At 58.9% G+C, this 57,671-nt stretch carries 49 protein-coding genes and 1 pseudogene (1 of these 50 running past the window's edge); 33 read left to right on the top strand and 17 right to left on the bottom strand.

The genetic code is table 11. The annotated features are described in order from the left end of the window. From RCJ00_RS07340 to RCJ00_RS07315, 6 genes are all read right to left on the bottom strand, one after another. Positions 1–2,208, bottom strand: the 5' portion of a protein-coding gene (locus RCJ00_RS07340) for an efflux RND transporter permease subunit (RefSeq protein WP_316221144.1). The gene continues 900 nt to the left of window position 1, outside the view; 2,208 of the gene's 3,108 nt are visible here — the first part of the coding sequence; it begins with the start codon at positions 2,206–2,208; its stop codon lies beyond the left edge, outside the window. A 4-nt stretch (positions 2,209–2,212) separates the two neighbouring features. Next, a complete protein-coding gene (locus RCJ00_RS07335) occupies positions 2,213–3,118 on the bottom strand; it encodes an efflux RND transporter periplasmic adaptor subunit (RefSeq protein ID WP_316221143.1) in 906 nt (301 codons plus the stop codon). After that, entirely contained in the window at positions 3,115–4,494 is a 1,380-nt protein-coding gene (locus RCJ00_RS07330; RefSeq protein WP_316221142.1) for a TolC family protein, read from the bottom strand. The genes RCJ00_RS07335 and RCJ00_RS07330 overlap by 4 nt, the downstream gene beginning before the upstream one ends. 80 nt (positions 4,495–4,574) lie before the next feature. Continuing rightward, positions 4,575–5,942 carry an ATP-binding protein gene (locus RCJ00_RS07325; protein ID WP_316221141.1) on the bottom strand — a complete coding sequence of 456 codons (1,368 nt, stop codon included), beginning with the start codon at positions 5,940–5,942 and terminating at the stop codon, positions 4,575–4,577. After that, complete coding sequence (locus RCJ00_RS07320) at positions 5,939–6,592, bottom strand: response regulator transcription factor (RefSeq protein ID WP_316221140.1); 654 nt, start codon at positions 6,590–6,592, stop codon at positions 5,939–5,941. The genes RCJ00_RS07325 and RCJ00_RS07320 overlap by 4 nt, the downstream gene beginning before the upstream one ends. Before the next feature lie 3 nt (positions 6,593–6,595). Then, positions 6,596–7,036, bottom strand: coding sequence for an EamA family transporter (locus tag RCJ00_RS07315; protein ID WP_411267527.1), 441 nt, complete (start codon positions 7,034–7,036; stop codon positions 6,596–6,598). A 193-nt stretch (positions 7,037–7,229) separates the two neighbouring features. Between RCJ00_RS07315 and RCJ00_RS07310 the strand changes: the two genes are divergently transcribed. Further along, positions 7,230–8,177 (top strand): purple acid phosphatase family protein, encoded by a 948-nt coding sequence (locus RCJ00_RS07310; protein WP_316221139.1) that lies wholly within the window; start codon positions 7,230–7,232, stop codon positions 8,175–8,177. 7 nt (positions 8,178–8,184) lie between these two features. Here RCJ00_RS07310 and RCJ00_RS07305 read toward each other — a convergent pair whose 3' ends face one another. From RCJ00_RS07305 to RCJ00_RS07280, 6 genes are all read right to left on the bottom strand, one after another. Next, positions 8,185–8,532 (bottom strand): RidA family protein, encoded by a 348-nt coding sequence (locus tag RCJ00_RS07305; protein WP_316221137.1) that lies wholly within the window; start codon positions 8,530–8,532, stop codon positions 8,185–8,187. A 23-nt stretch (positions 8,533–8,555) separates the two neighbouring features. Then, positions 8,556–9,809, bottom strand: a complete 1,254-nt coding sequence (locus RCJ00_RS07300) for a D-amino acid dehydrogenase (protein ID WP_316221136.1) — start codon at positions 9,807–9,809, stop codon at positions 8,556–8,558. Beyond that, complete coding sequence (alr, locus tag RCJ00_RS07295) at positions 9,806–10,930, bottom strand: alanine racemase (protein ID WP_316221135.1); 1,125 nt, start codon at positions 10,928–10,930, stop codon at positions 9,806–9,808. Before alr ends, RCJ00_RS07300 begins: the two co-directional genes overlap by 4 nt. 195 nt (positions 10,931–11,125) lie before the next feature. Continuing rightward, on the bottom strand, positions 11,126–11,968 hold the full coding sequence (locus RCJ00_RS07290) for a class I SAM-dependent methyltransferase (protein ID WP_316221134.1): 843 nt from the start codon (positions 11,966–11,968) through the stop codon (positions 11,126–11,128). A gap of 224 nt (positions 11,969–12,192) precedes the next feature. Beyond that, entirely contained in the window at positions 12,193–12,744 is a 552-nt protein-coding gene (pal, locus tag RCJ00_RS07285) for a peptidoglycan-associated lipoprotein Pal (RefSeq protein WP_316221133.1), read from the bottom strand. Positions 12,745–13,036: 292 nt separating this feature from the next. Further along, positions 13,037–13,924, bottom strand: coding sequence for a LysR substrate-binding domain-containing protein (locus RCJ00_RS07280; protein WP_316221132.1), 888 nt, complete (start codon positions 13,922–13,924; stop codon positions 13,037–13,039). A gap of 199 nt (positions 13,925–14,123) precedes the next feature. On the opposite strand from RCJ00_RS07280, the gene RCJ00_RS07275 reads away from it, so the two are divergent. Then, positions 14,124–16,220 carry a TonB-dependent receptor gene (locus tag RCJ00_RS07275; protein ID WP_316221131.1) on the top strand — a complete coding sequence of 699 codons (2,097 nt, stop codon included), beginning with the start codon at positions 14,124–14,126 and terminating at the stop codon, positions 16,218–16,220. 23 nt (positions 16,221–16,243) lie between these two features. Here RCJ00_RS07275 and RCJ00_RS07270 read toward each other — a convergent pair whose 3' ends face one another. Together RCJ00_RS07270 and RCJ00_RS07265 are read right to left on the bottom strand one after the other, a co-directional pair. Further along, the gene (locus RCJ00_RS07270) at positions 16,244–18,646 is read right to left on the bottom strand and encodes a TonB-dependent receptor plug domain-containing protein (RefSeq protein WP_316221130.1); all 2,403 of its coding nucleotides are present in this window, start codon (positions 18,644–18,646) and stop codon (positions 16,244–16,246) included. A 195-nt stretch (positions 18,647–18,841) separates the two neighbouring features. Further along, entirely contained in the window at positions 18,842–19,792 is a 951-nt protein-coding gene (locus RCJ00_RS07265; protein ID WP_316221129.1) for an alpha/beta hydrolase, read from the bottom strand. A 478-nt stretch (positions 19,793–20,270) separates the two neighbouring features. Here RCJ00_RS07265 and RCJ00_RS07260 point away from each other — a divergent pair, with 478 nt between their 5' ends. The 29 genes from RCJ00_RS07260 (at position 20,271) to hypE (ending at position 52,379) form a co-directional block, all read left to right on the top strand. After that, entirely contained in the window at positions 20,271–23,222 is a 2,952-nt protein-coding gene (locus tag RCJ00_RS07260) for a TonB-dependent receptor (protein WP_316221128.1), read from the top strand. Between the two features lie 277 nt (positions 23,223–23,499). Then, positions 23,500–24,498, top strand: coding sequence for a 3-oxoacyl-[acyl-carrier-protein] synthase III C-terminal domain-containing protein (locus RCJ00_RS07255; protein ID WP_316221127.1), 999 nt, complete (start codon positions 23,500–23,502; stop codon positions 24,496–24,498). Then, positions 24,495–25,463, top strand: a complete 969-nt coding sequence (locus RCJ00_RS07250; protein ID WP_316221126.1) for an NAD-dependent epimerase/dehydratase family protein — start codon at positions 24,495–24,497, stop codon at positions 25,461–25,463. Before RCJ00_RS07255 ends, RCJ00_RS07250 begins: the two co-directional genes overlap by 4 nt. Further along, the gene (locus tag RCJ00_RS07245) at positions 25,460–26,293 is read left to right on the top strand and encodes an MBL fold metallo-hydrolase (protein WP_316221125.1); all 834 of its coding nucleotides are present in this window, start codon (positions 25,460–25,462) and stop codon (positions 26,291–26,293) included. The genes RCJ00_RS07250 and RCJ00_RS07245 overlap by 4 nt, the downstream gene beginning before the upstream one ends. Positions 26,294–26,594: 301 nt before the next feature. Then, positions 26,595–27,446: a cell division protein FtsA gene (locus RCJ00_RS07240; RefSeq protein WP_316221124.1), complete on the top strand. Its 852-nt coding sequence runs from the start codon at positions 26,595–26,597 to the stop codon at positions 27,444–27,446. Next, entirely contained in the window at positions 27,443–28,513 is a 1,071-nt protein-coding gene (locus RCJ00_RS07235; RefSeq protein WP_316221123.1) for an ATP-grasp domain-containing protein, read from the top strand. The genes RCJ00_RS07240 and RCJ00_RS07235 overlap by 4 nt, the downstream gene beginning before the upstream one ends. Continuing rightward, positions 28,510–29,514, top strand: coding sequence for a GNAT family N-acetyltransferase (locus RCJ00_RS07230; protein ID WP_316221122.1), 1,005 nt, complete (start codon positions 28,510–28,512; stop codon positions 29,512–29,514). Before RCJ00_RS07235 ends, RCJ00_RS07230 begins: the two co-directional genes overlap by 4 nt. Beyond that, positions 29,511–30,503, top strand: a complete 993-nt coding sequence (locus RCJ00_RS07225) for a Rieske 2Fe-2S domain-containing protein (protein ID WP_316221121.1) — start codon at positions 29,511–29,513, stop codon at positions 30,501–30,503. The genes RCJ00_RS07230 and RCJ00_RS07225 overlap by 4 nt, the downstream gene beginning before the upstream one ends. A 167-nt stretch (positions 30,504–30,670) precedes the next feature. Next, entirely contained in the window at positions 30,671–32,566 is a 1,896-nt protein-coding gene (gene htpG / locus RCJ00_RS07220; protein ID WP_316221120.1) for a molecular chaperone HtpG, read from the top strand. 123 nt (positions 32,567–32,689) lie between these two features. After that, complete coding sequence (locus RCJ00_RS07215; protein WP_316221119.1) at positions 32,690–34,033, top strand: sensor histidine kinase; 1,344 nt, start codon at positions 32,690–32,692, stop codon at positions 34,031–34,033. After that, entirely contained in the window at positions 34,026–35,030 is a 1,005-nt protein-coding gene (locus tag RCJ00_RS07210) for an NADH-quinone oxidoreductase subunit B family protein (RefSeq protein WP_316221118.1), read from the top strand. Before RCJ00_RS07215 ends, RCJ00_RS07210 begins: the two co-directional genes overlap by 8 nt. After that, positions 35,027–36,475 carry a nickel-dependent hydrogenase large subunit gene (locus tag RCJ00_RS07205; RefSeq protein ID WP_316221117.1) on the top strand — a complete coding sequence of 483 codons (1,449 nt, stop codon included), beginning with the start codon at positions 35,027–35,029 and terminating at the stop codon, positions 36,473–36,475. Before RCJ00_RS07210 ends, RCJ00_RS07205 begins: the two co-directional genes overlap by 4 nt. Next, positions 36,475–38,757, top strand: a complete 2,283-nt coding sequence (hypF, locus tag RCJ00_RS07200) for a carbamoyltransferase HypF (RefSeq protein WP_316221116.1) — start codon at positions 36,475–36,477, stop codon at positions 38,755–38,757. Before RCJ00_RS07205 ends, hypF begins: the two co-directional genes overlap by 1 nt. Positions 38,758–38,939: 182 nt before the next feature. Next, positions 38,940–40,040 (top strand): hydrogenase small subunit, encoded by a 1,101-nt coding sequence (locus tag RCJ00_RS07195; protein WP_316221115.1) that lies wholly within the window; start codon positions 38,940–38,942, stop codon positions 40,038–40,040. Next, the gene (locus RCJ00_RS07190; protein WP_316221114.1) at positions 40,041–41,855 is read left to right on the top strand and encodes a nickel-dependent hydrogenase large subunit; all 1,815 of its coding nucleotides are present in this window, start codon (positions 40,041–40,043) and stop codon (positions 41,853–41,855) included. Between the two features lie 12 nt (positions 41,856–41,867). Next, entirely contained in the window at positions 41,868–42,446 is a 579-nt protein-coding gene (locus RCJ00_RS07185; protein ID WP_316221113.1) for a HupE/UreJ family protein, read from the top strand. A 12-nt stretch (positions 42,447–42,458) separates the two neighbouring features. Further along, on the top strand, positions 42,459–43,196 hold the full coding sequence (gene cybH / locus RCJ00_RS07180) for a Ni/Fe-hydrogenase, b-type cytochrome subunit (RefSeq protein ID WP_316221112.1): 738 nt from the start codon (positions 42,459–42,461) through the stop codon (positions 43,194–43,196). Beyond that, positions 43,193–43,819 (top strand): hydrogenase maturation protease, encoded by a 627-nt coding sequence (locus RCJ00_RS07175; protein ID WP_316221111.1) that lies wholly within the window; start codon positions 43,193–43,195, stop codon positions 43,817–43,819. The genes cybH and RCJ00_RS07175 overlap by 4 nt, the downstream gene beginning before the upstream one ends. Then, positions 43,819–44,142, top strand: coding sequence for a HypC/HybG/HupF family hydrogenase formation chaperone (locus RCJ00_RS07170; RefSeq protein ID WP_316221110.1), 324 nt, complete (start codon positions 43,819–43,821; stop codon positions 44,140–44,142). Before RCJ00_RS07175 ends, RCJ00_RS07170 begins: the two co-directional genes overlap by 1 nt. A 17-nt stretch (positions 44,143–44,159) precedes the next feature. Further along, positions 44,160–44,546 (top strand): thioredoxin domain-containing protein, encoded by a 387-nt coding sequence (locus RCJ00_RS07165; RefSeq protein ID WP_316221109.1) that lies wholly within the window; start codon positions 44,160–44,162, stop codon positions 44,544–44,546. Between the two features lie 7 nt (positions 44,547–44,553). Beyond that, positions 44,554–45,372 (top strand): hydrogenase expression/formation protein, encoded by an 819-nt coding sequence (locus tag RCJ00_RS07160; protein WP_316221108.1) that lies wholly within the window; start codon positions 44,554–44,556, stop codon positions 45,370–45,372. Beyond that, positions 45,369–46,319 (top strand): [NiFe]-hydrogenase assembly chaperone HybE, encoded by a 951-nt coding sequence (gene hybE, locus RCJ00_RS07155; protein WP_316221107.1) that lies wholly within the window; start codon positions 45,369–45,371, stop codon positions 46,317–46,319. Before RCJ00_RS07160 ends, hybE begins: the two co-directional genes overlap by 4 nt. A 4-nt stretch (positions 46,320–46,323) precedes the next feature. Then, positions 46,324–47,133, top strand: coding sequence for a hypothetical protein (locus RCJ00_RS07150; RefSeq protein WP_316221106.1), 810 nt, complete (start codon positions 46,324–46,326; stop codon positions 47,131–47,133). Position 47,134: 1 nt separating this feature from the next. Then, on the top strand, positions 47,135–47,467 hold the full coding sequence (gene hypA / locus RCJ00_RS07145; protein WP_316221105.1) for a hydrogenase maturation nickel metallochaperone HypA: 333 nt from the start codon (positions 47,135–47,137) through the stop codon (positions 47,465–47,467). Then, positions 47,467–48,387 carry a hydrogenase nickel incorporation protein HypB gene (hypB, locus tag RCJ00_RS07140; protein WP_316221104.1) on the top strand — a complete coding sequence of 307 codons (921 nt, stop codon included), beginning with the start codon at positions 47,467–47,469 and terminating at the stop codon, positions 48,385–48,387. Before hypA ends, hypB begins: the two co-directional genes overlap by 1 nt. An 11-nt stretch (positions 48,388–48,398) precedes the next feature. Continuing rightward, positions 48,399–49,910, top strand: a complete 1,512-nt coding sequence (locus RCJ00_RS07135; RefSeq protein WP_316221103.1) for a sigma-54-dependent transcriptional regulator — start codon at positions 48,399–48,401, stop codon at positions 49,908–49,910. A 2-nt stretch (positions 49,911–49,912) separates the two neighbouring features. Beyond that, positions 49,913–50,203 carry a HypC/HybG/HupF family hydrogenase formation chaperone gene (locus tag RCJ00_RS07130; RefSeq protein ID WP_316221102.1) on the top strand — a complete coding sequence of 97 codons (291 nt, stop codon included), beginning with the start codon at positions 49,913–49,915 and terminating at the stop codon, positions 50,201–50,203. Beyond that, positions 50,200–51,333, top strand: coding sequence for a hydrogenase formation protein HypD (gene hypD / locus RCJ00_RS07125; protein WP_316221101.1), 1,134 nt, complete (start codon positions 50,200–50,202; stop codon positions 51,331–51,333). Before RCJ00_RS07130 ends, hypD begins: the two co-directional genes overlap by 4 nt. Next, on the top strand, positions 51,330–52,379 hold the full coding sequence (gene hypE / locus RCJ00_RS07120; RefSeq protein ID WP_316221100.1) for a hydrogenase expression/formation protein HypE: 1,050 nt from the start codon (positions 51,330–51,332) through the stop codon (positions 52,377–52,379). The genes hypD and hypE overlap by 4 nt, the downstream gene beginning before the upstream one ends. A gap of 669 nt (positions 52,380–53,048) precedes the next feature. Here hypE and RCJ00_RS07115 read toward each other — a convergent pair. The 3 genes from RCJ00_RS07115 to RCJ00_RS07105 form a co-directional block, all read right to left on the bottom strand. Next, positions 53,049–53,243 (bottom strand): hypothetical protein, encoded by a 195-nt coding sequence (locus RCJ00_RS07115; RefSeq protein ID WP_316221099.1) that lies wholly within the window; start codon positions 53,241–53,243, stop codon positions 53,049–53,051. Positions 53,244–53,421: 178 nt separating this feature from the next. Then, entirely contained in the window at positions 53,422–53,778 is a 357-nt protein-coding gene (locus RCJ00_RS07110; protein ID WP_316221098.1) for a hypothetical protein, read from the bottom strand. Between the two features lie 90 nt (positions 53,779–53,868). After that, complete coding sequence (locus tag RCJ00_RS07105; protein WP_316221097.1) at positions 53,869–54,147, bottom strand: RHS repeat domain-containing protein; 279 nt, start codon at positions 54,145–54,147, stop codon at positions 53,869–53,871. Positions 54,148–54,690: 543 nt separating this feature from the next. Between RCJ00_RS07105 and RCJ00_RS07100 the strand changes: the two genes are divergently transcribed. Both RCJ00_RS07100 and RCJ00_RS07095 read left to right on the top strand, forming a co-directional pair. Next, complete coding sequence (locus tag RCJ00_RS07100) at positions 54,691–56,865, top strand: hypothetical protein (RefSeq protein WP_316221096.1); 2,175 nt, start codon at positions 54,691–54,693, stop codon at positions 56,863–56,865. Between the two features lie 14 nt (positions 56,866–56,879). Continuing rightward, a pseudogene (locus tag RCJ00_RS07095) lies at positions 56,880–57,671 on the top strand (RHS repeat domain-containing protein); the annotation flags it as partial.

Raw genomic sequence — 57,671 nt, 5'->3', positions numbered from 1 at the left:
ATCCACCGGAGTCAGACCGCGTTGCGCCGCCGCAGCGCGGTCGATATCGATATGCACGCTGGGTGTTGACGGCGGGGTCTGGACCTTGACGTCGCCGGCCGCCTTGATTTTGGACAATTCAGTGGATACATGCGCGGCCGTTGCCGCCAACGTGTCAGCATCGCCGCCGTACAGATTGACCGCCAGGGCTGCGGTTTCGCCCGTCAGGGATTCACCGATACGGTCGCCCAGAAAGGTGAGGACTTCGGTTTCCAGACCGGGATAGCCGTCAAGCACGGTGTGTATCCTGGCTTCGATCTCATCCTGCTTGCGGCCAGACAGACGCGGTTTCAATTCGACGTGAAACTCGCTCTTTTCCGGCCCCCAGGTGTCTTCGCCGCCTTCTGAACGGCCGATCTGCTGTTCCACCGATGCGATGCCGTCGATGGCCAAAAGATCCTGCGAAATGGATTCGCCGTAGCGCCGCATAACCGACAATGAGGTGCCGGGGTGAGCCGATACGCCCAGTACGAAATGGCCTTCCTTGAAGGACGGCAATAATTCGCCGGAAAAAAAGAAAAGGCCCGCGATCGCGGCGGCGCTGACCAGGCCAGCGGCCGCGAACAGGACGCGCGGTCGGTCACAAAGCCGATAAAGAACGCCGGCGTGCCAGGCCTTCAGCTGGACCAATGCGCGCGGCTCGTCCGGAAGCTTAGTCCTTTGCAGGAAAATCAGGCTGAGCGCGGGCGTCACGATAATGGCGACGGCCAGGGAAATCAGGGTCGACAGGATGAAGGCCAGGGCAAGCGGCGCGAAAAAGGCGCCTTGCAAACCGTGCATCATCAACACTGGTACCAGGATCAGGGCGACGACGAGGGTGGCGTATATGACCGGTGAGCGCACCTCCAGCGACGCGCGCAGGATTGTGTCCGTAACGCTGGCGTCTTCCGGTCGTTCCCGGAGACGATGGACAATGTTTTCGACGTCGATCACCGCGTCATCGACCACGACACCCAGCGCCACGGCTAACCCGCCCAGGGTCATGGTATTGATGCTGAGCCCCATGCGGTCCATCACCATCACGGTTGCCAGAAGCGATAGGGGGATGCTGATGAAGGAAATCAGGACGGTCTTCAGGTTACGCATGAAGACAAACAGGATGACAGCAATCAGCACCGCGCCAATCAGCAGGTCGTCCAGAATGCCGGACAGGGCCGTTTCGATGAAGTTGGCCGGGCGATGGAGATTGGCGGACATGGTGATGCCCTGCGATTTCAGGGCAGGCGTCATGTCCGCCAAGGCGGCCTCGACATCGCGGGTGACTTTAAGGGTGTTGGCGCCGTACTGGCTCGACAGGGAAATCAGCACGCCCGGTTGTCCCATGACGACAGCATCACCGAAGTCCGGGGCCGGCGCTTCGACGACCTCGGCCACGTCACCGATATGCACGATGGCGGCCGGACCGTTTGCGGCGGCCAAAGCGGGGGGCAGTGGCGTGGCAGCAATATCGGCGAGGGTGGCGGCCTGCGCCTTTGGCTCGACCAGGATGCGCTGCTCGGACGTGTCGATGAAACCGCCACCGCTCATCGCGGTTGATGTTTGCGTGGCCTTGAACACGTCGTCCAGGCTGAGGCCACGCGCAGACAGGGCTTCCGGATTGACGCGTACCTCAATGCGCCGCACGCTGCCACCATAGACGGTGGCGCGGGCCACCCCCGGCACGGCCATCAGGCGTGGCCGCAATTGCCATTGCACGAAATCGCGCAATGCCTGTGGGTCCAGTTTTTCACTGACGAATCCGACCTTGAGCAGGTCCATGGTAGACGAGGTCAGGGGCGCCACCTTCGGCGTCTTGGCCCCGGCGGGGAGGTTCGCGGCGGCTTCGTTCAACGCCTCGGCAACGATTTGGCGAGCGCGATACGGGTCTGCACCCGCCTTGAAGGTGACATTGACCAGACTTAGCCCCTGGATGGACTGCGACCGGACGCTCTGCACGCCTGCGGCGCCATTGATTGCCTGCTCGACCGGGCGGGTGACAAGTTGTTCGACCTGATCGGCAGCCAAGCCGGGCGCTTCGGTCTGCACCTCGGCCTGGGCGGGTACAAAGTCGGGGAAGACATCGTAATTGGCACGGGTGAGGGTAAAACCACCAGCCACAAGCAGCAAACAGGCGGCCAGGGCAACCAGGCGGGCATGGGCGAGGCTCAGCCGGACAAGCGAACTCAGCATGGGGCTACTCGTCTGCAGGGCGGGAGGTGGCAGCGGTGAGCAGGACGGAAGCGCCTTGCACGACCAGGGATTCGTTGGCGCTGAAGCCCGCGGTGACGATCAGGCCTTCGGGTGTGACGCGCGCCGGCGTGACGATACGCCGAACAAAGGTTTGCGGGCCAGTCTTGACATAGGCATAGACCTTGCCGCCGCTGCGCAACAGGGCCGTGTTCGGTATCAAAAGGCCAGTCGTGCCGCCGCCGCCGTATAATGACGCCTTCATGGTCAGGCCTTTGCCGAGATACGCGGCGTCTGCGCCGGTGACCAATGTCATCACGCCTGGCGACTGCAAGCGCGCGTCGGCGGTCCGGGCAATGCCGAGCACGCGGGCCTCTACCGACCCGATGGCGCCGAGATCAAGCATCGCCGACCGGGCCCCTTTCAATCCTTGTCCGGAAGGCGTGTCGATCCGCACCAACGCCGCCTTGCCGCTCGACAGGTCGCTGCCCAGTTGCCGCAGGGCCGTGTCCGACAGGCCCGCAAAATAGGCGCCCCATTCCAGTCCGACACGTTGTCTGAGCAAGGTCACCTTTGCCTGGTCGGCGCGCGCCTGGGCCTGGGCGGCTTCGGCCGCCTTCGCGGATACGCTGGCATCGCGGGCTAGGGTCTGACTGCGGGTCGCCTCCGCCTGCGACGCCGTATAGGCCGATTGCGCGGCTGCCAGATCACTCAGGAGGGTCAGAAGCGGGGTTGGATCGGCAACGGACGCGAAGGCGCTGGTCGCATCGGAACTATGGGCCGGCTGAATGGGCGCGACACGGATTTGCAGCCGCGTCTGGGTCTTGCCGTCCAATTGCAGGGGCGTGTCTTGCGCCTGGACGGCGCTTGCGGCGAGCATCAGGGTAAGGGCAGCGGTGGTCAGCAATTTCACTTGTGTACCTCGGTCGTCGCGGTCTCGGCCAGGACGTCGGCCAATATAAGGGTATCGGTGGCGTCTAGGGATTGATGCAGGGCGTCTTCGAGTGCCAGGCGATCCATGCGGGCGTTACGTTCGGCCTGCAAGGCGCTCAACGCCGCCTGCGTGGCATTGATTTGCGCCAGTTGCACCTCGGTCGTGTCGGATTCACCGGCGGTGCGCATCCGTTCGGTCCTCGCCGCCATGTCGCGCGCGGCGGGAAGGTCGCTGTCCGTGATCGTACGCGCCGTGGCAAGGCCCGCACCATAGGCCGTGGCGGCCTGACTTGCGGTTGATCGCGTGCTGCGGACGACGGCTTCCAACGTTTTTCCGGCCGCCAGCCGAGTCGACTGCGCGGCGTTTATGACTGCCCGATTTCCGTCAAGCGGTGGCAAGGTCAAGCTGAGAGACAGGGGCAATTTGACCTGTCCGCGTTCCCAGGTATATCCGGGTTGGATGTTGATGTCGGGGTATTGCGCGGCGATTGCCTGCCGCAGATCGTTTTCGGCGAGGTCGTAGTCGATGACGGCGGTCAGGACGTCGGCGCGGGCATATAAGGCGGCATCGATCCGCGTCGTCACTTCGGACGGGTCGACCTCAGCCAGCGGTGCCAACGCAATCGCTGGCAAGCTTTCGGCGGTTGCCGGATCCGTATCGAGAAGGTGTGCCAATGCGGCTATCGCCTGAGTCTTATTGGCCTGGGCCTGCGCCAAGGCCTGTCGCGCGCCCGAAACATCCAGTGCGGCCTGGGCGGCCAGACCGCGAGCGTCTTCGCCTGCATTGACGCGCGCCTGAAGCACAGCCAGATAGGCGGCACGCCGGTCGAGTAAAGATTGCGCAATGCCGACTTCACGGCCCGCCAGATCCGCATCGACGGCCGCCGTTTGGAACTGCTGCCGGACGCGCCACGCGGCTTCTGCAAGCGCATAGCGCGCCTTGACGGCCGCCAGGTCTGCGGCGGTTACGCGCGCCTGTCGACGGGCACCTAAGTCAAGCGGAATGCCGAGGGCCCCGCCGTAGAGCCAGGGCTTTTTCGGATCTGCATCCCTCGAATATTCCGCGGTGAGGGTAAGCGACAGGGAGGGCAGGTTGCGTGCCGATTTTTGAGCCTGTTCCGCCGCATGTAAAGCCGCGCGTGCGGCGGTGAGGGTCGGATCATGGCTTAAGGCAAAGCGCAAAAGAGTGGGGCGGTCGGCATCGAGGGGGAAATCGCTGAGGCCCGTGCGCGGTTGACCCAGCGTTGCCATGTTCAGCGGGGCCGGCTGATACGAAGCGCATCCCGTCAGGATCGAGCCTGAAATAGCCAGATAAAGACCCAGAGCAAGCGGCTGGAAACGAACAGTCGGGAACATGCAGGGGCCTTTCAAACGCCAAAAAGCTTTACCGGGCTAAGCTGAAGCGAAACTGAAATGCCTTCCGGGAGGTGAAACGGTCATATCGTAAACTCAAGCTTTACACTGAGTCCTACGCCATCGGCAGGCGTAAACAGGACTATGTTCGCCCCCAGCAAGTCACCCAGCGTCTTGACGATGGCGAGTCCCAGCCCACTGCCGCTTTCCGTGCGCCCCTTCAGCCGATAAAAGCGGGCGAAAACGCGTTCGCGTTCACCTTCGGGTATGCCCGGTCCGCGGTCGCGTACGACAAGCGATGCGCCGCCCGAGGTGACGGCTACGCTCAGTTCGACGCTGCTACCGTTGGGCGCGTACTTTATGGCATTGTCGACCAGATTGCCGATCATCAGGGCCAGTAGCGGCCGGTTCGATAGCAGGCTTGCCTCTTCGTCGCCGTTCAATGACAGTTCGATCGTTTTGGCCTTGGCTTTGGCGTAATGGTCCCGGATGACATCACTCGCGGCCTGATACAGATTGACGGGCACAGGCTGTATCGGTGTGTGCCGCACCCGGGCCAAAATCAACAGTTGATCAAGAAGGCGCGCTGCCCGGTTCACGCCCTGGCTCAGGTCGTCGAGCATCGGCTGCCGTTCGGCGTCGTTGGTGGCATTGCGCAGGACGTCCATCTGCACGACCAGGGCGGCCAGCGGTGTGCGCAATTCGTGCGCGGCGTTGTCAGTAAACAGGCGTTCCTGGGCCAAGGAGCGTTCCAGCTTGTCCAGCACTAGGTTGACCGACTCGGCGACGGGCGCGATTTCAGCCGGAAGCGTATCGTGGTCGACCCGCGATAAATCGTCTGGCGATCGGCGCCGCACATCGGCGGCGAAGCGTGTCAGGTCGTTAAGCCCGAATCGAATGCCCAGCCAGACCATCAGGAGAATGACCGGCAGGACAAGCAGCAACGGCAGACAAAGGCCCCACACGACCCGGACGCTGACTTCGCGTCGCGCCGCCAGGCTTTCTGTCACTACAACGGTGAGATCGTTTTCCGGCGCCCGTAATGTAAAGACGCGCCAGTCGCCGGTTGCGGTTTTCAACTGACTGAACCCTGTCGGCAGATGAGGCGTCAATCCCGAAGGACCGCCGTCCGATGCCAGCAACAACTGCCCTTTGCGCCAGACGCGGTAGGTGCGCCAGCGCGCATAATCGTCCAAAGCGGCCTGGTCGCCGGTCGCCAGATGGGGATCATTGCGCCCGACACGCATGTCGGCGGCGGAGCCGTCAGTTCGGGCAATGATCGCCAGTTGCTGGGCGGCGCTGATCAGTTGCGAGTCGTACACTTCCGAAATTTCATCCTGGGCGCTGAGATAGGCGATGAACCCAATCAGTCCGATGACAATCAGAAAGGGTGCGGCGATGCCGATCAGCAATTGGATAGTGAGGGAGGGGCGTCGCGTCTTCGGCATCATGGATTGACCACATAGCCAACGCCACGGATCGTGGTGATCAGGTCGCGTCCGATCTTCTTGCGCAAGGTGTAGATGGCGGCCTCTATGGTGTTGCTTTCGTAGTCGCCGTCCCAGCTATAAATTTGCGCCTCTATATCACTTTTACTGAGAATACGCCCTGTCCGCGTCGTCAACAGCTCGAGAATCTGGAATTCGCGCGCGGTCAGTTTCAACCACTCGCCATCCTTGCGGACCGTGCGCGCGCCGGTGTCTATTTCGATATTGCCCAGAACGATAACGGACTGGGATCGTCCCTGACTGCGCCGGTGTACCGCGCGCAGCCGCGCCAGCAGTTCGGACAGGGCGAAGGGCTTTACGATATAGTCGTCGGCGCCGAGGTCCAGGCCTTCGATGCGGGCGTCCAGCCCGTCGCGGGCGGTCATGATGATCACTGGCAGGTCGGAGGTCCGGCGCAACGCCTTGAGAAGCTCAAGCCCCGATATGCCCGGCAGGTTTATATCGAGGATGACCGCCGCGTAGCTATTGGCTTTGATCGCTTCGTCAGCACTTTCGCCGTCTGTGAGCCAGTCCGGCGTATAACCGGCCTGAACGAGGCCCGTAGACAGGGCCTTGCCCAGCATCGCATCATCTTCGACGAGCAGAACACGCATCTGTTAGGCCGTCCGCCACGCGACCATAATGGCGCCACCGGCGATCATGGCGACGCCCAGCCAGTTCGGCACACTGAGCTTTTCGCCAAGGAACAAGACGGCGAAGATGGCGACAAAGACGACGCTGAGCTTGTCGATCGGGGCAACGCGCGATGCATCTCCGAGCTTGAGCGCCCGAAAGTAGCAGAACCAAGATGCACCGGTTGCGAGCCCTGATAAGACAAGAAATAGCCAGCTGCGTCCGGATATCGCTGATGGCGCTTGCCAGCTGTTGGTGGCCAGGACGGCGATACCCGCCGCCACGACGATTATAGCTGTGCGAATAAAGGTCGCCAGGTTCGGATTGACCGCCTCCACGCCAATCTTGGCAAAGATGGCGGTCAGGGCAGCGAAAGCCGCTGACAGAAGCGCCCAGAAGGGCCAGGTCAGAATCAGATTTTTCATTCCAGACTCCGGTTAAATCCCGGCGCGACTCCCGCGACATCTTGGTAGAGTCATAGCGCATGGCGTTGAGTGGCGCATGCGCTTTCTCAGGTCCGCGTCTTGGGATAAGGGCGCGACCTGAAGGGAAACTGAAGCGCCCGATATTAAACCGTCATATTCCTCTGTCATGCCTTACCTATCAAGGAGCTTCCCGATGACAGAGATGAAAACCGACCGCCGCGATGTATTGGCTGGCTTGACCGCCGCCGCTGGCTTGACCCTGTCGGGTCGGGCTCTGGCAAAAAACAATGACCTGTCTTTCCTGGTCGTCGGTGACTGGGGACGTAACGGGACGGAACACCAAGCCGATGTTGCGCGTCAGATGGACGCCGCGGCAGGGGAAACAGGCAGCCGTTTCACAGTTTCCGTCGGAGACAATTTCTACGAAGACGGCGTGCAGTCGGTTGACGACCCGCTATGGAAGACCTCGTTCGAAGACATCTATACCGGCGCCAATTTGCAAACCCCCTGGTATGTTGCCCTTGGCAATCACGACTATCGCGGCGTGCCGCAGGCGCAACTGGATTATGCTCTTACCAGCCCGCGGTGGAAGATGCCGTCGCGTTATTACAAGGTGTCCGGCCAGGACCACGGTTTCGGCGCCGCCGATATCTTCTTGATCGATACGTCACCTTTGGTTCATGCCTACGCCAACAAGCCGGGCAAACTCGGGGAAAACGTCAATAGTCAGGACAGCGCCGCGCAACTGGCGTGGCTGGATCAAGAATTGGGAGCCTCCACCGCCCGATGGAAGATCGTCTTTGGCCATCACACCCTCTATTCCGGTGGCAGCGGACATGGTGACACGCCGGAAATGATCGAAAGGGTTTTGCCCATTTTGCAGGCCCACAAGGTGCCAGTGTACATCAATGGTCATGACCACGACCTGCAACACATCCGTCGCGCCGGCGTCGATATCATCTGTTCCGGAGCGGGTTCGGAAGTCCGTCCGGTCAAGGCCGTCGAAGGCACGAAATTCTGCGCGGCGCAATCGGGTTTCACCATGGTCACCGTGTCTGACGACGCCTTGACCTTTGCCTTCCGTAATTATCGCGGTGAAACCCTTTATCGCTCAAGCGTGTCCGCACCCGCGAAAGCGTAAAGAGCACTCAGGGCAGGGCGGCGACCACGATAACTTCGACCAGATAGTCGGGCGAGGCTAGCTTGACCTCGCCGGTGGCGCGGGCGGGTGGATTGGCCGGGTCGATCCAGGCCTCCCAGACACCGTTCATCGTGCCGAAATCGGCCATATCGGCCAGCCATATGGTGGCGCTCAATATCCGGCTTTTGTCTGTACCCGCCTGGGCAAGCAGGTCATCGACCTCTTTCAGGGCAAAGGCCGTTTGCTCCGCCACGGAGGTGCCGGGTTCTCCGACCTGACCGGCCAGATAGACGGTGCCGTTGTGGATGACGGCCTGGCTCATGCGGGCGCCGGGGTCGATGCGGGTAATGGTCATTTAGGTCTCCTGAAAGTTATAACTTATGCCGGGCTGTATCGGCTGATCGCTAGATCGTCCGTCGCTATCGCGGGACGAACGCCTGAAATCAGGTCTGAAAGTACTCGTGCCGAACCACAGGACATGGTCCAGCCCAGCGTTCCGTGGCCGGTATTGAGATAAAAGTTGCGATAGCGCGTCCGTCCGATCACTGGCGTGCCGTCGGGTGTCATGGGACGCAGGCCGCACCAGAATTGGGCTTGTGTTTGATCACCGGCCCCGCCGAACAGGTCTTCGACGGAGTGGGTCAAGGTGGCGCGACGGGCCGCGGGCAGGTCGAGGTTGAAACGGGCAATTTCCGCCATACCGCCGACGCGGATGCGGTCGCCTAGTCGGGTGGTCGCGACCTTATATGTTTCGTCCATTACAGTAGACACCGGCGCGCGCGCTTCATTGATGATAGGTAGGGTGATGGAATAGCCCTTGACCGGATAGACAGGCAGATCCAGGCCCAGTGGGCGAACCAGTTTCGGCGTATAGCTGCCGAGCGCGCCGACGAAGAGATCAGCCGTTATGTCGCCGGTTCCGGTTTCAACCGCCGCTATGCGCTCACCATCATGGCGCAAGGAACGGATGTCGACATTGTACAGAAACTTGACGCCCAGAGCTTCGGCACGGCGGGCCAGTTCCGTCGTGAATTTGTGGCAGTCGCCCGTTTCGTCATTGGGCAACCGCAGGCCGCCCACGATCTTGGAGGCATCAATGCCGGGCTCAACGGCCTTGCAAGCGGCGGAATCGAGCAGTTCGAAGGGTACGCCCCCGGCTCTTAGAACCTCGACATCCTTGCCGATATTGTCGATCTGCTTTTGCGTGCGGAAGACTTCCAGCGTGCCTTGCATGCGCTGGTCGTACTGGATGCCGGTCTCTGCGCGCAGGTCCATAAGGCAGTCGCGCGAATATTCCGCGATGCGAACCATGCGGCCCTTGTTCAGGGCATAGCGCTCGCGGGTGCAGTTGCGCAACATGGCCAGCATCCAGCCTATCGTGGCGGGATCGAGGGTTGGCCGCACGATCAGGGGCGCATGTTCCATGAACAGCCACTTGAGCGCCTTTTGCGGAATGCCCGGCGCGGCCCATGGCGACGAATAGCCGGGGGATATCTCTCCAGCGTTGGCAAAACTGGTTTCCAGCGCTGCGCCCGACTGACGATCGATGATGGTGACGTCATGACCGGCCTTGGCAAGATACCAGGCAGAGGTGACACCGATGACGCCGGCGCCGAGAATGACGATATTCATGTGGCCCTCAGATAGTCGCGATAATACCGGCGGCCGAGCGCCGTCAGGATTTCATAGGATATGGTTCCGGCATCGGCGGCGATGGCGTCGATGGATTGGTGTGGCCCCATCAGTTCGACCAGATCGCCCGGCGCCAGGGCATCGGCCGGCAGGGCGCTGATGTCGATGATGATGCTGTCCATGGACACCCGTCCAACAATCGGCAGCCGGACGCCATCCAGCCAGGCCGCGCCACGATTGCTCAATCCGCGCGGCAGGCCGTCGGCATAGCCCGCCGCAATGGTCGCCAGGCGCATCTCCTGCGTTGCGGTGAACGTGCCGCCATAACCGATTTGCGTACCCGCAGGCACAGAGCGCGTCTGGATGACCGCGACGTCGAGCCGCACGACGGGGGTCATGGGATTGGCCACGCCGACGTGGGGTGCGCCACCATAAAGCGCAATGCCGGGGCGAATGATGGACGGCTGGTATGCCGGGCCCAGAAAGGTTCCGCCGGAATTGGCGAAGCTGACCGGGATATCCCCGAAGCGGGCGGCAATGTCGTGCATGACCGCTAATTGCCGGTCATTGGCCGAATTGGCGGGTTCATCGGCACAGGCTAGGTGGCTCATCAGGAAACGCAGGTCGAAGCGCGCTTTAAGCGCGTCCGGGTTGAGACGCGCAGAATCGGCGGGCGAAAGGCCCAGGCGGGACATGCCGGTATCGAACTGCAGGATGGCGGGTAGTTTCCGGCCACGGGCGACACCTTCCGTCGCCCACCGTTCGATCTGGTCCGGCGCGTTCAGGACCGGAATAATATCGGCATTGGCGCAGGCCGCTTCGGCCCCGGGCAGAAGACCGTTCAGAACGCAAAGATCGGCGTCGCCAGGAAGCTCTTGGCGCAGCATTAGGGCTTCGCTGGCGTGAGCGACGAAAAACAGCCGGCAGCCGGCGTCATAAAGGGTGTGGCTCACCGGCTCGACGCCGAGGCCATAGGCATCGGCCTTCACCACGGCGGAGACCTGTGCGGTGGGCGCTTGCGCCTGAATGCGTCGGTAATTGGCCGCAACGGCGGCCAGGTCGATGGTAAGAACGCCGCCCATCCCCAAGGCGAGGGCGCGTGATTTGGCGGTGGCAAGCATGGTCAAGGTTCCGGGGGAGCGGTAAGATCAGGCTATGATAGGCAAGACGGGATGTGCTGTCGATTTTTCGACGAAATACGCGAAGCCGGTGCCGCTTTTGCGCGTTTTTCTCAATTTTGCGCAACAATATTGCGTCAGTCCGCATCTGCGTCGTCAGACCGGCTTTTGTGAGGATATCGCTCTGTCGCGGGACAATCAGGGTGTTCGGTTTACGGCGACGAACACAAGGCCGTGTCCTAGCAGGCCGGTCTTTTCCGCGAAAAGATTGGGTAACGGATAGGCGACGTATTTCTTTAGCCAAGTCACTGCTTTGATCAGGCGTTCAAGATACGACCCGGCGGGAAGCTTTTTCCGAAGCCACGTACGCAGGCCGATCGTCATGACAATGCCGTATGGTGACGGGAACCCGATATATACCACCTCAAAGCCGGCGCCCCGCAGGGTATCGGCGAGCGTTTCGCGGGTGAATTGGTTGACGTGTTCAGGCCAGTACAGGGCAATTGACGCCTTACCGCGCAGATATCGCGCCAAACCTTTGTAGTTTGGTACAGACCCGGCAATGACGCCGTTTGGTGCCATCTTGGCGCGGACGGCGGCCATGAACTCGCGAGGATATTTGATGTGTTCGAGGACTTCGAACACGGTAAAAAGTGTCAAATCTCCTGGCATATCGCTCAGGGTCAGGTCGCGAATATCGACACCGAAAACCTCGTGGCCCACCTTCTGTGCGGCGGGATTGGTTTCAATACCCATGGCATCAAAGCCGAGCGATCTTTGCGCTGCGACGGCAATGCCAACCCCAGCGCCGAAGTCGATGGATGTGCCTGTTGTGTGTTCAACCTCGGCGCGACGGAGCAGTCCGGCAATGAGCGCGGCGCGATCGGACACGGCACGCTCATAACTGGATGGGTCGTGACCGGAATTATACAGTTCGCGGCTCTTATAGTGATCGTGCAGAAACTGATCGGACGGATACGGGTGCATGGCTACAAAATTGCAAACATTGCACTGCGCCGTGTGGTAAGCCGGGTCGGTCAATTTATACTTTAAGGTCAAATCTCGCGATTGACACGAGGGGCACGCATTGTCGTCCTGGATCATTCGTCAACCTCTCAGCGAATCGTACCCTAGCACTCTTCTGAATGGTCTGCGATCTGAACGTTCAGTCGTGACGTAGGGGACTGCAATGAGGCGTCAGCCGCAAATAACATTGGCTCCGGCAGCGCTGAGGATACCGGAGCCAAGCGTTTTTTTGGTAACGCCTACAGCGCGCCGGAGACGATCGTGGTGTGGGCGTTGCGGTTCTTTGCCCACGCGTCTTCGCCTTCGCCCGTATCGATCGGGCTTTCCTTGCCGTAGGAGATGCTGGTGATGCGGCCCGGGACGACGCCCTTGCTGACAAGCAGATCAATGACGGCCTGTGCACGACGCGCGCCAAGAGCAAAATTGTATTCACGTGTGCCGCGTTCGTCGGCATTGCCTTCAATGCGCACCTTCACCGACGGATAGCGTACCAGCCAGGCCGCCTGCGCCGTGATTGTGGCCGCGGCATCGGGCCGAAGGCTCGACTGGTCGGTGTCGAAGAAAACGCGATCCCCAACATTGACAACAAAATCCTGTTCCGATCCCGGACGGGCGCCGGTGGCTTGCGGCGAAGCGGTTGGCGTCGGCGGAACATAGGCGGGCGTCTCGGCGGGCGCGGTGGTCGCCGGCGGAGTCGTCACTGCGACGGTTTTAGGCTTCGTCGTACACCCGGCGATGGCCGCGAGCAGTACAGCCGCGAGCGCGAGATGTGCGGGAGAGAGCTTTTTCATTTTGTTTCCTTTTTGCCAAGGCGGTTTATGGTCTGGCAACACATGCCCCGGGCAGCCGACATAGTCGCTACCCAGGATTTTGTGATTTCGGGAGAGGTTGTGACGCGCTACGGAACATCCGAAAGCAGAGGGCGGTTAATTGACCGTCACCCGCGCCGCAAATGTAAGCTCCCCGGTTACACTGCGTTACAGTTCGTGATAGCTGTCCGATTATGAACCTAATATGAACGAGATCATCAACCGGCGGTCGCCGACGCGCGTATCGTTGCACCTGACAACATTGTGACCCGCATCAGCGCACGCTGACCGCTGGGAGGTTGTCCATTAGCCAGTCGCGAAATTGAATCATGGCTGGGGTTTCAGATTTTGACTGAAGGCGGGTCAACCAGTAGCTGCCGCGCGAAACATAGATATCAAAGGGCTGGACGATTTGGCCCGATGACAATAGGCGCTCAAACATAAGGGGAGGCGCCAGGGCGATGCCTACGCCCTGAACCGCCGCTTCCATCATGGCCAGGGAGGAGTCGAACATAAGGGCACGTGTCAGTGGAGGACCGCTGCCTAGCCCGGCTGCTTCGAACCAGCCCGACCATTCATCAAGGCGGTATGAGCGTAAAAGGGTCTGAGAGAACAAATCCTTCGGGTTGCGCAGGCCGGCGGCGATCTGGGGCGGACACAATACCGACAGGGGGGCGTCGAATAGACGAACGGCGTGCGTGTCGTGCCAGGCGCCGTTACCGAACCGGATCGCGTAATCAAGGCCTTCGGAGGCGATATCGACACGATTATTATTGGTGGATAGGCGCAGGTCGATGTGCGGGTGCCGTTCCCGTAAACCGGTCAACCGTGGCAAAAGCCATCCGACGGTAAACGTGCCAACTGCGCCCAGGGTGAGGATTTCGCGCACATAGCCGGCGTTAAACCGGTCGAGCAGATCGGCCATGCGGTCAAAGGACTCGGTCAGGACCGGCAGCAGAGCTTCGCCTTCCGCCGTGACCCGCAGACCTCGCGGCAGGCGTTTGAACAAGGTGACGCTTAGCTGGTCTTCCAGCAGTTTCACCTGATGACTGACCGCCGCCTGGGTCACGTGCAGTTCTATGGCGGCGCGCGTGAAGCTCAAGTGCCGGGCGGAGGCTTCAAACGCGCGCAGGGCGGTGAGGGGCAAGTGAGGCCGGGGCACGTTAGATCCAAATTTTTCTAATACCTCAACCCAATTATCATGGTTTGTGCTCGGTAAAAAGGCCTGCTATTTCAAAAGCACACTCTGTCCTCGCCAATCGTGACCATCGGCTGACGGATCTCAATTCCTAATGAAAAGTTAATATCGTTGTCATGTGGTGAACAGCGGAGGATATGCCGTGTTTTTAAAAATACTTCTGATGACCACCGCGGTCGCTGTCTCTTCGGCGGGCTGGGTGTCGGCTCAGGAGACCGGCCCGTCATCCGCCCAGGCGACCGGAGATGATACGCAAACCCAAGTGGTCGTGACCGGACGAAAGAAAGCGGTCACGCGGAAAATCGACAAGACCGTCTACAACACCGCCGACAATCCAAAGTCGGAAAACGGAACAGCGCAGGATGTTCTGCAATCCACGCCGACGGTCTCGGTGTCTGCGGAGGGGAGTATCGCGGTCAAGGGCAATCCCAATGTCACGGTCCTGATCAACGGCAAGCCATCCGCCGTCATGTCTGGGGAAACCCGTGCCGTTGCGCTGCAGACCCTGTCCGGATCGGACATCGCCAGCGTCGAAGTCATTACAAACCCGTCCGCCGCCTACGCTGCAAATGGGGGTGCGATTATCAATATCGTCCTTAAAAAGAACCGTAAGGCCGGTGCCCACGGCTCCGTTCGCGCAAGCGCGACCGATCAAGGCCTGTGGAATGTGAACCTGTCGGGCGACTATACAAAAAATAAGCTGTCCTTGCACGCCAGTCTGGGCGTGCGTCGTGACGGAAATCTCAAATTCCGCCAATCCGATGTGAACTGGCGCGATCCTTTAACCGGGAAGGCAGGAGAAAATCAGCAGTCCTCAAAGGTGTTTGTCCGCAGATGGGTGCAAAATGCCAGTCTGGGTCTGGATTACGACCTGAGCGAAACGGACAGCGTGAGCGCGTCCGGCACCTATAATTTTCGCCGCTCACGGCCCTATTTCGATGAATTCCACCAGGATTATGAGGGGGGCGCTCTAACGGACGCTTATCACCGCATATCCAAGGGGCCTAACCAGCAATCCGACAGCAGCCTCACTCTGGGTTACAACCATCAGGACGACGATACGATCGTAAAGGCGGCAATACAGCACAGCGACACAGTCAATCTGGTCGACAAGTCGTTTCGGAACCTATTTGTCTACCCCCAGACGCCGCCCGGTTACGAACGCATATTGAACAAGGCAGGCCATAATCTTGATCAGGCCACATTTGACTATGCCCGCCCGGTGACCGGCATAGGTCAGGTGACCGTCGGGATTGAATATCGCCGGGACGCTAACCGGATCGGCAATTATTTTGCCAGCGTTGATCCGCTGACCGATGCGGAAACCGTGGATTTTAACGCTACGCATCGTTACCAGGTGGTAGATACCCAGAAAGCGGCCTACGTCACCGCCCAGGTAACGTGGGCGAGCCGGTGGGAAGCCCTGATCGGTGCGCGTTTCGAAGCAGTGACGACCCGTCTGGAGGGCGAACACCGCACTGCCATTCGGGGCGCCTCCTACCAAAGCCTCAATCCCAGCCTGCACCTGAAATACAGCTTGGACGGCGACAAAAGCCTGTCGCTCAGCTACCGGCAAAGCCTGCAAAGGCCAGATCCACGCGATCTCAGTCCATATACGACCTACTGGGACGCCCAAAACCTCTTCGTCGGCAATCCCGATCTGAAGCCGCAACCGGTCAAGTCATTGGAACTGACCTATGAAAGCAGCCGTGAAGATTTGAGCCGTAGTTTCGGCGTGTTTTATCGTAGAAGCACAGATACGGTCGTCGATGTTCGCACCTTTACCGCCGACAATATTCTCCTCAACAGCAAGCAAAATGCCGGCAAGGGACTGTCGACCGGTCTTACCGGGTCTGTTGATTGGCGCCTGCCCAAAGGCTTTCACATAAGTACCGATGCCAGCGTCTATTACCTCGAACTGGATACGATTGACCTGACGGTGCCGGTGCATCAATCCGGGCTCTCCTACTACGCCAACCTGGCCATGGACTATAGCTCAGGGGCAAACGATTTTGCCTTCGACGCCCATGTGACGGGACCAAGCCTTACGCCCCAGGGCACTGAGTCTGCCACCAACACGATCAATGCGACTTGGAAAAGGCGCCTGACGCCGCGCCTGACCTTTACCCTCAGCGCCAGTGATATCCTCGACGGATCTAAGCAAAGCTATAGTACCGATACCTCAACCTTCACCCAGAGGGGCTACAACCATTTTGTCGCGCGGCGGGTTTATGTTGGTTTGGTGTACAAGATCGGATAGGGCAGTACGGGCCAGTACGTCAGTTATTGACGCCAGCGCCCGCCGCCACGATCGCCGTCATCGCCTTGCGGCCGCGGTCCGCGTGGCCCGTCTTCGCGTGGTCCGTCTCCGCGTTGGCGGTCGATGACCTTTCCGAAGGTATAGCGCAGATTGACCATGAAGGTCGCGGCCTGATCGTAACGTTCGGTGTAGCTGCGTTGTATGCTGTTGAAACTGTAGGTCTTGCTGGCCGGGCCTACGATGATATTGGATGCATTAAACGTCAGGACCAGCTTGCTGGGGACAATCTGGTGCTGCCAGGACAGGCCAAGTGTCGTTTGCGGCGTGACACGGCGTTCGACGGTATTGGTCTCGCCCCGGTAAAGAACGCGGAAACTGTAGGTATTTACACGGTCCGGGCGATAGTTGGTGTTGAGGCTAAGATTTGAAAACGGCCCCTTGGATTCGACCGGCTGATGGGTGAAGACGTCGGTGTATCGGGTGTCGGTATAGGTGTAGGTGCCGTTCAGATTGATATTCAGCTTTCGATCGAAAAGGCGCGACGATAGCGACGCCGTGAGGCCCTGATTGCGGCTTGAACCGCTGTTCTGATAGCTCGTCAGGAGCACGTCGGGCTGGCCGGGCAGGAAGCTGGAGACGGTTTCGATACTGCCCGTCGTCTCGTTGTAAAAGGCCTGAAGATTGAGGTTCGTCGTCTTGCCGTCATGCGTGTAGGACAGGTCGTATTTGTCGGTCTGAGACGGTTTCAGGTCCGAATTACCCGACCGCGCTGTCAGGCCGTCTGCGCTGATGACGACGAGCGGATCGAGTTGCGGACCGGTCGGGCGCTGGATTTTGCGGCTATAGGCCAGTTTCAGGTTGTCCTTGTCGGTCGCCTTGTAAGTGAAGAACACACTGGGGCTGTAGTTCATCATATCGCGTGTCGCGGTCACCGCCGTTGTCGGCAACAAGGGATTGGAAGACAGAAGCGTCTGATGAAGGTCTTCGACGCGCAGCCCCGCCTGAAAGCCCAACTTGCCGAACTGCTGCTGATAGGTGGCATAGGCCGCGCTTAAGACCTCATCGTCGTTGAACTGGCGTACGCCGGACGGCGAAGGGGAAGCCGGTGATGCAACCGGTTCGGCCAAAGACAGCGATCGGTAATTATAAGAGTCACTGACCGTATGTTCGATGTCCCAGCCGAGCTGGATTTGCCTTTGCGTCTCGTCATAATTGCCAAGCGGATGAGACCAGTCGCCGCTAAAGCCGTCGACGACATTTTTGGTCTTCGACGCGTAGGTCGTATAGCTATCGTCCGCTGCGGGCTGATTGCGGACACTTCGGGTGACGGTGACGCCATCATTGAGGCTGCTGCTGTGCCACAACTGCATCTTGAAATCTTCGGTCGAGCCAACCTGGCCGCGATGGTCGTAGGTCAGACGAAAATCGAGATTTTCATTCGGCGCCATAGAATTGCTGAGCCGGGCGATGTCGCTGATGAGGGCATGGTTGCGGTCATAGGACAGGGTCTCGCTGGCGCTGACACTGCGGCTGTCGCGTCGGCTGTAGCTCAGGTCGGCGGTCAGGTCGTCGCGATCGGTAAAATCGTATTCTGCCGTCATATTGGCGGAAAAGTTATTGTTTGAGGACTTGCTGACGGTATTGGTCAGATCTTCACGTGTGACAGCGCCGGTCACCGGGTCCAGGCGATAGCGGTCGCTCAGGCTTTTCACCTTGGGCGCCTGCCCGCCGGACCCTTGCCCACCGCCGCCGCGGCCATTGCCCCCGCCGCCATGGTTGAGGTTGAGGCTACCATTAAGCTTGAGCTTGCCGATGGTCTTTCCGGTCCGGAAGCCGACACTGGATCGCCCCTGGTCGCCGACGCTTGCGTTCACGGAGGTCTGCGGGCGAAGGGCGCGGCCACGCTTCATAACAATATTGATGATGCCGCCGGCGCTGTCCGAACCGTAGGCGGCGCCGGGGTTGGGAATGACCTCGATTGTATCGATATCGTCCGCCGCCAGGCTCTGAAGCGAAAAGGCGCGGTTATCGCCCTGCATCTGTGCTGACTTTTTACCGTTCACATAGACCTGTACGCCGGAATTGCCGCGCAAAGAGACTGTGCCATCATTATCCACGGTCACCGCCGGCACGTTGTTCAGGACGTCGGCGGCAGATCCCGTCGCTGACTGGGGGTCCTGTTTCACATCATAGATGTCCCGGTCAATCTTGTGTTGAATGATCGGCTTTTCAGCGGTGATGGTGACAACGGTCGTGTCGTCGCTGGCGGTTGCGGTGTCGGGGTTTGTCGTCGTCTTGGCCGGGGTCTTGCCAGCAGTGGGTGTTGCGGGCGAGGTGGGCGTCGAGGTGCCAGCTGCCGGGGCAGTCGTTTGCGGAGTAGCCTGTTGGGCATGAGCGGCGCTGGTCCAGAGAAGGGCGGCAGTCATGAGGAGCGCGGATCGACGGAGCGGCATAAAGCTATGTCTCGGAGAAAAGGAACCTACAGGAGCGAACGTCAGGGCGCGCGATATCCGTCTCGCCGATCGCATAAATGATCCGGGAGCGATATTTTTAGCACAAGCGTTCAAAGTTGATCGATTGCGACAATCCAGCGCTGTTCGCGCCTTGAGGCGCCGAGGCAGTTAGCCTTTCAGGCCGTGGCGTTGCAAAAAATCGAAAACGGTCGGCACCCAGGGCAGGACGACGCCGTCTTTGCGCACCGGGAAGCCGTGAGTTGCTCCTTCCCACAGGTGCAGTTCAGAGGCGACCTTGCTGGCTTTTAAGGCCTGATACATGAGGATGGCGTTTTGCATCGGGACGACAGGATCGTCCGTTGTCCCGCCGATAAAGGTGGGCGGCGTGTCGGTCGCGACATGCAATTCAATCGAGGCGGCATCACGTGCCGCCTGTGTCGGCGCCTCTCCCAGGGCCTGCTTCAACGATCCCTTGTGCGCATAGGGTTCCGTCATCGTGACGACCGGATACATCATGGCCGCCACCGTCGGTCGCGCATCGAAGCTATCCACGGCGTCAACAGGCGCATAGGTCTGTTTTGTGGCGCGTGTCGCCAGCAAGCCCGTGACGTGGCCGCCGGCGGAAAAGCCGATGACACCGACCCGGTTGGGATCGAGCCCCAATTCGCCGCTGCGTGAACGAATCAACCGCATGGCGCGCTGGGCATCCTGAAGCGCGACCTCGGGACCGGCTGTCCAGCCATCGGCCGGCAGGCGATAGCACAGGGTAAAGGTCGTTACACCCTGGTCGGCCAACCAGGCATCGATGTCGCCGCCGGCTTTGCTGACGGCGACACGCACATAGCCTCCGCCGGGTACGATCAGCATGGCTGCGCCATTCGGTTTGGCGGGCCGACGGATGGCCAGCCACGGTTTGCGGACATGCAAAAACGCCGTGTCGTTGGGATCGGCACTGCGCAAAACGGTTTCTTCTGTCGCCGTTACCGCCTCCCCGCCGGGGGGATTGCCTGGCCAAAGGTCGTGCACGGTAATGGTCGACGTCGACGATTGCGCCAGGGTCACGGAGGGCAGGGCGGCTGCGGCCGCACCGACGGTCATCAGGAAGCGGCGGTTGAGCATGGAGTCTCGCATGATTGTTGGTGATAAGTTGTGCGTGTTTTCGATCATAATTCGTATCGGGTCAAGATACGTAACTAGTCAAGCCTGCGCCGGATTTATCGCGCACAAGGGTGACTGCGCATGCGTTTTCTCTGATAAAATTTTTAGTCGTAATTTTTCACGACGACGGTGTGGAGCCATTTGATAGCGCTGTCATTCCTTTTAAATAAAGTACCAAGGTCTTTTATAGTATAGATAGAGGTGTTGAGTTCCTTGGCAAATTATAGTTGCAGACAAGCCACATATTTTCGAATTTGGTACAAAAAATGACTTTTTGACATTTTTGTCATTGCGAATTTCGCAACGAGATCGCTAACATGCGGGTAAGGCGATCAGATTTATACACCTAATCCGATATGACACCGGTGTCAAAATCAAGATAACCTGCCAAAAACCAGAACCAAGGCTGATTCCACAGCCGTAAATCAGGGACGTAAAAATGAAAATCAATAAACCGCACAGTATAGCTGTGTCTAAAATTCTGTGCCAAGGTATTTCCCTCGGTGCGATGACAGCGTTGCTGGCGAGTACGGTTGTATTCGCGCAAGATGCTGCCGCGCCAATGCCGGCAGCCAGCGATCAGGAAACCGTTGTGGTTGTCACGGGGTTTCGCGGCTCGCTCCAAACAGCGATCAATGAGAAAAAGCGCTCGACCGACATGGTCGACGTCATCAAGTCGGAAGACATCGGCCAATTTCCGGATCTAAACCTCGCCGAAAGCCTGCAGCGCATTCCGGGCGTGTCGATTGATCGCGACGGCGGTGAAGGTAAGCAAATTACTGTTCGCGGCCTGAATTCGGAATTCTCACGCACCCGTCTCAATGGCCTGGAAGCTCTGGCGACCACCGGGTCGAAGGATTCGTCGGGCGGCACTAATCGTGGGCGGGGCTTTGATTTCAACGTTTTTGCTGCTGATCTGTTCAATTCGCTGACGGTGCGCAAGTCGCTGTCGGCTGAAATCGAAGAAGGGTCGCTAGGGGCGACGGTCGATCTGCAAACGGCGCGTCCGTTCGATTACAAGGGCTTCACCATGGCCGGCTCGCTGCAGGCCGGTTACAACGACGCTGCTCGCAAGACCGAACCGCGAGGCACCTTCATGATTTCAAACCGCTGGGCAGATGGTCGTCTGGGAGCACTTTTGTCGGTCGCCTACGGCACCCGCACGGTTATCGAGAACTCAACCAATACGACGCGGTGGGAAAATGCCTACGCCGTATCGAATGTGGGCCGCTTTGAGAGATACAGCACCGATGGCGGCAATACCTTCATCAACATTCCTCAATGCACCGGTGCCGGCGGTGTCTGTAACACCACCGAAGTGAATGCGCAGAATCCGACCCTGACCGGAGAAGCACAAAAGCTTGCTCGCGCCGAACATCCGCGCATTCCGCGCTACAACCACTTCGAAACCGCGCAGAAACGCCTGGGTGTGACGGGCTCGTTCCAGATGCGCCCGAACGAAAATACGCTGGTTACCCTTGACGGTATGTTCGCCGAATTCGGCGCAAATCGGGACGAATGGGAAATCGAGGCCATTTCGTTCAGCCGCTCGGGGCAGGGCCTGCCGAAGACAGATGTGTATAATTATACCATCGATAGCGAAGGCACACTCGTCAAGGGTAGCTTCAACGACGTCGATATCCGTGCGGAACATCGCTACGACGAACTGACCACCACTTTCACCCAACTCAACCTGACCTGGGATCAGACCTGGAGCGACCGCCTGAGCACCAAGGTGCTGATCGGCTCGTCCAAATCACGTCAGGACAACCCAGAACAGACGACCTTTACGTTCGAATCCTACAACGTGGCCGGCTATAGCTACGACTATACCGACATGACGCATCCCGTGTTCGATTACGGCAAGTCGAAGTCCGGCTGTACGACAGACCAGGCGTGCTACTGGACCTATTCGACCAGCACGGCAAATGGCGATCAGTCCTTGATCCGCATTCGCCCGCAGAGCGTGACGAATGCCTTCTCGACCGCCAAGATTGATCTGAAATATGAGGTCAACGACAACCTGACCTTCAAGGGTGGCTACGCTTCCAAGAGCTATGATTTCAATTCGACCGAATATGGCCGTTATACCTCGGCCCCACTGACGCGTGACGAAAACGCCACGACGGCAGGCTCGTCGCTTCTGGCCAGCACGATCAATGGCAACATCGCCGGTTTCTCGCAATCGGTCACCGTCGGCGGCAATACCTACCTGATCCCGAATCTGAACGTCATTCGCGATACCTTCAATTACGACTGCCGCTGCACCAATTCGTACGGCACCTTCACGGTCAATAACACCAACTCCTCGTCACGCACCGGAAACCGGATCGCCCAGGAGATCGATAAGGCGGCCTTCATTCAGCTGGATTTCAAGGGCGACATCGGTTCGATACCTTACCGCGGCAATATCGGTACGCGGGAGGTTGAAACCAACTTGACCGCGACGGGCTATGTCGGTGGCAGCACCAGTTCAATCCTGACCACGGTAAAGCGCCGCTACAAGGATTCCCTGCCCGCGATGAACGTCATGATCGAGCCGCGGGAAAACCTCTACCTGCGCTTCGCCGCCGCCAAGACCATGGCGCGTCCGACCCTTCTCAGCCTCACGCCGGGTGGTGGGTCTATCAATACCACGGCCAAGACGATCACCACGGGCAACCCCTATCTGGAACCGACCCGGGCTGACACAATGGACTTCTCGGTCGAATGGTATCCCGACAAGGATACGCTTGTGACCCTGGGCCTCTTCAATAAAAAGCTGCATAGCTATATCCAAACCCGCGCCCAGTCCTTCAAACTGAGCGAGTTGGGTTACACGCCATCGGATCTGGGCGAAACCAGCGACGTTTCCTATCTGGTCACCACGCCGGTCAATACGGCGGGCGGGAACCTGAAAGGCTATGAGTTTAATATTCAAAAGCCGTTCACCTTCCTGCCGGGCTTCCTGAGCCGGACGGGCGGCATCTTCAACTACACCCACGTCGAGTCGAAGATCCAGTATTACACATCGGCGACCGCCACGACGACGACGCAAGCCGATCTGCTCGGCCTGTCGCCGGAAGCCTGGAACGCCACGCTTTATTATGAAGGCAAGGCCCTGTCCGGTCGTGTCGCGGTGTCCTATCGTGATGGCTACCTGTCGCAGCTCGCTCCCGGTTCGTCGGCCGATTTCTGGGGCAAGAATGAAACCATGAACGTCGATGCCCAGATCACCTACAAGGTCAACAAGAACCTGACCTTCATTCTGGAAGGCATCAATCTGAGCAACGAGCCGGATAACCGATACATCTCCTATAATACGGCTCAGGGCAACACCGCCCAGAACCTGCTGTACGACTACGGCACATCAGGCCGTCAGTACTACCTCGGCCTGCGTTACAAGTACTAAACGCGCCTTCCAACCGTAGACTCTGGGGCGGACAGACACTTTCCCAAACTTTCTGTCCGCCCATTTTTTTGGCCCGAGTGCCAGGTCATAGGTCCCGCCTGACCATTGGTGCGCATAATGATAATAAACTGCTTTTCATCGAGAATGTGTTGGGCCAGGGCGCGCGTCGATTGTCGGTGCAGCTAATCTGGGTTGAATTATCTTTTTGTCGGCCATATGCTTGCGAAGACGCCGCCGGAGGGCGAACCCGGCGGACTTAATGTCTTTGGAAATGGTTATGACATACCCTATCGGTTTCGCCCTGCGCGGTTTTGGCCGTTATTTGCCCACGTCTCAACACTCCTCTCAAAATCTGGACAGCCTGTATGGCCAGCCCGCCGGCTGGACCGAGACGCGCTTTGGCATCACCTCCCGGCCGATCGCCAGTCGCGCGGAAACCAGCTCCGTCATGGCCTCCCATGCTTGCCGCGAAGCCCTGGCCGAAGCGGGATGGGAGGAGGGCGCGTTCGATGTTCTGGTCGGCGCCTGCGGTGTCATGGAACAACCCATTCCCGGCACATCCGTCCTGGTGCACAATGCGCTCGGCCTGGCCAAAAGCGGCATCCCCTGTCTCGATGTCAACATGACATGCCTGTCATTCGTCGCGGCGCTCGACCAGGTCAGCCTGGCCATGAAGGCCGGGCGGTACCGCCGGGCCCTCGTGTTTTCCAGCGATATTGCGTCGGCGGGGCTGGACTACGATCATCCCGAAATGTCAGCCATTTTCGGTGATGGTGCGGCCGCCGTCTGCGTTGAGGCCTGCGAAGATGGGCCCGCCGTCCTGGCCGCGCGCTTCAAGACCTTGAGCGCAGGCAAGGATCTTGCGCACCTACGAGCGGGTGGGACCGGGGTGCGTATCGCCGACGGTTTTGACTCTTTAAGTCAGGCCGCCCGGTTTCATATGGACGCCTTCGGCATCTTTAAGGCGGCCGGCCGTTATCTGCCGCAGCTCATGACTGAGACCGTCGGCGAAGCCGACCTGACGATGGATGACATTGACACCTTCATCTGCCATCAGGCCAGCGCGCCGGGGCTGGAATATATGCGTCATCTGATCAAGATCCGGCCGGAGCGCGTTGTCGACATCTTCCGAACCTGCGGTAACCAGATCGCCGCCTCGCTACCCAACGCCCTATATGTCGCCCATTGCGAGGGGCGATTGAAGCCAGGATCACACGCCCTTCTGGTTGGTACGTCGGCGGGCGTCAGCCTGGGCGCCATGGTGCTGCGCCTGTGAAGGTACTGGTCACAGGCGCGACCGGCGGGTTGGGCAAGGCGCTGGTCGCTGGTCTGATCGCGGCTGGCTATGCGGTGCGTGCGACCGGACGGCGTGATGGCCAGGCGCTGAGAGATATGGGCGCGGACTATATCCAGGCAGACCTAACCGAAGCCGCGCTCAATCCTTTGGTCAGCGGCATTGACGGCGTTTTTCACGCCGCCGCTTTATCAAGTCCATGGGGGCGTGATCGTGATTTTCAGGCGATCAATGTTGATGTGACGCGCAACCTGTTGGCTGCGGCGCGGCGCGCGGGATGCCGCCGTTTTATCTTTGTCTCGTCGCCATCGGTTTACGCCCGCGAGCGCGACCAGCTTGAGCTCCGGGAAAGCGACCCCATAGCCGAGCGCCCTCTCAATGCCTATGCGCGGACAAAGGGCGAGGCAGAAGGTCTCGTGCGGGCAGCATCGGACGCCGGCATGGCCTGCGTGGCGCTTCGGCCGCGCGCCATTATCGGTCCCGACGACGACGTGCTGTTGCCGCGCTTTTTGCGATTGATAAAAAAAGGCCGCTTTCCGCTTGTCCATGGTGGCCGTGCCCTCGTCGAGCTGACCGATGTCCGTGATGTCGTGCGCGCCCTCATCGCCGCCTATATGCGCGCGCCTGAGATTGGTGGGGCGGTCATCAACATCTCCGGAGGTCAGGCCGTAAGCGTCCGCGCCCTAATCGGTGAGCTTGCCGATGCCATGGGGCGTCAGGTCCGGTTCCTACCTATGCCCTATGGCGCATTGCGGGTAATCGCATCCTCAAACGAAACCGTTTGCGGGCTACTACCCGGACGGCCAGAGCCTGCCCTGACAGTCTATACCCTGTCGGCCCTCGCATTTTCGCAAACGTTCGACATGAGCCTGGCGCGGGAACTTATTGATTATAAGCCTCAATATGACGCTGTTAAAGCGGCGTGTGAGCTGGGGCGCCGTTCATGACGGTGACGCGCTGGCACCTATTACAGGTTGGGTCGTGTCGTCACCCGGAAATGATGGCGCGCCGCGGCGGGCACCTATGCCCGGTTGATTTTCCCGCCCTGGTCGGCTTGATCCTGCACGCCGATTTTGGCCCGATCCTGTTCGACACGGGGTATCATCGGCGGTTCTTCACCGCCACCGACCCGTTTCCGGAGCGTCTCTATCGTCTCGCTACGCCTGTTCAATACGCGGATGCCGACAGCGTCGAGGCGCAATTGGCGCGTTTTAACCTGTCCGTCGGCGATATCCGCGGCGTTTTCGTTTCTCATTTCCACGGCGACCACGTCGCGGGTCTGAGAGATTTTGGCGCCGCTCGTATATTCTGCGCCCGCGCAGGCCTTGATCGGACGCGCCAGGGAAGCCGTTTCGGCCGCGTCAGGCAGGGCTTGCTGAGCGCCCTGACGCCCGATGATATCGACGCCCGCGCGACCTATCTGGAGGCCTTGCCGGTCACATCTCTGGACCTTTGTCCATTCACCGAAGGGGCGGACCTTCTCGGTGACGGCAGCCTCATCGCCGTCGAATTGCCCGGCCATTGTCCGGGGCATTGGGGGCTTATTGTCCGGCCGGCGGAAGGCCCGACCGCCTTCTTCATTGGCGATGCGGCATGGTCGCTGGCGGCAATCACCGACAACGTGCCGCCGCCGGCCGTGACGACGGCCTTACTAGGCGAGACGCGCGCCTACCGTCAGACCCTGACGGCTCTCAACGCCGTGTCCAAAAGCGCGGCGGTTGAGATCATTCCGTCGCACTGCCCTGTGACGGCGGCGAAATGGGTGGGGCATGAGTAATAGTCTGGCCTATATGTCCGCCCTGTGGCGGGGGCGTAACCGCAGCCGCGTGGGGCTGGCGCGTCTTCAACACCGGCTGTGGCATAGACTCCGTTCGGACTTCGATCGGTACTCTGCATTGCGCGATTATGGACACAGTGACTTGCAGGCCTTACCCATTGTAAGCGTTGAGACGTATCGGGAAAAATTTCAAAATTACAACATATTGAATTTATCTCTTGAGCAGCTGAATGATCTGTCATCTGTACCCGTGGGGCTGAGCGTTGGCCACTCTACGGGCACGTCCGGCGGAGCGCGGGGCGTGTTTATCACCTCGCCTACGGAACGCGCCCTCTATACGGGCCAGATCATGGCGAAACTTCTCAAGCCAAGCGCGCTTCTGCGCGTTCGAAAAGTGGCCTTGTGCCTGCGCGCGTCGGATGAACTATATCGGTCCGCAGGACGCCTGGACATGCGCTTCTTTCCCCTCGGACCGGACAGCGCCGCCGCCATCGCCGAATTCAACCCGGACCTCCTTATCGCGCCGTCTCAGGTTCTACTGGCCCTGGCTTCGGCGCATAAATTGCCTGACTTGAAGCACCTCTATTATGGCGCCGAGACGCTGAATGACACCGAACGCGCCTTTATCGGCGACCGGTTGGGTGTGCGACCCGATCCGATCTATCAAGCGACCGAAGGGTTTCTAGGGGCACCCTGTCGGCTGGGAACGTTGCACCTCAATGAAGACGCCTTGATCATCGAGCGTGATCCTCTGCCAGGCGGACGCTTTCGTCCAATTGTCACCGACCTGCTGCGTCGGACACAGGCGATCGTGCGGCTGCGCCTGGACGACGTTCTGGAGCCGACGACCTGTCTGTGCGGATCGGCTCGGGCGGCTGTCCGCCCGGTTGAAGGACGGATACAGGACATCTGGCGCTGGTCCGACCAGCAGGTTTTTCCACGTGATGTCGAAAACCGTATGGCGCCGTTGATACCGGCCGACCATCCCTGGGTTGCCACCGGGCACCCGAAGGGCGTCCGGCTGGCGTGCCGCAAAGCCGATGCCTCCAGATTGGCAGAGGCCTTGTCCGTCTTTGGCCAGCCGGTCGAACATGTCGAATACAGAGCGGACATGGACTTTCCCAAGCGCCGGCACGTCAGGTGGCTGGTATGAGCCGACTCCTGCTGACCGGTATTCGTGCCCCGGTTGCCGTCGATTTGGCACGGGTGTTGCGCCGCCAGGGCCACACGGTTTTCGGTGCCGATGTCTTGCGCAGCGCTGCGTTTGGCGACAGCGCCCATTATCGCTCGCCAGTATATGACCCGTCCGGCTTCCGATCGGATGCCCTGTCACTTGTTGATCGTCTCGCGCCGGACCTGATCATCCCCTTGTGTGAAGACATCTTCTACTGGGCGCAACTGGACGTGCCGCTGTTTGCGCCGGATTGCCAAACCCTGATGCGGCTCCATTCAAAGTTCGCGTTTTCCCGACTAGCGGCCGATCTCGGCCTCAAGGTGCCGCACACCGAACGGACTCGGGACTGGGCGCGCGACTGCGTGTTCAAGCCGGAGTTTTCGCGCTTTGGCACGCGGGTTCTGATCCGTCCAGAGGCAGGGCCGGCCAGCGACGATCCACAAAACCCATGGGTGCGTCAAGCCTTCGTCGCAGGAGAAGATGTCTGCTTCTACGCCATAGCGCGCCAAGGGACGCTGCGCGCCTTCAGCGCCTATCGGTCGGCTTGGCGCACGCGCGGCGGGGCCAGCTATCATTTTGATCCGGTTCATGAGCCGCGGTTGGTCGAGATTGCCGAACGCCTGGTGCGCGCCTTAAATCTGACCGGGCAACTGGCCTGCGACCTGCGTCAGGATGCCGACGGTGAGATGTGGCTGGTAGAATGCAATCCCCGCGCCACAAGTGGCCTGCATTTGTTGACCCATGATCCGGCCGGACTGACGGCGGCCTTTATTGGCAGGATGGATGACGGCCCGCCCGTGATGACCGGACCGGAACCGGCCTGCATCGGCCTGGCTATGTCTGTGTTGGGCTGGCCCACGGCCCTGGCCCACGGGCGCCTAGCACAATGGGCGACCGACAGCCGCCGGGCCCGCGACGTGTTGGCGGGGGTGACGTGGGCGGCTGCCGGTGACAGCGTGCGCCATAGGATCGGCGCGACCTGCGCAGGTCAGAGCCTGACCGCCTATCTGACCGCCGATATCGAATGCAATCGGTGGCTGGCATGAGTCTTCACAATGCCAAGGTGTCTTTCGAGGACCTGGATATTGGTGGCCGCACCGTCAGGATCGCCATTCCGGGGCGGGCCAATGCCTGCTGGCTGACATCGCTGGCGACGGCCATCGGACCCATGGCGCGAGAAGAAATCGACCGCGAGATGGACCTGCCGGAGAGCCTGGTGGCCAAGGTGCTAAGCCGTATCTTTGAAACCTTTGGTCGCTGGCTGCGCATCGATGAGGCGGTATTTGTCGAGCATCGCTTGCTCAGCACGTCCCTGTACACGCATGACATGCTGGCGCATCTGGTGGCGTGCCGCGAAAGCCTGATGCGGCACTATCCTGGCAAGGCGATCGTTTTGCGCTCGCTGAATGCGCATGATCATGCCGCCTATATTGACAAGGCGTGCTGGCCGTTTCGCGTGGTATGGATCATCGATGACCTCGATGCCGATTGGGCGCCGCGCCGCGATTCCCGTCGCGACGTCGCCCGGCTTGAGGCATCAAATCTGCGCAGTTGCGTCTATGACGGCGCCATACCCCCCGACAAGCTGGCGCGGTGCCTCGAACTGTACCGTAATCTATACCTCGGCAGCTATTCGGCGTTTAACCCCGACTATGACTACGGCTATCTGCGTCGTCTTATGGAGGTGGGTGACTTGGAAATCCGGACCTTGGAAGACAAGGGCCGGATCGAAGCCTTCTGCGCCCTGCATAGCCGCGGCGATACGATGTCCGTGCCTATGGTCGGCTACAATCAGTCGCGCCCGCAATCCGAGGGCCTATACCGGTCGGCCATGACGCTGGCGGCACAGGCGGCGCAAACACGCGGAATGCGCCTCAATCTGTCGGCCGGCGCACCGCATTTCAAACGGCACAGGGGGGCCAAGCCTTATATGGAATATGTCATGATTATCGACGGGCATCTGCCCGCCTGGCGACGATTGGCCTATGCGGTCATCGGGCGGGTGCTCCGCCTTATGGCGCCGGAACTGCTGCGGAGCGCATCATGAAGTTGCCTGCCCATATCGACACGACCTGGCTGCCGGTTGCCCTCGACCGGCAGGTTGGCAAAAAACCGGTAAAGCGTGAAGTCGCCGGTATCCCGATCGTTTTGTGGCGCGGCGCTGAGGGGCTCAGCGCGTTCCGCGACCGCTGTCCGCACCGCAACTATCCGCTATCGCAAGGCCGCGTCGAGGCGGGGCGTCTGGTCTGCCCCTATCACGGATGGGCATTTCGCGGCGATGGTGCCTGTGCGGACATACCGGGTTGCGCCGGGGCGGCGACACGGCTGAAAGCCGAAACGGTCGGCGTGTGCGAAGCCTTTGGTGTCGTTTTTGTCTGCCTGACGGGCAACATGCCGTTTGTGGTGCCCCCCATGCCAGAAGGCCCAGACTATGATCATTTCTGGTGGGCGATGAAGCCGGAAGCGGCCCGCGTCTACGACGCGCTGGATAACGTCCTCGATCCTTTCCACACCAATTTCATTCATGACGGCTATATTCGCGTCAAACATCGCCGCCAGCGCGTCGAACAGACTATCGACGTATTCGAAGACGGGTTCGAAGCTACCTATGTGCAGGATACGGACCATGGATGGATGTCGCGCACTCTGGAAGGTCCGCGGACCCGCAGTCGCGGCCGCTACTTCCCGCCCGTAGCGTTTCAGGGACGCTGGGAAGGGCCGAGGGGCTTGACCCTGTGCGTCACCATATGGTTCGTGCCGGAAAACGAAGGCATGATCCGACCGTTCGCGCGGTTTTCCACGCCGAAATCCAAAGGGCCGGCCTGGCTCAAGGAAGCGCTGATCCGGTTATTCCTGTTTCGGGTTATCGATCAGGATGCCGACGCCTTGCGGCACCTGCGTGACAATATCGGCCGGTTCGGCGGTCCCCGGTTTGGGGCAGGTCCTGCCGACCGCCTGAGCGACAAGTTGATGCGGTTATATTTGGGACAGCCACTTACGCCGGAGCGGCTGGGCCCCTTCGAGATGTGGCTGTAGCCTCAACCGTTTTCGATCCTGTCCGTAAGCGTGTTGCGCTATCGCGCCGCTACAACAAGCATTTTGGCACAAAAACGCTGAATGCGATAATCCAGCGCTGAACGCCTTGAAATTCTGTCAGACAGAAAATATGTGAGGCTCGATTTTTCAGACTAATGAGGAAAGCTATGACAACGACAGTGGATGCGCCAAAGCCGGAACAACATGTCTTTGAAGCCGATGTTAGCCGCCTTCTGCATATGATGGTCCATTCCGTCTATTCGGATAAGGACGTGTTCCTGCGGGAACTGATATCCAATGCAGCAGATGCCTGCGAAAAGCTGCGCTATGAAGCTGTGTCCAATCCCGAACTTAACGCCGATGGAGCGCCGCCGCGTATACTGGTCTCATTAAATGAAGACAAGCGAACCCTGATTGTCGAGGATAATGGCATTGGCATGAGCCGAGAGGAGATGATCGATGCCTTGGGAACGATCGCGCGCTCCGGCACGCGCCAGTTTATGGAGCGACTCGAAGCCGCGAAGGCGGGCGATAAGGCTGAACTGATCGGACAGTTCGGGGTCGGCTTCTACTCCTCTTTCATGGTTTCCGACCGTGTCGACGTGGTGTCGCGCCGCGCTGGACAGGCTGAAGCGTGGATGTGGTCGTCCGACGGCAAGGGCAGCTATGACCTGACGCCCATCGCAATTGATCAAGCGCCGGTGCGCGGCACGCGGGTCGTTCTGCATCTGATGGAAGAGGCGAAAACCTACACCGGGAAGTGGACGGTCGAGAAGATCATCCGCGAGCAGTCGGGCCATGTGCCCGTCCCGATCCACCTGATCGAGAAGGAAGGCGCAGAGGCGTCGGAGGTGACGGACGGCGCAGCGCTTTGGACCAAACCCAAGGCGGAGATTTCCGCCGCTGAATACACCGATTTCTACCGTGGCGTTTCCGGGCAATATGACGAGCCTTTGATGAACGTCCATTTCCGTGCGGAAGGCCGTTACGAATACACGACATTGGCGTTCGTACCCGGCACGCAACCCTTCGACCTGTTTGATGCCGATCGCAGCGGTCGCATGAAACTGTATGTCAAACGCGTCTTTATCACCGACGACGCCGAGCTATTGCCGCGGTATCTGCGCTTCGTTCGCGGCGTTGTCGATACGTCGGACCTGCCGCTCAACATTTCCAGAGAGATGATCCAGGACAGCCCCGTTCTGACGGCTATCCGCAAGGGTGTGACCGGACGGGTCCTGACGGCCCTGGAAGGCCTGGCCGAAAATGAGACTGAGACCTTTGACAAGGTCTGGGATCTGTTTGGCGCCATCCTGAAGGAAGGCATCTACGACGATTTCGAGCGCAAGGAGCAACTGCTGAAATTGTCGCGCTTCAAGACAACGGTAGCAACGGATGGTCGCCGCAGTTTGGCTGATTACGTCAAGGACATGAAACCTGGCCAGGAGGCCATCTACTACATTGCCGGCACCAATCTTGAGCAACTTACGGCGTCGCCGCAACTGGAAGGCTTCCGCGCCAAGGGCATAGAAGTCCTGCTGCTGACCGATGTGGTGGACAGCTTCTGGGCACCTGCCAATCAATCGTTCGACGGCAAGACGTTCAAGTCGGTGACCCAGGGACTGGCTGACCTGGATGCTGTCGCCGCCGATGATTCGGACACTTCGGCAAAGCCGGAAGCCTCCGGCGATGTGGCGGCTTTTATCGACTACGCGCGCGAAGCCCTCAAAAGCGATGTCGCCGATGTCCGTCTCTCTGCACGATTGACTGAGAGCGCGGTCTGCCTGGTCGCGCCCGAGCATGGGCCGGACCGCCAGCTTGAAAAAATCCTTCAAGGTGCCGGGCGTCTGCAAAGTGTCTCGAAGCCCATTCTGGAGATCAATCCCCACAATGAGCGCGTGAAAAGTATCGCTCAGAATACGAGCGATAGCGCGCGTGAAGATGCGGCCTGGCTCTTGCTGGACGAGGCACGCATTCTGGAGGGGGACAAGCCCACCAACCCACGCGCCTTTGCCGACAGACTGTCGCGGTTGTTCGCAAAGGCGTTTTCACCCGCGACCTAGTCGGTCTCGCTGCCGGGACGCCTCGTCTGTGAGGGGCGTCCCGACATGTCGGTATTGGCGCTGGCGGTCTGAGTTTTGAAGCAGGACTGGCGACCTGACGTCGATTGCGTTAGGTTATCGCCAATGACCCGAAATTCTCATCACGCCGATGCCAGTTCAGACACGATTCCGGTGTCGGAAGCCGCTTGGCTCGATGTGATCCGTCAGATGGATCAGACCTATTCGGGACTGATCGACTACCAGGTCGAACTCGAAAAGAAGAATGCCGACCTGGAAGCCATGCGCCAGTTCATGGATTCGGTTCTTGAATCCATGACTGACATTCTGATCGTGTGCGATCGAAATGGCCTCATTATCCAGTTGAACAAGATGGCGGCGCGACTGGCGGGCCTTTCTGACGGCTCTACGACAACCGGTACGATCTTCGACCTTGTCGCGGTCTCCAGTCATGAGGCGCTAAACGCCATGCTCGGCCGCGCGTCTCAGGCAGCGCCCGCCATGTCCGAGGAAATCGTTCTGCACACCACAGATGGCGAGGCGCCGTTTGAGGTTTCGGCATCGCCCCGACGCGACGCGCGGGGGCGACTGCTTGGAGTTGTCCTTATTGGCCGGCATGTCGGCGAGCTTCGCACAGCCTATTCCGCGTTGAATTTAGCGCACGATCAGTTGAAAGATGCGCAGGCGCAACTGGTCAATTCTGAAAAAATGGCATCGCTTGGTCGCCTGGTCTCTGGCGTGGCGCACGAACTGAATAATCCGATCAGTTTCGTCTATGGCAATACCCATGCTCTGGAGCGATATGTCGATCGATTGGAAACCTATTTCAATGCCGTCGAACAAGGGGCGACACGCGAAGAGCTCGTTACGCTCCGTCATAGTTTGAAGCTCGGAAAAACGGTCGCGCGCCTCCGCGACGCCGCATCTGGCGCGTTGGAAGGCGCAGAGCGCGTTCGCGATATCGTGGAACAGCTACGGCGATTTTCAGGCACGGGCCGCGCGCCGCCAGAGCCTTTCGACCTCGTCACTACGGTTCAGACCGCCGTGGGATGGGTTACGCGTACACAAAGGCCCGATCTGGTGATTGATTGGAGCATGCCGACCGCCCTTATCGTGACGGGTCGGTCCGGCCACATTCAGCAGGTCGTGATGAACATTATCCAAAATGCCCTAGATGCAACCGAAGCCGTACAAAACCCGCGCATCGCGATCCAATTGGCAAGCGAAGGCGCCCAAGCGGTGTTGCGGATTTCTGATAATGGCCCGGGGCTTAGCGATGATGTTCGCGATAAGCTGTTTGAACCGTTTTTCACGACGAAGCCGGTCGGCAAGGGGACAGGCCTGGGCATGTCGATCAGCTACCGGATCGTTGCGGACCATGGCGGTCGATTGAGCGCAAGCAATGCCGAGGATGGTGGCGCGCTTTTCGAACTTAGTTTGCCGATCGAAGGAGCGGGGACCGATGGGTAAGAAAACGGTTCTCTGGCTACAATCGGGGGGCTGCGGCGGGTGCACGATGTCGCTTCTGTGCGCACAGACACCGAACCTGTTCAGCGTACTGGACGACTTTGGGCTCGAAATGCTCTGGCATCCCTCGCTCAGCGAGGAAAGCAGCGAAGGGGTCATCGGTTTGCTGGAAGATATCTGCGCCGGCCGCCGCAAGGTGGATATTTTGTGTTTCGAAGGCTCGGTTATGCGCGGCCCCAATAACACGGGACGTTTCCACATGCTGGCCGGAACGGGGCGACCGATGATCGACTGGTTGCGCGATCTGGCGCCATTGGCGGCGCATGTCGTGGCGGTGGGCACATGTGCAGCCTTTGGCGGAATTACGTCTGCTGGCGCCAACATCACGGATGCCTGCGGCCTGCAATATGAGGGGTATCAGCCGGGGGGCGCTCTCGGCGACGCTTTCCGCGCCAGAGCGGGGCTCCCCGTCATCAATATTGCCGGTTGCCCCACCCATCCCAATTGGGTGCTGGAGACCTTCATGATGCTGGCGGATGAAAGTTTGCGTGCTGAAGACCTAGATCCCTTGAACCGGCCGCGTTTTTATGCGGACCACCTGGTTCATCATGGCTGTTCGCGCAATGAGTATTACGAATTCAAGGCCAGCGCGACCCGCCTGTCCGAGCTTGGATGCATGATGGAAAACCTGGGGTGCGTCGGCACCCAGGCGCACGGGGATTGCAATACCCGCGCCTGGAACGGCGAGGGCTCGTGCACGCGCGGCGGCTATCCGTGTATAAACTGCACGGCGCCCGAATTCGAGGAGCCAAACCGGGTCTTCACACAAACCCCGAAGATCGGCAATATTCCGATCGGGCTGCCAACCGACATGCCAAAGGCTTGGTTCATAGCCCTGGCGTCGCTGTCCAAAGCGGCCACACCTCGGCGTCTACGCGTCAACGCGACGTCGCACCGCCTGATCGAGGCGCCCTCCGTCAAAGATTCCCAACTCAAATGACTGAACAGACTGCTCCGCGGCGTATTCTCGCCGGGCCATTCAACCGTGTTGAAGGCGACCTGGAAATTCGGCTCGATATCGACGGGGATGCCGTCCGTGCGGCCTACGTTAATTCACCTCTTTTTCGCGGGTTTGAGCGCATACTTGAAGGCAAGGACCCGCGCGACGCCTTGACAATCGTCCCGCGTATTTGCGGAATCTGCTCGGTTTCCCAATCCGTGGCGGCGGCGAGGGCGCTCGGGGCGGCAGCTGGGATTTCACCTCCGATCAATGGTGAGCGCGTCACATCGCTCCTGCACGCCGTTGAGAATATGGCGGATCACCTGACCCATTTCTATCTGTTCTTTATGGCCGACTTCGCCCGTCAGGCCTATTCTGGCCGGGCGTGGCACGATGAGATCAGCCGCCTGTTCCAAGCAAAAACAGGGGTTGCTGTCCGGCAGGCGGTTGATGCGAGGGCGCAGCTTCTGACCATTATGGGCCTATTGGCCGGCAAATGGCCCCATACTCTGTCGATTCAGCCTGGCGGTGTCACGAAGGCGCCGGATGCACGCGATCGCGTACGATGCCTGGCCATCATGCGCGCATTCCGTCATTGGCTGGAGGCGAATCTATTCGGGGCTAGCCTGGAGGCCTTTATCGCCTTGGATTCGCGACAGGCTCTGGAGGCATGGACCGCCGGTCACATCGGACTCTTTTTGCGGATTTCCGAAGATCTGGACCTGGGCCGCCTGGGCCCCGGCGCGCCTCGATTCATGTCCTACGGCGCGTACGAGATCGCCGGGACACACCTGTTCAAAGCCGGGCTGAACGTCGACGGTGTAGAGGGCATACTCGATACCCGGCGTATCGTAGAGGACCTGTCGCATAGCTGGATGCTCGGCCAGACTAGCCATCCGTTTGACGGGTCCACGATACCTGACGAAGCCATGCGTAATGAGGCCTATAGCTGGTGCAAGGCGCCACGTTACGACGGCCAGACGGTCGAGGTCGGCGCCTTCGCTCGTCAGCTCATTGATGGGCACCCGCTGGCATCGGCGTTACTGCATAACGGGTGCGCCAACGTACGGGCGCGAGTCGTCGGTCGCGCCCTCGAGCTCGCGTTGAGCGTCGTGGCCTGCGAACGATGGATAAGGGATATCGAGGTCACGTCGGACTTTATATCACCGGCACAAATACCTGATTTTGCTCAAGTTACGGGTTTATGTGAAGCGGCACGTGGGTCGCTGGGCCATTGGCTGACCATCCGCGACGGCCGCATTGCCGGCTATCAGATCGTGGCCCCCACGACATGGAACTTTTCCCCTCGGGATGGCCACGGCGTCCCCGGCGCCCTGGAGATGGCCCTAGTCGGCGCCCGTGTTACCGATGGGGAACAAACCCCGCTTAGCGTGCAGCATATCGTGCGATCCTTCGACCCGTGTATGGTGTGCACAGTCCATTGATGTGCGCTGAACGGATCCGGGTCAGAGGAACGGTGCAAGGCGTTGGCTTTAGGCCTTTCGTCTGGCAGTTGGCCGCCCGGTTTGGCATAAGGGGCGATGTCAGCAACGATGGCGAAGGCGTCATCATCCGGGCGACGGGGGCTGATCTTGAGGGCTTCGTCGCGGCCTTGAGTGCCGAGGCACCGAGGCTGTCGCGTATCGCCTCTATTGAACGTGCGCCCATTGCCCCCTTTTCGTCGGCGGGATTTACGATCGTCGAAACGCAAGGCGGGACGCGGCGCACAGGAATCACACCGGATGCGGCCCTGTGCAGCGCCTGCGCCGATGAGATTAACGATCCGGCCGCCCGGCGTTTTGCCTACCCGTTCACCAATTGCACCCACTGCGGTCCGCGGTTCTCAATCATTGATTCCATACCCTATGATCGTGCGGCAACCCGTATGCGGGCCTTCACCATGTGTGCCGCGTGTCTTTCCGAATATAGCGATCCCGCCGACCGCCGGTTTCATGCTCAGCCGATCGCCTGTCCTGACTGTGGGCCGCACCTGGATCGTTCGCTTGAAGAGGCGGTGAGTGCCCTTAAAGCCGGCAAAATCATCGCCATAAAAGGGCTGGGGGGATTTCATCTGGCCTGCGACGCGACAAATGAGCTGGCCGTCGCAACCTTGCGGACGCGCAAACACAGACCCCATAAACCCTTCGCCGTAATGGTAGCCGACCTCGACAGCGTACGTGCCCATTCCAGCCCAACCGCGTTTGAAGCCTTGTTGTTGTCGGACCAGGCTGCACCGATTGTGCTCATTGACGGCAAAAGAGGTCTTGCGCCGTCTGTTGCGCCGACGCTTGAGCGCGTGGGATGGATGCTGGCCTACACGCCGCTGCATGCCCTTATATGTCGGGCCGTTGACCGGCCTCTGGTCATGACGAGTGGCAATATCAGCGGTGAACCTCAGGTCATCGATAACACGGAAGCTCTGGAAAAACTGTCCATATTTGCGGACACCTTTCTGATGCACGATCGCGAGATAGCCCGGCGCCTGGACGATTCGGTTGCCTCTATAGATGCCGGCGAACTGCGCGTTCACCGCAGGGCCCGGGGATTTGCGCCGGCGCCCCTCGACATGCCCCACGGATTGCGCGACGCGGGGCCAATCCTTGCCTTGGGAGGTGAACTCAAGGCGGCCGTCTGCCTCACCTTTGGCGATGGGAGCGGCGAGGCCATCTTGTCCCACCATCTGGGCGATCTCGAAGACGCCTTGACTTATGACGAATTCGAAAAAGCCATAGATGACTATACCGAGTTGTTCGACCATGTCCCCCAGGCCATCGCCTGTGACTTGCATCCCCAATACAGGTCTACTGAAAAGGCCGAGGCGCTGGCGGCAATAGCGGGAGTGCCTCTTATCCGCATTCAGCATCACCATGCCCATATCGCGTCCTGTATGGCTGAGAACGGTTGGCCGGCGGACGGCCAGAAAGTACTGGGCCTTGCCTTCGATGGCGCGGGATATGGCAGTGACGGCACCGTCTGGGGCGGCGAATGGTTAGTTTGCGACTATCTCACTTTCGAACACGTAGCCTGCCTGAAGCCTGTTGCACTGCCGGGAGGAGAGGCTGCCGCACGGGCGCCGTGGCGCAACCTTCTGGCCCAGATGGTCTCGGCTTTTGGTGAAGAAGAGGGGCTTGCACGTCTAAATCAACTGGGGTTAGCGGACGCGCTTCGCGATAAGGCGGTCGCACCAGTGAGCGCTCAGATTCGGTCGGGTCTGAACAGTCCCATGACCAGTTCAGCCGGTCGCCTGTTCGACGCCGTCGCCGCGGCTTTGCGCTTGAGCTTTGACGCTGTCAGCTTCGAGGGGCAAGCCGCCATGCAACTGGAAAGCCTGGCCATTGCGGGGGAATGGTCGTCGGCCTACCCGTTTGCCACCCGTGAACATAAGGGGGAGCTCTGTCTCGACCCGACACCTATGTGGCTGGCCTTGCAGGCGGATGTGGTACAGGGCGCTGCTGCGGGCGAGATATCCTGGCGCTTTCATGCTGGCCTTGCTCAGTCTTCAGCGGCGCTTGCGGCGGCCTTGGCGCAAAAGCATGGGGTCGGCACCGTCGCCTTGTCGGGAGGCGTCATGCAAAACCGCCTTTTATTGTCACTGCTTATCGAGGCATTGGAGGGTAGGGGGCTAAGCGTTTTGACTCATCGCCAGGTGCCCAGCAACGACGGCGGACTCGCTTTTGGGCAAGCGGCCGTGGCGGCGGCCATTATTGCGAATAATTCGCGTTATTAGTGGAAAGTAATCTTCCATTTATAGCCAGTCAATCGGAAGAGTTGTATTCGAATTGCTGCGATAGCGAAATAATAAGATATTGTTTTTTATAACTTTAAAATACTTTATTCGGAAAATAATTAGCGATTGAGGGCTGGTAAATCACCGTGCTAACTATCTCGAATAGTGGCAGGGGAATATCCATGGCTCAACTGGAAACCTTTTATGACGTAATGCGCCGGCAGGGCATCTCCCGCCGGTCCTTCTTGAAATTCTGTTCGTTGACGGCCACCGCTCTGGGGCTTGGCCCACTCTACACCGCCCGCATTGCGCAAGCGATGGAGACCAAGCCGCGTACGCCGGTGATCTGGCTACATGGGCTTGAATGCACGTGCTGTTCCGAATCCTTTATTCGTTCGGCCCACCCGCTCGTAAAGGACGTTGTCCTGTCGATGATTTCGCTCGACTACGACGATACCTTGATGGCCGCAGCCGGCCATCAAGCGGAGGCCGCGCTAGAAGACACCATCGAAAAATACAAAGGGCAATATATCCTGGCGGTCGAGGGCAATCCGCCGCTCAACGAAGACGGCATGTTCTGTATTATTGGTGGCAAGCCCTTCGTCGAGCAGTTGAAGCACGCCGCGCAAAACGCAAAGGCCATCATCTCCTGGGGCTCCTGCGCCAGTCATGGTTGCGTCCAGGCGGCACGGCCCAATCCGACTCGAGCCGTTCCGGTGCACAAGGTGATTACGGACAAGCCGATCATCAAAGTGCCTGGTTGTCCTCCGATTGCTGAGGTTATGACCGGGGTCATTACCTATATGCTGACCTTCGATCGTCTGCCGGAGCTTGACCGCACCGGGCGACCGAAAATGTTCTATTCTCAGCGCATCCACGATAAATGCTACCGCCGTCCGCACTTCGACGCCGGCCAGTTCGTCGAGCACTTTGATGACGAGGGCGCGCGTCGTGGCTATTGCCTCTATAAGATGGGGTGCAAAGGGCCTACGACCTACAATGCCTGTTCGACCGTGCAGTGGAACGAAGGCACGAGCTTCCCCATCAAGGCTGGCCACGGCTGCATCGGCTGTTCCGAAGACGGCTTCTGGGACAAGGGGTCATGGTACGCCCGTCTGACCGACATCCATGCCTTCGGCGTTGAAGCCAATGCCGACAAGATCGGCGGCACCGTTGCCGGCGCGATTGGCGCCACGGTTGCCGTCCACGCCGCCATCTCGGCGCTCAAGCGCGCTCAAACGAAATCGGCCAGCAAGTCTGTCCAAAAAATGGATACGCACTAAATGTCACTGCATCAAACGCCCAACGGGTTTCAGCTTGATAATGGCGGTCGCCGCATCGTCGTCGATCCGGTCACGCGCATCGAAGGCCACATGCGTTGCGAAGTCAACGTTGACAGTAATAATATTATCCGTAACGCGGTCTCGACCGGGACCATGTGGCGCGGTCTGGAGGTCATCCTAAAGGGCCGCGATCCGCGTGACGCCTGGGCCTTCGTCGAACGCATCTGCGGGGTATGCACAGGCTGCCATGCCTTGGCCTCTGTGCGCGCTGTCGAAAATGCGCTTGGCATCGACATTCCGCACAATGCCTACCTGATCCGCGAGATCATGGCCAAGGTGCTGCAAATTCACGATCATATCGTCCACTTCTATCACTTGCACGCGCTCGACTGGGTCAATCCCGTCAACGCGCTCAAGGCGGATCCCAAGGCGACATCAGCCTTGCAACAGATGGTCTCGCCCAGCCATCCGAATTCGTCTCCCGGCTATTTCCGCGACGTCCAGACTCGCTTGAAGCAGTTTGTCGAGTCTGGTCAGCTCGGGATTTTCAAAAACGGATATTGGGGCAACCCGGCGTATCAGCTCTCGCCCGAAGCGGATCTGATGGCGGTCACCCATTATCTGGAAGCGCTCGACTTCCAGAAGAATATCGTCAAGGTCCATACGATCTTTGGCGGCAAGAACCCGCATCCCAACTACATGGTCGGCGGTGTGCCCTGCGCTATCAATATTGACGGCGACATGGCCGCCGGCGCCCCATTGAACATGGAGCGCCTGAATTTCGTGCAGGCGCGGCTCCAGGAAGCTCTGGCCTTTACGGTCAATGTCTATATTCCCGACGTGATCGCCATCGCCTCCTTCTACAAGGGCTGGCTCTACGGCGGTGGACTGTCCGCAAAGAACGTCATGGACTATGGCGACTACGCCAAGGTCAAGGGTGACAAGTCAACGGATAAGCTGCCGGGTGGCGTGATCCTCAACGGCAACTGGAATGAGGTATTCCCGATCGATCCTGCCGACCCGGAACAGGTCCAGGAATTCGTACAGCACTCATGGTACAAGTATCCTGACGAGGCAAAGGGCCTTCATCCTTGGGACGGTGTCACCGAGCCACATTATGAACTCGGCGCCAAGGCCGTCGGGACGAAAACCAATATTCAGGCGCTCGATGAAGAAGCTAAATATTCCTGGATAAAGTCGCCCCGCTGGCGCGGCCATGCCGTCGAAGTCGGGCCTTTAGCGCGCTACATCATCGCCTATGCCAAGGGCGTGGATTTTGTGAAAAATCAGGTCGATACGTCGCTGGCTGCCTTCAACAAGCTTGCGGGCACCAACCTGACGCCCAAGCAGGCCCTGCCGTCCACCATCGGCCGCACCCTGGCGCGGGCGCTGGAGTGCCAGTACGCCGCAGAAATGGCTCTGGACGACTACAACGCCCTCATCGCCAACATCAGGAATGGCGATTCCTCGACCGCCAATATCGAGAAATGGGATCCCAAGACCTGGCCGAAGGAAGCCAAGGGGTACGGCACGGTGGCCGCCCCGCGCGGCGCGCTTGGCCACTGGATCCGCATCAAGGACGGCAAGATCGAAAACTACCAGTGCGTCGTGCCGACCACGTGGAACGGCTCACCGCGCGACCCCAAAGGGAATATCGGCGCATTCGAAGCCTCGCTTCTGGGAACCCCCATGGCGCGTCCGGAAGAACCGGTCGAAATCCTGCGCACCCTGCATTCCTTTGACCCTTGTCTGGCCTGTTCTACGCACGTGATGAGCGAAGACGGGGCGGATCTGACCACTGTAACCGTTCGCTGAGAGGCATAGCACATGAAGAAGCCTATATATTGGGTCGCCGCGCTGTCGGCCTTAGCCGCAACGCCCGCCTTGGCACACCCTGGGCATTTGAACGGGGAGGGCCCTGTGGCGGCCGCCCTTGACGGACTGATCCACCCTTTAACCGGCGCCGATCACTTGCTGGCCATGGTCGCTGTCGGCTTCTGGGCCGCTCAATACAGCCAACGCAAAGGCCTTTGGTTACCTGCGGGTTTCGTGACGGGTATGCTTGTGGGCGCGCTGCTTGGGTTCTCGGGTCTCAACCTACCGGGCTTTGAGGCCGCCATTGCGCTCAGCCTATGCACCATCGGCGCGGGTCTGGTCTTCCGGGACAGATTGCCGATTATTGCAGCCGGCGCCGTCTGCGCGGCGGCTGGCCTTTTCCATGGTTATGCCCATGCGCGTGAAGCCGGGGGCAGCGCCTTGCCGTTTGTCATCGGTTTCGCGGTGACGACAAGCCTGCTGCACCTGGCAGGGGGGCTGATGGGCGTGTGGGCTGGCCGGCTACGTCACGCAGCACCGCTTGTCGGTGGCGTGGTGGCCGTCGCCGGCCTCGTTTTACTCGCCAGCTAGGAGCGCAAGGGGATGTCTGACAATCGCAAGAGTGAGTCGCTGTCGGGTTTTGGTCCGACGCACGGCGTCCAGGCCTCACACGTGACCTCGGTCTATGTCTACGAGGCGCCGCTGCGCTTATGGCACTGGACAAATGCTGCGGCAATTGTTGTCCTGGCCATCACCGGTTTCCTGATCGGCTCCCCCTTGCCGTCCCAGCCCGGCGACCCGTCTTCAAGCTTTTTGATGGGCTATATCCGCTTCGCCCATTTCACGGCCGCTTACGTTTTCGCCATTGGCTTCCTGTTTCGCATCTATTGGGCCTTTGTCGGCAACAGCCATGCCCGCCAAATGTTCATTGTCCCGGTAAAGAGCGGGGCCTGGTGGAAAGAGGTCCTGTTCGAGCTGCGGTGGTATCTGTTTCTCGAAAAGCGACCAAAGAAATATGTCGGGCATAACCCGCTGGCCCAAATCGCCATGTTCGTCTTTATCGTTTTGGGGTCCATCTGGATGATTTTCACCGGATTCGCTCTATACGGCGAAGGGGCGCAAGCTGGAAGCTGGGCGAGCCGGGTTTTCGGCTGGGCCATTCCGCTTGCGGGGCAAAGTCAGGACGTCCACACCCTGCATCACCTGGGCATGTGGTTCATCATCGCCTTCATCATCATCCATGTCTACGTTGCTATCCGCGAAGACATCATGTCGCGCCAGAGCCTTGTTTCAACAATGATTTCGGGCGAGCGCACCTTCAAGGATGATGATCCCGAATGACCGCCCAAAATACAGTAAGCATCTTGGTAATGGGCATTGGCAACGTGCTGTGGGCCGATGAAGGCTTTGGTGTCAGGGCGGTGGAGACGTTCAACGCGCTTTATGATTGTCCGGAGACGGTGTCAGTCGTGGATGGGGGTACCCAGGGCCTGTATCTATTGCCGCATGTCGAGGCTTGCGATGCTTTGATACTGTTCGATGCGATCGATTATGGCCTGCCGTCGGGGACGCTCAAGGTCATATGCGACGACGAGGTCCCGGCCTTCATGGGCGCCAAGAAAATGTCGTTGCATCAGACCGGGTTTCAGGAAGTTCTGGCCACCGCCGAACTTCTCGGGTGGAAGCCCAGGCGACGCGTGCTGATCGGCGTTCAGCCGGCCGAGATAGACGATTACGGCGGTTCGTTGCGCCCAATCGTCGACTCCGCTATCGAGCCCGCCATCGCTGTGGCCGTCGAAGAGCTCAAGGCGCTTGGTGCGACCGTCACGCGCCGTCGCGCATCCGTCGAAGCGCTCGGCCCGGACGCTCTCGACCGTGCGCTCTATGAGACGGAGCGGCCTTCGGCGGCCGAAGCCTGTCGCATTGGCGATCCTCGCTTCCTTGATATTCAGGCGGGCGACTGATGTGCATTGGCCGTCCGATGAAGGTTTACATCACTAACGGCTTTGACCTGGCCGCCTGCGAAGACCGCGGGACTAGAACCGACGTGGATATTAGTCTTACTCCCGACGTACAAGTCGATCAGTGGGTGCTCGTTTTCCTCGGCGCGTCTCGACAGATTTTAAGCGATGAGAAGGCGGCAGAAATCTGCGACGCCCTCGCGGCGCTCGAAGCCGCGACCCAAGGCGCAAACCTTGATCGCTTCTTCACCGATCTAACAAACGGCGAACCCAGCCTGCCCCCACATATGGAAGCGGCCCGTTTGTCGGGACGCACCACAGTTTAAAGTTTTGGAGACCGACCATGTCCAGCCCGCTTATCGAACAGTTGATTACGCGCCATGGCTGCGCGCGCCTCGATGCGGCGGGTCTAGACGCGTTTATCTCGGCACCGGGCGTCGGCGCTTTGGTTGTGACGGGTGATCCCGCCACCAATCTGGAATCCGATGACCTTGCCGTTATTGTTCCCGAGCTCATGAAAACCTTCCCGGGCGCCTTTCGGACAGGCGTGGTCGATCGCGATCTGGAAAAGGAGGTTCGGCACCGCTTCGACGTTTGGGCGACGCCGGCTCTGATCTTTGTCGAAAGCGGACGCATGCTCGCGGCCCTGCCGAAGGTGCGCGACTGGAACGAATACCTTGTCGAGATGCGCCGCATGCTCGATCTCCCATCCCCCTCCTTGACGCACTGAGACCCCCATGGCCAATTTCATGTTTCCCCCTCAAGGTTTTGGCCCCGGCACCCAGCCGGCTGCGGAGGACGGGGAGGAGCTGGACTACCTCGCCATGCCGTCAGGCATGCAGACTTTCAGCCCGCATATTCCCTATCTCGAAGACCCGGCCGCGGCGCAGGGCGCGGTCGCCTTCCTGTCTGAACTGGCTGACAAGGCATCGGCCTGGACGGTGAGCGGCGGCGCCCAGGCGGCGACCTATGACCATCTCGATTCTACCAATCAGGGCGTGCTGCGGGAGGTTTTGGGCGAGGGCGAGGTCTCCATCGTCATTGAATACCCCAAGCGTGTGGAAGTCCAGGAATCGGTGTTTACCGGCGTTTGGCGCATCATGCGCAACGGGCGAGAGCATATCGAGATTGGGGCGATCCCCGATGCCGTCCTCATGGCGCCGCAAGTGCATCTGTCGGATTTGCCGCAACCCGGGCCGGGCGTCGTCAATGCGCCGGCCATTATAACCGAAATTCTCGATCAGGTGGAAAACCCGCAAGGCGACAGTCACGTCATCAATCTCACGCTGCTACCGCATACACCTCAGGATCTTGACTATCTCGATGTGGTTCTGGGCCGAGGGGGCGTGACCATTCTGTCCCGTGGGTATGGCAATTGTCGCATTGATCGCTGTGCGCATCCGCACATCTGGCGCGTCCGTTACTACAATTCTCAGGACATACTTATTCTCGACACGATCGAAATCACCGATATTCCCGATGTCGCCTGCGCGGCGCCGGAAGACATCCGTGACGCAGCGTCTCGTCTGAAAAACGTTTCGGAGGCGTTGACATGAGTCTGGTCCATCGTTTCGAAGGCTCTTTCGCGGGGGATGATAGTCGTCTGACCGATGATGCGGTACTCGAATGCAAGATTTGCTGGTATACTTACGATCCTGCCATGGGCGATGACGTCCGTCAGATCGAACCTGGTACCCCGTTCACACGATTACCCAGCGACTGGTGTTGTCCGCAGTGCGATGGCGCGCGCGACCAGTTCATGGTCGTTTTGTCGGAAGACGACGCCCCTTCAAAGACAATCGTATCGACTGAGGCGGATACCATAGTGCGTCAGGCGACGGCCAGAGGCCAGGTCCTAGCCGCGGCCTTTCGTGAAGTCTACCTCAACAAAATGCGCGACACGCCCATGTCCAACGCTTCGCTCAGTGTCGAAGCCGTCGGCTTTCGGCCGTTTGGCAAACGTGTGCTGGGCGTCTTGGTTGCCCCCTGGTGTATGAACCTCATCGTCATGCCGGCGCCCGACGAGGATTGGCGGGCAATGCACATAGGGGATAAGCGCATCCTGTCCTTTCCCTCGGGCGATTACGAGTTTGTTTTCAACGACCGAAGCACAACCGGACCTTACCTGGCGTGCTCGCTCTTTTCGCCCATGACCGAGTTTCCCAATCAGCTCCATGCGACGGACGTGGCCCGCGCCGTTCTTATCTCCCTGTTCGATACCGCGCACCGCGACGAGGTCTATGACGCTGACGATATCCGGGCACGGCGCGAACTCGAGCTGAGTGTCATAACCACGCCAGATCCTATGGAGCCCGCGCCTGTTGTAGACCCTGTCGCACAAAGCGCAGCGGCTGACGATACGAACCGGGCCGCGACCGCAAAATGGGCCGTCACGCCGTCGCGACGGGCACTATTCACTGGGGGAGTGTCCGACCGAAGGGCAGTGTCCGCGGTGCCGTCCGATTTGGATTCCCCCTCGGCTGTCGAAGCGGCGAGAGATTAAGCCGATGTCGGCGGAGTTGCGTATAGTTATCGACGATGACAACCCCGGGGATCCATTGTCCCTGCGTGTACCGGCCCGGCCAAATCCAGCTGCGACCGTCATAGGCAAGACGACCGTACAGGCCATGGCCTTACTACCGCTTCTTTTCAACCTGTGTCCGTCTGCCCATCGGCTGGCTGCGGCCATGGCCATGGATGCGACGATCGAGATGGACTGGCCAAGGCACCTGTTGCGTGATGACCTGCGTGAACAAGCCCTGGTTATTCTGCGTGACTGGCCCATTGCCCTGCGCGAGGTGCCCGACGCGGACTCGTTGCGTGGTCTGTCCCTGCTTGCCCCCGACCGGCTTTCGCAGTTGGCGCAGTCTCTTCAGGCCTTTGGAAATCGGGCGATATCGGTCGTTGCCAACTGGGAGAAAGCCTGGGGCTATTGGGACAATCAAAGCCTGGTGGAGCGCATGCAGAGCTTTCTTGCCAATGCCCTGTCACTTTGTGACCGCTTGCGGCATGACCAGTGCGGCGGGGGGTATGGCAGTGAGGCGGCGGGTGAAGGATGGGCACTGGCGGCGCGCGGCCGTCTTATACATCGTGCCGTGGTCTCCAATGGACGTATTACAGCCTATGGCATCGATACGCCAACTGAGCGGATGATACAGGACGGTTCACTGAAAGGCCTTTTGGTTTCGGCTTGGCGGTCTCCGGTAAGCGTGCGAAAATCTGTTTTCGACCTCGCCTTGGCGTGCGCCAACCCGTGTGTCGAAATCAAGATTTCACCGGCATCAGCCGGCACGACAAAGGGAGGCGCCGGTGCATGAGATGTCGATCTGCGAAAGCATCGTTCAGAGCATCGAATCCCACGCCCGCAGCGATGACTTTACCAAAGTGTTGCGTTTGCGCCTGGAAATCGGCTGCTTCGGAGGCATCGAGATTGAGGCCTTGAGGTTTGGTTTCGACGTAGTGACACGCGGGACCTGTGCAGAAGGCGCGGAACTGGACATACTCAGTTTACCCGGCAAGGCCTGGTGTTTCGGTTGCGACACTGGGTTCGACACCGAAAGTCGTGTTAGCGATTGTCCGGTGTGCGGCAGCGGCCGTATCCGGGTAACCGGTGGAGACGAGTTGCGTATCAAAGATATGGAGGTGATCTGATGTGTACAGTATGCGGGTGTTCTGGCGAGGGCGCTAAGATGGAAGACGGCCACAAGGCGCACGATCATGGCCACCACCATGGGCATCACCACGACCACGACCATCACGACCATCACGACCACGATCACCACCACGGCGCGTCAGGCGATCTGGATTACGGCTCGGGTCCCGCCCATGCCCACGCACCGGGCCTGTCGCAGGCTCGAATGATTGAGATCGAAACCAATATCCTCGCCAAGAATGATGGCTATGCGCAGGAAAACCGGCAAAGGCTTGAGGCCGCGTCCATACTGGCGCTCAATCTCGTGTCCAGCCCAGGTTCCGGCAAGACCACGCTCTTGGTCGAAACGATCCGGAAACTGGACGGCACGATTCCCGTCGCCGTTATCGAAGGGGATCAGCAAACCGCCAATGATGCCGATCGGATAAGGGCCACAGGCGTGCGTGCGCTTCAGATTAATACGGGAAAAGGGTGCCATCTCGATGCCCATATGGTGGGCCATGCCATCGAGCATCTTCAACCCACCGCGCAGTCTGTACTCTTCATCGAAAACGTCGGCAATCTCGTCTGTCCAGCTGCCTTTGATCTGGGCGAGGCCGCCAAGGTGGCGATCTTGTCCGTCACTGAAGGCGAAGACAAGCCGTTGAAATATCCGGACATGTTTGCTGCGGCAAAACTGATGATCCTGAACAAGACTGACCTTTTGCCTCATCTGGATTTTGATATCGAGGCCTGTGAGGCCAATGCCCGCCGTGTCAATCCCGATATCGCCATCATACGTCTGTCCGCCCGCACGGGTGAGGGGATGGACGCGTGGATGGAATGGATTCGCGCTCAACAGGTTGTTGGACTCGAACGCCTGATTTCCGATGCCGAAGCGCGACTTGCCGACCTGCGCGCTGCGCGCAGCAACGTTTAGGAAGCCCCGTCATGGATATTGTACCCGCCGTTCTGGTCGTGGATGATGAAATCCGCTCCGTAGAAGCCATAGAGCTTAATCTCGAGGACGAATTTCGGGTGCTAACGGCAACCAGTGCCGCGCAGGCGCTCGAATTACTCGAGAACGAATGGATCGGCGTTGTCATCTCCGACCAGCGCATGCCCGGTATGTCCGGGGTCGATTTTCTGACCCAGGTGCGCGAACGCTGGCCCGATGTCGTGCGCATCCTGATCACCGGCTATACCGATGTCGAAGACATCGTCAAATCGGTCAATGAGTCGGGGATTTACCAGTTCATCGCCAAGCCCTGGCATCCGGACGAACTGATACTGGCGGCGCGGAACGGCTTGGCGCTTAATCGCTTGCAGCACGACAACGAACGCCTGATGCTTGAGCTGCGCATGGTGGCGCCGGCGGTGGAGGACCGTCTGAAAGCCCGTCAGGCCCAAGCCGAGGACGCCTTCAGTTTTCAGACGGTGATCCGCGGGGCGCATTCGTCTATGAATGCGGCGTGCGCCCTGGCCGAAAAGGTGGCAGGCTTCGATATTCCGGTTCTTATCCAGGGGGAAACCGGAACCGGAAAGTCCCTGATCGCCCGCGGCATTCACTATGGTAGTCCGCGCCAAGCCGCTCCGTTTTTTGCCGCGACATGTACCGGTCTCAGCGACGAAGCGCTCGAAAGCGAATTGTTCGGACACCGCAAAGGTGCCTTCGCCGGCGCCACGGAAAGCCGGGTTGGTTTGTTTGAGCAGGCGCACGGTGGCACGGTGCTTTTGCACGACATCGCCGATATCAGCCCTACATTTCAGATGAAGCTGATGCGCTTCCTGAAAGAGGGCGAAATTAGGCCTTTTGGTTCGAACATCGCGCGGACTGTCAATGTGCGTGTCCTTGCGGCGACGCGGCGAGATCTAAAGGCCGACGTTGCCGCAGGCCTGTTTCGTGAAGACCTCTATTATCGCCTGGCCGTCAGCCCCATCCTGTTGCCGCCATTGCGCGAGCGCCGCGAAGATATAGCAGCCATTGCCACGGAATTGCTTCAGCGGGCGACGCTGCGTTACGGAAAGCCGGTGGCAGGTTTTACGCGTGAAGCGCTGGCCGTACTCCGTCGCTATAGCTGGCCCGGCAACATCCGTGAGCTCGAAAATCAGATCGCGCGCATGTTGATGCTAAGTGGAACGGCCACCTTGGGCGCGGAGCTTATCGACACCCATATCCTTCATGCCGAAGGTCCAGAAGCGGTTCCGGATGAAGTCGCCGAAGCCATGTTGGGCGGGGGCGGCGATCTTAAGGACCGGGTCGAGCGCATGGAGGCGCGCATTTTGCGCGAAACCCTTATCCGCCATCGCTGGAACAAGTCGCGGGCTGCCGAAGAACTGGGATTATCGCGCGTCGGACTACGGGCAAAACTTGACCGCTATGGCATCTCGGATGGTCGTGTCTCCGCTGTTGACGATCGCGTTGTTGCCCTGCCCACGCGCCAGCTTGGCCGGGAGGTCTGACCATGTGCCTCGGTATTCCGGCTCAAGTGGTAGCCATCTCAGATCCTGACCATTGCATGGGCGTGGTCGATATCTCCGGGGTGCGCCGCGAAGCGGACCTCACCTGTGTTGCGGGCGACAATCTCGATGATCTCGTGGGAGCCTGGGTGCTTGTTCATGTCGGGTTTGCCATGAGTATCATCGATGAAGACGAGGCGCGGACAACGCTGGAGCTTCTGGCCGCCCTGGGTGACGCCGAGGCCGAGCTGGCGGCGATGCGCGATAGCCAGGCATCCCTTGAGGCAAGCCAATGAAATATCTCGACGAATTTCGCGACCCGGAGCTGGCGGGGGCGCTCCTTGACCGGATTTCCCGACTTGTGGCAGAAGCGGGGGGCACCCGCGAAAAACCGCTCTACATCATGGAAATCTGCGGGGGGCATACCCATGCCATCTTCCGCTATGGCTTGGACCGCATGGTGCCGGAAGGCCTTGAATTCATTCATGGTCCGGGTTGCCCCGTATGCGTTCTCCCCATGAGCCGGGTTGATGACTGCGTCGATATCGCCGAACGCGACGGTGTGATCTTTTGCACCTTCGGCGATGCCATGCGGGTGCCCGGAACGCGCAAATCCTTGATGCAGGCCCGCGCCGAGGGCTGCGATATCCGCATGGTCTATTCGCCGTTGGATGCCCTGGCCCTGGCGCGCCGCCATCCCGATCGCGAAGTTGTGTTCTTCGGCCTCGGTTTCGAGACCACGATGCCAGCGACGGCCCTGACTCTCCTGCACGCCCATGCCGAAGGCGTGCGAAACTTTACGCTTTTCTGCAATCATGTCCTCGTCCCACCCCCGATCCGTGCGCTTTTGTCCGACCCCGACATGCGCATCGATGGCTTCGTTGGACCGGGGCATGTCTCAATGGTAATCGGCAATGCCCCTTACAATTTCGTTGCCGATGTCTTTGGCAAACCGCTTGTCGTTGCCGGGTTCGAACCGCTTGATCTCCTGCAGGCGGTTGCCATGGTTTTGCAGCAGATTGTCGATGGGCGGGCGCAAATCGAAAACCAATATGCGCGGATCGTCCCCGAAGGCGGAAACCCGGCTGCGTTGAAAGCTATCGATACCGTATTTGAGGTGCGGGCAAGTTTTGATTGGCGTGGCCTCGGCGAGATCGACAACTCAGGCGTCAAAATTCGCGACGCCTTTCGTGACTTCGACGCCGAAGTTCGCTTCGGCGTTGGGTATGCTCTGGGTGAGGCGTCAGGTCGAGAACCGGAGGGATGTCGCTGCGGCGACGTCATCAAGGGCCAGATCAAACCCCTGGCCTGTCCTAAATACGGCGTCGAATGCCGGCCTGAACATCCGCTTGGGGCGCTGATGGTATCTTCGGAAGGCGCTTGCGCCGCCTATTTCCAGTACGGAGGCGAACGGCCGGCCGCATGAATAAGCCCTATATCCATAAAATCACCTCCAAGACCGTGACCATGGCCCATGGCGGCGGTGGCAAGGCCATGCGCGACCTCATTGAGGACGTCTTTGTCAGCCGCTTTCGCAACCCCGAAACCGGCGATATGGAAGACCAGGCGCGACTGGACCCCGGTGACCTGATCCGTGCGGGCGGGCGCCTGGCGTTTACGACGGACGGCTTCGTTGTCGATCCGTTGCAGTTCCCCGGTGGCGATATCGGTAAATTGGCGGTGTGGGGCACGGTCAACGACCTCGCGGTCGGGGGCGCGGTTCCCAAATGGTTGTCCGCCGCCTTCATTATCGAAGAGGGCATGGATGTCGAACAGTTGCGCGCGATCGCTCAATCCATGCGCGATGCGGCCGATAGGGCGGGGGTGGCCATTGTCACAGGCGATACAAAGGTCGTCGCGCGCGGCGCTGCCGACAAGGTCTTCATTACGACAGCGGGGGTCGGCGTCATCGCCCCGGGTGTTGAGCTTGCGGCCACCAAGGTCCAGCCGGGTGACGTCGCCATCGTCAACGGATTTCTCGGGCACCATGGCGCGGCCATCTTGCAGGCGCGCGGGGACATGCAGCTGGAAAGCGGCATAAGCAGTGACTGCGCGCCGCTTAATGCCCTGATGCAAACGGCCATGAGGGCAGCACCCAACCTGCGCTGCGCCCGGGACGCGACAAGGGGCGGGCTCGCCTCCGCCCTCAATGAAATAGCTGATGCATCCAATTTGGTCATAAAGCTTGACGAACAGGCCCTGCCTCTCAAGGCAGACATTCGTGGCTTTTGTGAAATACTGGGTTTCGATCCTCTATACCTTGCCAATGAAGGACGTCTGGTCCTTTTCGTCCCGCCATCGGAAGCCGAAGCCGCCCTAGCGGCCATGCGCAGCGTGCCGGAAGGTGTCGATAGCGTCATCATTGGCCATGCGCACTCTGGCAAGACGCCGCGTGTCGAGATGAAGACAGCCTTTGGCGGAACGCGGATCGTAGACATGCTGGTGGGGGAACAATTACCCAGAATTTGCTGATCGGCGTCGAATAATTTCCGCCTCGCAAACAGATTGGGTGTCAGGTGCTATTGAACGCGTTTCAATATCGCTTTCCGAAAAGTGTGCACCATTCGGAATAAAAGTCGCTTAAAAGCAATGACTTGAACAGACATGTCCGATCTGAATCAAATTGGAATGGTGTCTCACATTCCCGGTCGTTGCGCACTTGCGACATCGTATACCTTCCATCACCGGTATTATGTTGTGACGGAATTGACACATGCATGGCGAATTTAAGGCCAACAGTTTACAGTATACGATATATGTTATTTCAGCGATTGCGCCTCCGTCGCCACGATTATGCCCTGTGGCAACGATCCGGGTATCCCGCCATTGGGGTTCTGATTTATTTGAAAATGGCTCGGGGATGCGGGTTTCGACCACCGGCATAATGTCACATTTTAAGTGTCAGTTCAATTTTAGCGGGTATTTGACCATTCGATACCGGGTGATAGAAGGGGGCTTATATTCTCGTCAATATGATATGACAAAGTGGGTTGGGGCTATGACCAAACCGACTCGGTGTCGCCCCAAACCGAACACGTACCAGTGCCACTGACTGTGATCTGCTTTTTTAGTCCATAGGCTGACATCAGTGCCGCAAGCAAGGCTTGGCCAGCAGCTGTCGAGCCGTTGAACACCCAGCGGTTACCAACTTGGCGCAGCTGTCCTTGTCCCAGACATTTGAAAGAACACAATGCCGGACGCATTGACGGTGACATCGGTAATATTTCCCGCTGTAGCGTCAGACGCCTTCGCCAATACAGGGTGCAGAAGTAATGAAAAAATGGTGGCCACAGCGCCGAAGGTTTTAAATCTTTTAGATTCGCGAATATTTTGCATAAAAACCCTTTTTATTTGATATTTGTCGACCGTTTTGGAAGACCTTTTAACCTGGCATTACCGCGACGCGTCCCGAATAAAACTAATGTGCGGGTGTTTTCCTTAAACGTGGAACAAAATTCTCTATTACTGAACCGGTTGTGATTTTATCTACGCGCAAATCTATTTAATTGCGCAGTTAGTCCGCAACGTTGAAGAACATCACCGTTTCCGTATCGCTCCAGATCGTACATGTTCCCGTGCCGTGAACCGAAATTTGTTTATGAAGTGTATAGGCAGTCAGGAGAACAGAGGCGTACGCCTGGCCGGCCGTTGTGCTGGCATCCAAAGCATAGCGCTGTTGTAGGCCGGGGCCGGAGCAAGCGGGTAATGGGTTCGTCCGGGTGCCGGAGGTATAGAACAGTATTGCGCCATTATTCATGGCATAAAGATTACTGATATAGCCGAAACTAGCGTCTGTAGCGAAGGCCTGCGGAATCGCATAGGCAAAGAGAGCACTAAGCGCAACTAGTGTCGCCGTGATTGGTCTTTTCATAGCATTTCTCATTTGAAGGGGAACGACGGGAATCACATGCTTAAGCAGGGGCATACAATTCAGATATTTGCTTTGTGTTGAACGTAAATTTTATGGAACAGGAATAACGACCCCGCCCAGCAAAGGCAAAACAACAACCTTTGTGGCTGTCGGGGTGGTACCGGCTACGCGCACGACCTGAGTGCGGTTACCGGCGGCATCATAGCTGTAGGTAATTTTCGTGCCGTCAGGATAATTGACCTCAATCACACGTCCCAGCGCGTCGTACTTATAGGTTGTGTCGCCGGCAAGGCTCGGGGATGCGGACAGAGTGGAAATAATTATAACCGCGGCGGACACAACACCTTTAAGGCGATCGATTTTGCGCATAAATTCCCTCCAACAACTATCTTCGCTTCACGGAAGCTAAGCCAAAACAAGGGGTTGGCAAGTGAAAATTCCACCGCATTTCCCCGCCCAGTCCCAGAAACATTGCGGCTAAAATATGTCAATTAAAACAAGGCGTACTGCTTAACACAGGCGGAGGCACATCTCTGGCGAGATTATTTTGTTGGCAGACGCCAGTTTCCATGATTATTTTACCGCCGCATGGCGGCTTGAGGGGAACGAGAATGCGCGCGTCGTCCGGACTATCCATTAGCTTTCTAGCCTTGACGGTGGCGTTAACGGAAGTTCTGCGGTGGTAGACGATCAAGCGTCGCCAAAGGTGCAGACAAAAGTCTCCGGCAGTGGCAGCCCATACATCTACACCAATCAGTCCTGGAAAGTTTATACCTTCCTCCCGTCAGTGGCTCGGTTGTTTTGGAACCAGGGCATATTTGGCCGGAACTCAGGCCATGGCATTCGAATGACGGCGAAAGTTTGCCAGTGATAAATAACAGAACAATAACCGGAACTCAGGGTTAAAAGCGCATGCAACAGAATTCTACTCAGCGCTCGGCATTTGATTTGAACGGCGTGACGCCTAGGCGGCAACGTAGCCTGCAATTGGGCTCGGCTAAAAGCCTTGCGGTATTTGTGGCGGCAATTGGCGTGTGTGGCGGAGCCTTAGCGGATGAGATCCACGCACCGCCTCCACCAGCCCCTACGGCGGTTGTTGATGCAAACAACGTGAACCTGATTTCCGGATCTCCGGTGACGCGCCAGCCGAGCTTATCGACGGCCGGTTTGTCCGATACGATGGGAAATACAGGCCACACTTGGAAGGGCATGGTTACCGACTATAACGATAGCTTTGCAGGCTATATTGCAGATATCAATCATAATGTGGCCAATCCGAGCCAGACTGGAAATCTGCCAATTGTTATCGGTGGAAAGGGATTCCAGCTAGGCGTAGACATATTCGCTGGCAATTGCACAGGCGCGATCTGCACCTATTGGGACAAGGATGGGGTAGCCTACCTATTCGACACGACAAAAAAGTCGGACGGCTATGACGGTATCGCCGTCAAAATCGGGGTGTTGGTGCAAATCAACAAACCGGACGGCGAAACAATCAAAATAAACCTGATCGCGTCCAGCAAGTCCTTTGCGGTGTCTGGCGGCACCAATAATCAACAGTACACAGTATATTCACTTTATCTATATTACCCGTCGACAGTTATCAGCAGTAACGGATGGATGGCAAAGTATGAATATACGACCCAAACTGAACCGCTAACCGGTACCGTAGGGAGCTACATTGCTTACGCGCCGAATAAAATTTACCTGATCAATACTGCCATCGATTATTGCGATCCCGCAGCAACAACTTGCACGTCCGTCAATTCTACGCGTTGGCCAACTTGGAATATCAGCAACCGAACGGTCTTCAAGGATGGATCAAACAATCCGATCGGTCAGTTTTCGCCAGATTCGTATACACTTCCTTCCGGCGTGTCATACAGTTACCCGGTTGCATGGCACACCCACCGGGTCACCGATGCTAATGTTCAAGGTCGGCACACTGCCTACAGTTACAGCTGGCCGGATGGCCAGGTAGGCTCCGCTCCCTATATCATCACGGCAACGAAGCCGGACGGAGCAAGTTATTCAATTCGTTCAGAGAAATTCAACTACATGTTCTTTGGTAGTGCCACTGACTTCACATACTTCTATCTTGACCAACCCTCTTCATTTACCAATGAACTAGGCGCTGTCACACGCTATGAGTACTTCGCCGATAATACAGCGGACAAAGCTGACAACCGCAGTTTGAAACGTGTGATTTCGCCCGAGGCGACATATTCTGGGTCAACGCTGACGGGTGGCTATACGGAATATGGTTATGACGGTCGCCGCAATGTGACTTCTGTCTCTGTCTATCCGAAGGGGGGCGGCACGCCACAGGTGACCTCTTACGAATATGAAGCGTCTTGTAGCTCGGCGACCTATATCTACTGCAACAAGGTCAAGAAAATTACGGATCCCCGGGGCAATGTCACCACCCTGACTTACTCAACGGTGCATGGTCAGGTTCTGACTGAAACGGGGGCAGCGGATGCCTCCGGCGTTCGCATTCAGAAACGGTACACCTATACGCAGCTGTATCCGAAGGTACTAAATTCCAGCCTGACTCTGGTCAACTCGACACCAGCGTGGCGCTTAACGAAGGTGTCAACGTGCCGGTCCGCGACCTCGGCCGATCCGGCTTCTTGCGTAGGCACGGCGCAAGAGACAGTGACTGAGTATGAGTACAACACCAATAACCTGCTGCTGAGCAAAACAACGGTTCGGGCAGGGAACGCGAATGTTTCCCAACCATACTCGGAAACAAACTCTTGGCAGAGCTCATCCTTTACTTATGATCTTGTGGGCAACCAGGTTTCTGTCGATGGGCCTCGTACCGATGTCGACGACCGGACCTACACCACCTACGATGTCCGCCGTCGCAAAATTTTTGAAATTGGTGCGGATCCGGATGGATCGGGGCCGATGACACGCCAGGTAGTTAGGCATTGGTATGACGATGATGACCGTGAATATCGCACTGAAGTGGGAACAGGCAACGCAACGGATGGCTCTGACTTCGTAGTCAGCTCTTTCACCCGCATGAGCTATGACTCCACGTCCGGGTTACTTGTCAAGACTGAGGTGGGGCAGCCGTGATGAGGGGATATATCATGAAAAGGTTCCTACTATGCGTGGCCGGTCTTTTAGGCATTGGCCTCAGCCAACCAGCTTTGGCTGAAACAATCATAAGTGTCACTCAAGTCAGTTACGATGGTGTCGGCCGGAAAGAGTGCGTAACCACCCGCATGAATTCGGCGGTCTTTGGCTCTCTCCCCGCGAGCGCCTGCACGCTTGGGACGGCAGGAACACAAGGGTCTGACCGGATAACCAAGACGGTCTATGACCTGGCCGGACAGGTGACGCAGCTCGTTCAGGCGTATGGCACGACCGACCAGCGGGTCTATTCCTCCTTCGCCTATTCCCCGAACGGCAAGGTGACCGACACGGTGGATGCCAACGGCAACCGTACCCACATGGAATATGATGGCTTCGATCGGCTGATCTATTATCGCTATCCATCACCGACTCGCCCTTCAGCCTTCAATCCGTCGACTTCCGCCAATGCCATATCGACGGCGGGGGGCTATAGTACGACCGATTACGAGCAGTATGGCTATGACAACAACGGTAACAAGACGAGCTATCGCCGTCGCGATGGCAACACCATCCTCTACACCTACGACAACCTGAACCGTGAAATCGTCAAGGATATGCCTGGCGGCACAGCAGACGACCTCTATACCGCTTATGATGGCTTGGGTCATATCGTCTATAAGCGGTTCGTCTCTTCAAGCGGCTCGGGCGTCAGCTATGCCTATGACGGCTTGGGGCGCGTCAACTCCGCAACGGATATGAACGGTCGGACGCTGTCGCTGGGATATTTATCTAACTCCGCTAGGCAA

Source organism: Asticcacaulis aquihabitans, from assembly GCF_032490435.1.
In the GTDB taxonomy this organism is placed as follows: Bacteria; Pseudomonadota; Alphaproteobacteria; order Caulobacterales; family Caulobacteraceae; genus Asticcacaulis.
The sequence above is the reverse complement of the archived record's forward strand: the minus strand, read 5'-3'. Positions and strand labels throughout refer to the sequence as shown.

Coding starts and splice junctions, on each gene's coding strand:
- alr (WP_316221135.1), bottom strand. CDS start 10,930: ATGCTTGCCACCGCCAAATCACGCGCCCTCGCCTTGGGGATGGGCGGC.
- RCJ00_RS07315 (WP_411267527.1), bottom strand. CDS start 7,036: ATGAAAAATCTGATTCTGACCTGGCCCTTCTGGGCGCTTCTGTCAGCG.
- RCJ00_RS07320 (WP_316221140.1), bottom strand. CDS start 6,592: ATGCGTGTTCTGCTCGTCGAAGATGATGCGATGCTGGGCAAGGCCCTG.
- RCJ00_RS07115 (WP_316221099.1), bottom strand. CDS start 53,243: ATGCAAAATATTCGCGAATCTAAAAGATTTAAAACCTTCGGCGCTGTG.
- RCJ00_RS07330 (WP_316221142.1), bottom strand. CDS start 4,494: ATGTTCCCGACTGTTCGTTTCCAGCCGCTTGCTCTGGGTCTTTATCTG.
- hypD (WP_316221101.1), top strand. CDS start 50,200: ATGAAATATCTCGACGAATTTCGCGACCCGGAGCTGGCGGGGGCGCTC.
- RCJ00_RS07225 (WP_316221121.1), top strand. CDS start 29,511: ATGAAGTTGCCTGCCCATATCGACACGACCTGGCTGCCGGTTGCCCTC.
- hybE (WP_316221107.1), top strand. CDS start 45,369: ATGAGTCTGGTCCATCGTTTCGAAGGCTCTTTCGCGGGGGATGATAGT.
- pal (WP_316221133.1), bottom strand. CDS start 12,744: ATGAAAAAGCTCTCTCCCGCACATCTCGCGCTCGCGGCTGTACTGCTC.
- hypB (WP_316221104.1), top strand. CDS start 47,467: ATGTGTACAGTATGCGGGTGTTCTGGCGAGGGCGCTAAGATGGAAGAC.
- RCJ00_RS07160 (WP_316221108.1), top strand. CDS start 44,554: ATGGCCAATTTCATGTTTCCCCCTCAAGGTTTTGGCCCCGGCACCCAG.
- RCJ00_RS07300 (WP_316221136.1), bottom strand. CDS start 9,809: ATGAATATCGTCATTCTCGGCGCCGGCGTCATCGGTGTCACCTCTGCC.
- RCJ00_RS07205 (WP_316221117.1), top strand. CDS start 35,027: ATGACTGAACAGACTGCTCCGCGGCGTATTCTCGCCGGGCCATTCAAC.
- RCJ00_RS07325 (WP_316221141.1), bottom strand. CDS start 5,942: ATGATGCCGAAGACGCGACGCCCCTCCCTCACTATCCAATTGCTGATC.
- RCJ00_RS07245 (WP_316221125.1), top strand. CDS start 25,460: ATGACGGTGACGCGCTGGCACCTATTACAGGTTGGGTCGTGTCGTCAC.
- RCJ00_RS07100 (WP_316221096.1), top strand. CDS start 54,691: ATGCAACAGAATTCTACTCAGCGCTCGGCATTTGATTTGAACGGCGTG.
- RCJ00_RS07170 (WP_316221110.1), top strand. CDS start 43,819: ATGTGCATTGGCCGTCCGATGAAGGTTTACATCACTAACGGCTTTGAC.
- RCJ00_RS07150 (WP_316221106.1), top strand. CDS start 46,324: ATGTCGGCGGAGTTGCGTATAGTTATCGACGATGACAACCCCGGGGAT.
- RCJ00_RS07230 (WP_316221122.1), top strand. CDS start 28,510: ATGAGTCTTCACAATGCCAAGGTGTCTTTCGAGGACCTGGATATTGGT.
- RCJ00_RS07310 (WP_316221139.1), top strand. CDS start 7,230: ATGACAGAGATGAAAACCGACCGCCGCGATGTATTGGCTGGCTTGACC.
- RCJ00_RS07305 (WP_316221137.1), bottom strand. CDS start 8,532: ATGACCATTACCCGCATCGACCCCGGCGCCCGCATGAGCCAGGCCGTC.
- RCJ00_RS07165 (WP_316221109.1), top strand. CDS start 44,160: ATGTCCAGCCCGCTTATCGAACAGTTGATTACGCGCCATGGCTGCGCG.
- RCJ00_RS07255 (WP_316221127.1), top strand. CDS start 23,500: ATGACATACCCTATCGGTTTCGCCCTGCGCGGTTTTGGCCGTTATTTG.
- RCJ00_RS07175 (WP_316221111.1), top strand. CDS start 43,193: ATGACCGCCCAAAATACAGTAAGCATCTTGGTAATGGGCATTGGCAAC.
- RCJ00_RS07135 (WP_316221103.1), top strand. CDS start 48,399: ATGGATATTGTACCCGCCGTTCTGGTCGTGGATGATGAAATCCGCTCC.
- cybH (WP_316221112.1), top strand. CDS start 42,459: ATGTCTGACAATCGCAAGAGTGAGTCGCTGTCGGGTTTTGGTCCGACG.
- RCJ00_RS07265 (WP_316221129.1), bottom strand. CDS start 19,792: ATGCTCAACCGCCGCTTCCTGATGACCGTCGGTGCGGCCGCAGCCGCC.
- RCJ00_RS07130 (WP_316221102.1), top strand. CDS start 49,913: ATGTGCCTCGGTATTCCGGCTCAAGTGGTAGCCATCTCAGATCCTGAC.
- hypA (WP_316221105.1), top strand. CDS start 47,135: ATGTCGATCTGCGAAAGCATCGTTCAGAGCATCGAATCCCACGCCCGC.
- RCJ00_RS07210 (WP_316221118.1), top strand. CDS start 34,026: ATGGGTAAGAAAACGGTTCTCTGGCTACAATCGGGGGGCTGCGGCGGG.
- RCJ00_RS07185 (WP_316221113.1), top strand. CDS start 41,868: ATGAAGAAGCCTATATATTGGGTCGCCGCGCTGTCGGCCTTAGCCGCA.
- RCJ00_RS07275 (WP_316221131.1), top strand. CDS start 14,124: ATGACCACCGCGGTCGCTGTCTCTTCGGCGGGCTGGGTGTCGGCTCAG.
- RCJ00_RS07215 (WP_316221119.1), top strand. CDS start 32,690: ATGACCCGAAATTCTCATCACGCCGATGCCAGTTCAGACACGATTCCG.
- RCJ00_RS07260 (WP_316221128.1), top strand. CDS start 20,271: ATGAAAATCAATAAACCGCACAGTATAGCTGTGTCTAAAATTCTGTGC.
- hypF (WP_316221116.1), top strand. CDS start 36,475: ATGTGCGCTGAACGGATCCGGGTCAGAGGAACGGTGCAAGGCGTTGGC.
- RCJ00_RS07190 (WP_316221114.1), top strand. CDS start 40,041: ATGTCACTGCATCAAACGCCCAACGGGTTTCAGCTTGATAATGGCGGT.
- htpG (WP_316221120.1), top strand. CDS start 30,671: ATGACAACGACAGTGGATGCGCCAAAGCCGGAACAACATGTCTTTGAA.
- RCJ00_RS07110 (WP_316221098.1), bottom strand. CDS start 53,778: ATGAAAAGACCAATCACGGCGACACTAGTTGCGCTTAGTGCTCTCTTT.
- RCJ00_RS07235 (WP_316221123.1), top strand. CDS start 27,443: ATGAGCCGACTCCTGCTGACCGGTATTCGTGCCCCGGTTGCCGTCGAT.
- RCJ00_RS07270 (WP_316221130.1), bottom strand. CDS start 18,646: ATGACTGCCGCCCTTCTCTGGACCAGCGCCGCTCATGCCCAACAGGCT.
- hypE (WP_316221100.1), top strand. CDS start 51,330: ATGAATAAGCCCTATATCCATAAAATCACCTCCAAGACCGTGACCATG.
- RCJ00_RS07195 (WP_316221115.1), top strand. CDS start 38,940: ATGGCTCAACTGGAAACCTTTTATGACGTAATGCGCCGGCAGGGCATC.
- RCJ00_RS07105 (WP_316221097.1), bottom strand. CDS start 54,147: ATGCGCAAAATCGATCGCCTTAAAGGTGTTGTGTCCGCCGCGGTTATA.